The organism is Shimia sp. FJ5, from assembly GCF_032918335.1.
Lineage (GTDB): Bacteria > Pseudomonadota > Alphaproteobacteria > Rhodobacterales > Rhodobacteraceae > Shimia > Shimia aestuarii_A.
Genome location: NZ_JAWJUV010000002.1, coordinates 170,501 through 226,913 on the forward strand (window position 1 = coordinate 170,501; position 56,413 = coordinate 226,913).

Annotated in this window: 54 protein-coding genes (2 of these 54 cut by a window edge); 22 read left to right on the forward strand and 32 right to left on the reverse strand. The window is 58.4% G+C overall.

All coding sequences use genetic code 11. The features are described from left to right. Positions 1–170, forward strand: the 3' portion of a protein-coding gene (locus R1W01_RS07380; protein WP_243613468.1) for an SCP2 sterol-binding domain-containing protein. Its footprint begins 112 nt before the window's first position; the window shows 170 of its 282 coding nt (coding positions 113–282); its start codon lies off the left edge, out of view; it ends in the stop codon at positions 168–170. A 16-nt stretch (positions 171–186) separates the two neighbouring features. Here the strand turns inward: R1W01_RS07380 and R1W01_RS07385 are convergent, their stop codons facing one another. Further along, the gene (locus R1W01_RS07385; protein WP_297754776.1) at positions 187–900 is read right to left on the reverse strand and encodes an HAD family hydrolase; all 714 of its coding nucleotides are present in this window, start codon (positions 898–900) and stop codon (positions 187–189) included. Positions 901–959: 59 nt separating this feature from the next. Then, a complete protein-coding gene (locus tag R1W01_RS07390) occupies positions 960–1,874 on the reverse strand; it encodes a D-amino acid aminotransferase (RefSeq protein ID WP_297754773.1) in 915 nt (304 codons plus the stop codon). A gap of 149 nt (positions 1,875–2,023) precedes the next feature. On the opposite strand from R1W01_RS07390, the gene msrA reads away from it, so the two are divergent. Next, entirely contained in the window at positions 2,024–2,683 is a 660-nt protein-coding gene (gene msrA / locus R1W01_RS07395; protein ID WP_297754771.1) for a peptide-methionine (S)-S-oxide reductase MsrA, read from the forward strand. A 63-nt stretch (positions 2,684–2,746) separates the two neighbouring features. Here msrA and R1W01_RS07400 read toward each other — a convergent pair whose 3' ends face one another. Next, positions 2,747–5,002, reverse strand: a complete 2,256-nt coding sequence (locus R1W01_RS07400; RefSeq protein WP_243613464.1) for an NADP-dependent malic enzyme — start codon at positions 5,000–5,002, stop codon at positions 2,747–2,749. Positions 5,003–5,177: 175 nt separating this feature from the next. On the opposite strand from R1W01_RS07400, the gene mutS reads away from it, so the two are divergent. Continuing rightward, on the forward strand, positions 5,178–7,793 hold the full coding sequence (mutS, locus tag R1W01_RS07405; RefSeq protein WP_297755177.1) for a DNA mismatch repair protein MutS: 2,616 nt from the start codon (positions 5,178–5,180) through the stop codon (positions 7,791–7,793). On the opposite strand, the gene R1W01_RS07410 is transcribed toward mutS, so the two are convergent. Genes R1W01_RS07410 through hrcA form a run of 3 tightly spaced genes read right to left on the reverse strand, consistent with a single transcriptional unit; the run spans position 7,794 to position 10,519 of the window. Then, entirely contained in the window at positions 7,794–8,843 is a 1,050-nt protein-coding gene (locus R1W01_RS07410) for a TPM domain-containing protein (protein ID WP_297754767.1), read from the reverse strand. A 40-nt stretch (positions 8,844–8,883) separates the two neighbouring features. Next, on the reverse strand, positions 8,884–9,444 hold the full coding sequence (locus R1W01_RS07415; RefSeq protein WP_297754764.1) for a nucleotide exchange factor GrpE: 561 nt from the start codon (positions 9,442–9,444) through the stop codon (positions 8,884–8,886). A 10-nt stretch (positions 9,445–9,454) separates the two neighbouring features. Beyond that, positions 9,455–10,519: a heat-inducible transcriptional repressor HrcA gene (gene hrcA, locus R1W01_RS07420; protein WP_243613461.1), complete on the reverse strand. Its 1,065-nt coding sequence runs from the start codon at positions 10,517–10,519 to the stop codon at positions 9,455–9,457. A gap of 114 nt (positions 10,520–10,633) precedes the next feature. Here hrcA and rph point away from each other — a divergent pair, with 114 nt between their 5' ends. From rph to R1W01_RS07440, 4 genes are read left to right on the forward strand one after another with little or no spacing between them, the layout of a single operon-like run. Beyond that, entirely contained in the window at positions 10,634–11,347 is a 714-nt protein-coding gene (gene rph / locus R1W01_RS07425; RefSeq protein ID WP_243613460.1) for a ribonuclease PH, read from the forward strand. After that, entirely contained in the window at positions 11,344–11,955 is a 612-nt protein-coding gene (gene rdgB / locus R1W01_RS07430; protein ID WP_297754759.1) for an RdgB/HAM1 family non-canonical purine NTP pyrophosphatase, read from the forward strand. Before rph ends, rdgB begins: the two co-directional genes overlap by 4 nt. After that, positions 11,918–13,105, forward strand: coding sequence for a radical SAM family heme chaperone HemW (gene hemW / locus R1W01_RS07435; protein ID WP_411028158.1), 1,188 nt, complete (start codon positions 11,918–11,920; stop codon positions 13,103–13,105). The genes rdgB and hemW overlap by 38 nt, the downstream gene beginning before the upstream one ends. A gap of 3 nt (positions 13,106–13,108) precedes the next feature. After that, positions 13,109–13,462: a YbaN family protein gene (locus tag R1W01_RS07440; RefSeq protein WP_243613457.1), complete on the forward strand. Its 354-nt coding sequence runs from the start codon at positions 13,109–13,111 to the stop codon at positions 13,460–13,462. Here the strand turns inward: R1W01_RS07440 and R1W01_RS07445 are convergent. From R1W01_RS07445 to rho, 6 genes are read right to left on the reverse strand one after another with little or no spacing between them, the layout of a single operon-like run. After that, complete coding sequence (locus R1W01_RS07445; protein ID WP_297754753.1) at positions 13,452–14,348, reverse strand: ParB/RepB/Spo0J family partition protein; 897 nt, start codon at positions 14,346–14,348, stop codon at positions 13,452–13,454. The genes R1W01_RS07440 and R1W01_RS07445 overlap by 11 nt on opposite strands. A gap of 24 nt (positions 14,349–14,372) precedes the next feature. Further along, the gene (locus R1W01_RS07450) at positions 14,373–15,182 is read right to left on the reverse strand and encodes a ParA family protein (RefSeq protein WP_243613455.1); all 810 of its coding nucleotides are present in this window, start codon (positions 15,180–15,182) and stop codon (positions 14,373–14,375) included. Continuing rightward, positions 15,175–15,801, reverse strand: a complete 627-nt coding sequence (gene rsmG / locus R1W01_RS07455) for a 16S rRNA (guanine(527)-N(7))-methyltransferase RsmG (RefSeq protein ID WP_411028151.1) — start codon at positions 15,799–15,801, stop codon at positions 15,175–15,177. Before rsmG ends, R1W01_RS07450 begins: the two co-directional genes overlap by 8 nt. Then, a complete protein-coding gene (mnmG, locus tag R1W01_RS07460; RefSeq protein ID WP_297754746.1) occupies positions 15,798–17,669 on the reverse strand; it encodes a tRNA uridine-5-carboxymethylaminomethyl(34) synthesis enzyme MnmG in 1,872 nt (623 codons plus the stop codon). The genes rsmG and mnmG overlap by 4 nt, the downstream gene beginning before the upstream one ends. Positions 17,670–17,672: 3 nt before the next feature. Next, a complete protein-coding gene (gene mnmE, locus R1W01_RS07465; RefSeq protein ID WP_297754744.1) occupies positions 17,673–18,971 on the reverse strand; it encodes a tRNA uridine-5-carboxymethylaminomethyl(34) synthesis GTPase MnmE in 1,299 nt (432 codons plus the stop codon). 9 nt (positions 18,972–18,980) lie between these two features. Then, the gene (rho, locus tag R1W01_RS07470) at positions 18,981–20,255 is read right to left on the reverse strand and encodes a transcription termination factor Rho (protein ID WP_243613451.1); all 1,275 of its coding nucleotides are present in this window, start codon (positions 20,253–20,255) and stop codon (positions 18,981–18,983) included. A gap of 543 nt (positions 20,256–20,798) precedes the next feature. On the opposite strand from rho, the gene R1W01_RS07475 reads away from it, so the two are divergent. Genes R1W01_RS07475 through dnaQ form a run of 4 tightly spaced genes read left to right on the forward strand, consistent with a single transcriptional unit; the run spans position 20,799 to position 23,545 of the window. Then, positions 20,799–21,398, forward strand: coding sequence for a Maf family protein (locus R1W01_RS07475; protein WP_297754740.1), 600 nt, complete (start codon positions 20,799–20,801; stop codon positions 21,396–21,398). After that, the gene (locus tag R1W01_RS07480) at positions 21,395–22,225 is read left to right on the forward strand and encodes a shikimate dehydrogenase (protein ID WP_297754737.1); all 831 of its coding nucleotides are present in this window, start codon (positions 21,395–21,397) and stop codon (positions 22,223–22,225) included. The genes R1W01_RS07475 and R1W01_RS07480 overlap by 4 nt, the downstream gene beginning before the upstream one ends. Then, positions 22,222–22,815 carry a dephospho-CoA kinase gene (coaE, locus tag R1W01_RS07485; RefSeq protein WP_297754734.1) on the forward strand — a complete coding sequence of 198 codons (594 nt, stop codon included), beginning with the start codon at positions 22,222–22,224 and terminating at the stop codon, positions 22,813–22,815. Before R1W01_RS07480 ends, coaE begins: the two co-directional genes overlap by 4 nt. Continuing rightward, positions 22,808–23,545 carry a DNA polymerase III subunit epsilon gene (dnaQ, locus tag R1W01_RS07490; RefSeq protein ID WP_243613447.1) on the forward strand — a complete coding sequence of 246 codons (738 nt, stop codon included), beginning with the start codon at positions 22,808–22,810 and terminating at the stop codon, positions 23,543–23,545. Before coaE ends, dnaQ begins: the two co-directional genes overlap by 8 nt. A gap of 31 nt (positions 23,546–23,576) precedes the next feature. Here the strand turns inward: dnaQ and secB are convergent, their stop codons facing one another. Together secB and R1W01_RS07500 are read right to left on the reverse strand one after the other, a co-directional pair. After that, positions 23,577–24,068 carry a protein-export chaperone SecB gene (gene secB, locus R1W01_RS07495; RefSeq protein WP_243613446.1) on the reverse strand — a complete coding sequence of 164 codons (492 nt, stop codon included), beginning with the start codon at positions 24,066–24,068 and terminating at the stop codon, positions 23,577–23,579. Positions 24,069–24,126: 58 nt separating this feature from the next. Next, the gene (locus tag R1W01_RS07500) at positions 24,127–24,612 is read right to left on the reverse strand and encodes an FxsA family protein (protein WP_297754731.1); all 486 of its coding nucleotides are present in this window, start codon (positions 24,610–24,612) and stop codon (positions 24,127–24,129) included. A 103-nt stretch (positions 24,613–24,715) separates the two neighbouring features. Here R1W01_RS07500 and R1W01_RS07505 point away from each other — a divergent pair, with 103 nt between their 5' ends. Genes R1W01_RS07505 through R1W01_RS07515 form a run of 3 tightly spaced genes read left to right on the forward strand, consistent with a single transcriptional unit; the run spans position 24,716 to position 26,981 of the window. Beyond that, positions 24,716–25,372, forward strand: a complete 657-nt coding sequence (locus R1W01_RS07505; RefSeq protein ID WP_297754728.1) for a Tim44/TimA family putative adaptor protein — start codon at positions 24,716–24,718, stop codon at positions 25,370–25,372. 38 nt (positions 25,373–25,410) lie between these two features. Beyond that, entirely contained in the window at positions 25,411–26,406 is a 996-nt protein-coding gene (locus R1W01_RS07510; protein WP_317275180.1) for a murein transglycosylase A, read from the forward strand. Beyond that, positions 26,403–26,981: a Smr/MutS family protein gene (locus R1W01_RS07515; RefSeq protein ID WP_243613442.1), complete on the forward strand. Its 579-nt coding sequence runs from the start codon at positions 26,403–26,405 to the stop codon at positions 26,979–26,981. The genes R1W01_RS07510 and R1W01_RS07515 overlap by 4 nt, the downstream gene beginning before the upstream one ends. A 13-nt stretch (positions 26,982–26,994) precedes the next feature. On the opposite strand, the gene hslU is transcribed toward R1W01_RS07515, so the two are convergent. From hslU to regB, 10 genes are all read right to left on the reverse strand, one after another. Next, positions 26,995–28,305 (reverse strand): ATP-dependent protease ATPase subunit HslU, encoded by a 1,311-nt coding sequence (hslU, locus tag R1W01_RS07520; RefSeq protein WP_243613441.1) that lies wholly within the window; start codon positions 28,303–28,305, stop codon positions 26,995–26,997. Further along, complete coding sequence (gene hslV, locus R1W01_RS07525) at positions 28,302–28,859, reverse strand: ATP-dependent protease subunit HslV (RefSeq protein WP_243613440.1); 558 nt, start codon at positions 28,857–28,859, stop codon at positions 28,302–28,304. The genes hslU and hslV overlap by 4 nt, the downstream gene beginning before the upstream one ends. 121 nt (positions 28,860–28,980) lie before the next feature. Next, on the reverse strand, positions 28,981–29,301 hold the full coding sequence (gene trxA / locus R1W01_RS07530) for a thioredoxin (protein ID WP_243613439.1): 321 nt from the start codon (positions 29,299–29,301) through the stop codon (positions 28,981–28,983). 37 nt (positions 29,302–29,338) lie between these two features. Beyond that, positions 29,339–32,734 (reverse strand): double-strand break repair helicase AddA, encoded by a 3,396-nt coding sequence (gene addA, locus R1W01_RS07535; RefSeq protein WP_297754716.1) that lies wholly within the window; start codon positions 32,732–32,734, stop codon positions 29,339–29,341. Beyond that, the gene (addB, locus tag R1W01_RS07540; protein ID WP_297754713.1) at positions 32,734–35,688 is read right to left on the reverse strand and encodes a double-strand break repair protein AddB; all 2,955 of its coding nucleotides are present in this window, start codon (positions 35,686–35,688) and stop codon (positions 32,734–32,736) included. Before addB ends, addA begins: the two co-directional genes overlap by 1 nt. Next, positions 35,681–36,373, reverse strand: a complete 693-nt coding sequence (locus tag R1W01_RS07545; protein WP_297754711.1) for a nucleotidyltransferase family protein — start codon at positions 36,371–36,373, stop codon at positions 35,681–35,683. Before R1W01_RS07545 ends, addB begins: the two co-directional genes overlap by 8 nt. Beyond that, the gene (locus tag R1W01_RS07550; RefSeq protein WP_297754708.1) at positions 36,349–37,368 is read right to left on the reverse strand and encodes an aminoglycoside phosphotransferase family protein; all 1,020 of its coding nucleotides are present in this window, start codon (positions 37,366–37,368) and stop codon (positions 36,349–36,351) included. The genes R1W01_RS07545 and R1W01_RS07550 overlap by 25 nt, the downstream gene beginning before the upstream one ends. Then, on the reverse strand, positions 37,361–37,837 hold the full coding sequence (gene tsaE / locus R1W01_RS07555; protein ID WP_243613434.1) for a tRNA (adenosine(37)-N6)-threonylcarbamoyltransferase complex ATPase subunit type 1 TsaE: 477 nt from the start codon (positions 37,835–37,837) through the stop codon (positions 37,361–37,363). Before tsaE ends, R1W01_RS07550 begins: the two co-directional genes overlap by 8 nt. A 9-nt stretch (positions 37,838–37,846) precedes the next feature. Further along, positions 37,847–39,400 carry a PAS-domain containing protein gene (locus R1W01_RS07560; protein ID WP_297754705.1) on the reverse strand — a complete coding sequence of 518 codons (1,554 nt, stop codon included), beginning with the start codon at positions 39,398–39,400 and terminating at the stop codon, positions 37,847–37,849. Positions 39,401–39,466: 66 nt separating this feature from the next. Next, a complete protein-coding gene (regB, locus tag R1W01_RS07565) occupies positions 39,467–40,864 on the reverse strand; it encodes a sensor histidine kinase RegB (protein WP_243613432.1) in 1,398 nt (465 codons plus the stop codon). A gap of 80 nt (positions 40,865–40,944) precedes the next feature. Here regB and R1W01_RS07570 point away from each other — a divergent pair, with 80 nt between their 5' ends. Both R1W01_RS07570 and R1W01_RS07575 read left to right on the forward strand, forming a co-directional pair. Then, a complete protein-coding gene (locus tag R1W01_RS07570) occupies positions 40,945–41,568 on the forward strand; it encodes an SCO family protein (RefSeq protein ID WP_243613431.1) in 624 nt (207 codons plus the stop codon). Positions 41,569–41,641: 73 nt separating this feature from the next. Further along, positions 41,642–42,196 (forward strand): ActR/PrrA/RegA family redox response regulator transcription factor, encoded by a 555-nt coding sequence (locus R1W01_RS07575; RefSeq protein WP_243613430.1) that lies wholly within the window; start codon positions 41,642–41,644, stop codon positions 42,194–42,196. A gap of 115 nt (positions 42,197–42,311) precedes the next feature. Here R1W01_RS07575 and R1W01_RS07580 read toward each other — a convergent pair whose 3' ends face one another. From R1W01_RS07580 to R1W01_RS07595, 4 genes are all read right to left on the reverse strand, one after another. Further along, entirely contained in the window at positions 42,312–42,812 is a 501-nt protein-coding gene (locus tag R1W01_RS07580; RefSeq protein WP_243613429.1) for a GNAT family N-acetyltransferase, read from the reverse strand. A gap of 9 nt (positions 42,813–42,821) precedes the next feature. Then, entirely contained in the window at positions 42,822–43,406 is a 585-nt protein-coding gene (locus R1W01_RS07585; RefSeq protein WP_243613428.1) for an HD domain-containing protein, read from the reverse strand. Beyond that, entirely contained in the window at positions 43,403–44,362 is a 960-nt protein-coding gene (locus R1W01_RS07590) for a glycosyltransferase family 8 protein (RefSeq protein WP_297754697.1), read from the reverse strand. Before R1W01_RS07590 ends, R1W01_RS07585 begins: the two co-directional genes overlap by 4 nt. Before the next feature lie 68 nt (positions 44,363–44,430). After that, positions 44,431–45,384, reverse strand: coding sequence for a glycosyltransferase family 8 protein (locus tag R1W01_RS07595; RefSeq protein WP_297754695.1), 954 nt, complete (start codon positions 45,382–45,384; stop codon positions 44,431–44,433). A gap of 168 nt (positions 45,385–45,552) precedes the next feature. Here R1W01_RS07595 and ahcY point away from each other — a divergent pair, with 168 nt between their 5' ends. From ahcY to R1W01_RS07610, 3 genes are all read left to right on the forward strand, one after another. Next, positions 45,553–46,947 (forward strand): adenosylhomocysteinase, encoded by a 1,395-nt coding sequence (ahcY, locus tag R1W01_RS07600; protein ID WP_297754693.1) that lies wholly within the window; start codon positions 45,553–45,555, stop codon positions 46,945–46,947. Positions 46,948–47,328: 381 nt separating this feature from the next. After that, a complete protein-coding gene (locus tag R1W01_RS07605; RefSeq protein ID WP_297754691.1) occupies positions 47,329–49,335 on the forward strand; it encodes a TonB-dependent receptor domain-containing protein in 2,007 nt (668 codons plus the stop codon). Positions 49,336–49,576: 241 nt separating this feature from the next. Further along, positions 49,577–49,918, forward strand: coding sequence for a DUF2853 family protein (locus tag R1W01_RS07610; protein ID WP_243613423.1), 342 nt, complete (start codon positions 49,577–49,579; stop codon positions 49,916–49,918). Positions 49,919–50,151: 233 nt separating this feature from the next. Here R1W01_RS07610 and R1W01_RS07615 read toward each other — a convergent pair whose 3' ends face one another. From R1W01_RS07615 to tsaD, 4 genes are read right to left on the reverse strand one after another with little or no spacing between them, the layout of a single operon-like run. Further along, the gene (locus R1W01_RS07615) at positions 50,152–50,565 is read right to left on the reverse strand and encodes an EVE domain-containing protein (protein WP_297754686.1); all 414 of its coding nucleotides are present in this window, start codon (positions 50,563–50,565) and stop codon (positions 50,152–50,154) included. Further along, positions 50,565–50,834 carry a YciI family protein gene (locus R1W01_RS07620; RefSeq protein ID WP_297754684.1) on the reverse strand — a complete coding sequence of 90 codons (270 nt, stop codon included), beginning with the start codon at positions 50,832–50,834 and terminating at the stop codon, positions 50,565–50,567. The genes R1W01_RS07615 and R1W01_RS07620 overlap by 1 nt, the downstream gene beginning before the upstream one ends. Continuing rightward, a complete protein-coding gene (locus tag R1W01_RS07625; protein ID WP_297754682.1) occupies positions 50,831–51,796 on the reverse strand; it encodes an NAD(P)H-dependent glycerol-3-phosphate dehydrogenase in 966 nt (321 codons plus the stop codon). Before R1W01_RS07625 ends, R1W01_RS07620 begins: the two co-directional genes overlap by 4 nt. Continuing rightward, positions 51,793–52,896: a tRNA (adenosine(37)-N6)-threonylcarbamoyltransferase complex transferase subunit TsaD gene (tsaD, locus tag R1W01_RS07630; protein ID WP_297754678.1), complete on the reverse strand. Its 1,104-nt coding sequence runs from the start codon at positions 52,894–52,896 to the stop codon at positions 51,793–51,795. The genes R1W01_RS07625 and tsaD overlap by 4 nt, the downstream gene beginning before the upstream one ends. Positions 52,897–52,954: 58 nt before the next feature. On the opposite strand from tsaD, the gene R1W01_RS07635 reads away from it, so the two are divergent. The 3 genes in view from R1W01_RS07635 to R1W01_RS07645 are tightly spaced (at most 51 nt apart) and all read left to right on the forward strand, a layout consistent with a single transcriptional unit that may run on beyond the window. Next, positions 52,955–53,692, forward strand: a complete 738-nt coding sequence (locus tag R1W01_RS07635) for a uroporphyrinogen-III synthase (RefSeq protein WP_297754675.1) — start codon at positions 52,955–52,957, stop codon at positions 53,690–53,692. A gap of 51 nt (positions 53,693–53,743) precedes the next feature. Further along, positions 53,744–54,955, forward strand: coding sequence for a hypothetical protein (locus R1W01_RS07640; RefSeq protein WP_297754672.1), 1,212 nt, complete (start codon positions 53,744–53,746; stop codon positions 54,953–54,955). 14 nt (positions 54,956–54,969) lie between these two features. Then, positions 54,970–56,413 carry the 5' portion of a heme biosynthesis protein HemY gene (locus R1W01_RS07645; protein WP_297754669.1) on the forward strand. It continues 92 nt past the right edge of the window, so only the first 1,444 of its 1,536 coding nucleotides appear in the window; its start codon is at positions 54,970–54,972; the stop codon falls past the right edge of the window.

Genomic DNA, 56,413 nt, shown 5'->3' on the forward strand with positions numbered 1-56,413 from the left:
CCGCAGGACTTGAGGATCAAGAGACGGATTGCACGATCCGTATTTCCGAGGACAACCTCGTGAAACTCCTAACCGGAAAGCTCAACCCGATGACGGGCGTCATGATGGGCAAGCTCAAGGTTTCGGGCGATATGGGCGTCGCGATGAAGCTTGGTCAACTCTTGAAATAGTCGCTTTTTCAGACACTTAGAGCTTTACGGCTTTTAGCTTTTCGTAATACGGCATCGCCTCAGCGAGAACATCTTGCAGCGCATCCGGCACCTCGGGGAGAGGGCCTTCGGCGTCGGCGAAGCCGGTTGAGTTCCAGACGGCGGCATACCAGTGCGAGGCCCAGACACCATCATCCTTGTGGCCGCCAGACGGCCAATTTAGCATGGCGGAATCAAAGCCTAAGCCTATGGAATCACATAGATTTTTTAGCATACCGCGAGGGTTCTCGCGGATGTCGTGGCTATCGATGACGACAGGCTTTCCGCCCCATGCAAGCGCTTCATCATAGAGCTCGGCCTGCTGGCGGAAGCCGATATCGTCTAGCACCGGGTTCTCACGTTTGGCGGCATAGCTTGCGATGACGCGGGCGGGATGGCGGATCAGGAAGACATTGACGCAGTCCTTGATCCAATCGCGGGCAACGCCCGGGATCATATGCTGCGCCATATGCTTTTGATAGAAAACGCTTTTTCCATCCGGCATCGGACCAACCAAAGATCGGATTACGGCGCCGGGGTCTTGTGATTGCGAGGCCATAATCTCGTCGCGCATGGGATGCTCGAGGCCGGTCATGGCAAGGTAGGCAGCGTAGAACGGCTCGTCCACGACGGCGCAATCGGGGCGGTTTCCGAAGGCATACATCATCGCCGTCGAGAGGTTTCGCGGCCCGGACCACATGGCAATTCTCATCAAAAGACCCCTGTCTGTATCGCGTCGGTATTACGTCGGTATTGCGTCCGTGCAGATCTTCAGGCCCGCGCGGCGCTATCTTCAACCAGAGCCTTATAAAGGGCGCGGATACGTTCGGTCATTGGGCCCATTTCACCAGAGCCGATCGGGCGACCGTCGATCTCGCTCACGGGAGTCTGGGCGCCGAACGTCCCTGTCAGGAATGCCTCGTCTGCGCCATAGGTATCGACGAGAGAGTAGTTCCTCTCGAACACCGGGATACCGTCGGCACGGCACACGTCGATGACTTTCTGCCGAGTGATACCGTTCATGCAGTAGTCGCCGGTTGAGGTCCAAACCTCGCCTTTGCGGACGATGAAGAAATTGCAGGCATTGGTCGTGTTCACGAAACCATTCACATCGAGCATCAGCCCCTCATCCGCTCCAGCCTTTTCGGCGGCGATGCACGCTAGGATACAGTTCAGCTTGGAATGCGAATTCAGCTTAGGATCCTGCGTCATGGGTAGGCCACGGATATGCGGCACAGTCGCGAGACGGATCGGTCGCGGGATCGAGGGGCGCGAATGTTCCATGATGATGGTCACGGTCGGCCCCTTTTGAGAGAGGCCGGGGTGTTGGAACGGCCGGGATTTGACGCCGCGCGTCACCATGAGCCGCGCATGGGCATCAGTCGTCATGTCATTCGCGACGCGCGTCTCCTCGAGGGCCTGCACCATGCTGGCGGGCGTCATGCCAATGTCGAGGTCAATTGCTTTGGCCGCTTCAAAGAGGCGATCCATATGCTCGTCAAGAAAGGCCCAATGTCCATCATAGAGGCGCAGCCCCTCCCAAACGCCATCGCCAAGCATGAAGCCTGAGTCATAGACGCTCACCACAGCTTCGGCCTTGGGAACAATCCGACCGTTGAGGAAGATCAAGATCTCTTCGTTGCGGGCGTCTTCTTCGGCCTGATGGGTTGTGACGTGATCGGACATGCGCGCTCCTCTTTTGGCGGAACGCTAGTGGCGGGGGCAGAGCATGCCAAGCAGTAAATTGTCCTCACCAAGGCGTGACATTCTCTTACAGGGGATTGTTCAGACTCGGCCTTCGGATCAGGGTCTTCTTAACGTAGGAGACCAGACTCATGCACCGTTTGAGCAAACCACAACCTTTTTTCCTTGCCGCTCTCATCTTGATCGGCCTCTTGGCCCATGGCACCCGCGCAAAAGCTGCGACCGAAACGCTTACGGTCGCGGGCGGATGCTTCTGGTGCGTAGAGAGCGATTTCGAATCCGTGAAGGGCGTGCGCGAAGCTGTGTCCGGCTATACCGGTGGCAAGACGAAGAACCCGACATACAAAGAGGTGTCGCGTGGCGGTTCTGGCCACTATGAGGCTGTGCGCATCACGTTTGACAACGCGGTCGTGACTCGGGATCAGCTTCTGAACCTGTTCTTCCGGTCGGTTGATCCGACCGATGCAGGCGGACAGTTCTGTGACCGCGGTGAGAGCTATCGCACGGCTGTTTTCGTCTCTAACACTGCGCAAAAGGCGGCTGCAGAGAAGGCGAAGTCCGATGCTGCGGCTGAACTTGGTCGCAAGATCGTCACCCCGATCCTCGGGAAATCTCCCTTTTACAAGGCCGAGGACTATCACCAGGACTACTACAAGGGGACCAAGCTTGTCCTGACGCGATTTGGCCCGAAGAAGCAGTCGGAGGCCTATAAGCGGTATCGCAAGGCATGCGGGAGAGACGCGCGGGTTGAGCAGCTCTGGGGGAGTGACGCGCCCTTTATCGGGCACTGATCCAATGAAAAGCGGGCCGGCCAATATGGCGCGGCCCGTTTCTATTTCGCAACCTCGAACGGATCAGCCGACCTTGCAGGCCGCGAGGATCGCCATATTGAGGATGTCGTTCGCGGTCGAGCCGGTCGAGCAGATCTGAATCGGTTTATCGACACCCGAAAGGATCGGACCGATCACCGTCGCGCCTGCCATTTCCTGCATCAGCTTGGTCGAGATCGACGCGGAATGGCGCGCGGGCACGACGAGGATATTGGCAGGACCGGTCAGGCGCTGGAACGGGTAGTTCTCTTGCGCCTTCTTGTTGAGGGCCACATCGACGGTCATCTCGCCTTCGTATTCGAAATCAACGCCGCGTTGATCGAGGACGCGAGGCGCAATGTGCATTTTCTCGGCGCGTTCCGACACCGGATAGCCAAAGGTCGAGAAGCTCACGAAAGCGACGCGCGGCTCGAGGCCCATGTGACGTGCCACACCTGCAGCGCGTTCGGCGATGTTGGCGAGATCGTTCTCGTCCGGCCATTCGTGCACAAGCGTATCCGAGACAAGCACGATACGGCCATTGTGCAAAAGCGCCGTCACACCCACCGCGCCATGCGCAGCGTCGGCGTCAAAGACGTGATTGACCAGATCGAGCACATGAGCGGATTTCCGGGTTGCACCCGTGACAAGGCCATCGCCGTGACCGTGCTGAAGCATCAGCGAGGCAAAGACATGTCGGTCACGCGCGGCCATCTTGAACACATCGTGGCGATCAAAGCCTTTGCGTTGCAGGCGGTTGTAAAGGAAGTCCGTGTAGGTCTCGAGGTGGCGGGTGTTCTTGGCGTTGACGACCTCGATCTCGCGCACCGCATCGCCGAGACCGGCGGCTTCGAGCTTGATCTTCACGTCATCTTCGCGGCCCACGACGAGCGCTTTGCCAAGGCCCGAGCGTTGATAGGTCACGGCGGCGCGCAGAACCCGGGGGTCGTCACCTTCGGCAAAAATCATGCGGGCTTGGGCGTTGCGCGCGCGCGCGTTGAGGCCGCGCAGGATCGACGCGGTTGGATCCATGCGGGATTTGAGGCTTTCCTCGTATCCGTCCATGTCGATGATTGGACGACGCGCCACACCTGTTTCCATGCCCGCCTTGGCGACAGCTGGCGGAATACGGTGAATGAGGCGCGGGTCGAACGGTGTCGGGATAATGTAGTCGCGACCGAAGGAAAGCTTGCGGCCATAGGCCATCGCGACCTCATCCGGGACATCTTCGCGGGCCAGTTCGGCAAGCGCCTCGGCACAGGCAATTTTCATATCGTCATTGATCGCGCGGGCATGAATGTCGAGCGCGCCGCGGAAGAGATAGGGGAAACCAAGGACGTTGTTGACCTGGTTCGGGTAGTCCGAACGGCCCGTTGCGACGATCGCGTCGGCGCGCACGGCATGGGCCTCTTCGGGGGTGATCTCTGGATCGGGGTTGGCCATCGCAAAAATGACCGGATCATCCGCCATCGCGGCGATCATCTCGGAGGTCACGGCGCCTTTGACGGAAACGCCGAGGAATACGTCTGCACCTGCCATCGCCTCTTCAAGGGTGCGCAGGTCCGTCTTGATCGCGTGGGCGGATTTCCATTGGTTCATGCCCTCGGTGCGACCTTGGTAGATCACGCCCTTGGTATCGCAGACAATGCAGTTGTCGTGCTTGGCGCCCATCGATTTGAGCAATTCGATACAAGCGATCCCGGCAGCCCCTGCCCCGTTGAGGACAATCTTGCAGTCTTCGATCTTCTTACCCGAAATATGCAGCGCGTTGAGTAGGCCCGCGGCACAGATCACAGCGGTGCCGTGCTGGTCGTCATGGAAGACCGGGATGTCCATCTCTTCCTTGAGGCGCTGCTCGATGATGAAACACTCGGGCGCCTTGATGTCTTCGAGGTTGATGCCGCCAAAGGTCGGCCCCATGAGTTTCACTGCCTGACAGAAGGCGTCCGGGTCTTCGGTATCAAGTTCGATATCAATCGAGTTCACGTCGGCGAAACGCTTGAAGAGAACGGCCTTGCCTTCCATCACAGGCTTGGAGCCGAGCGCGCCGAGGTTGCCAAGACCAAGGACAGCCGTCCCGTTCGAGATCACGGCGACGAGGTTGCCCTTGTTGGTATAGTCATAGGCGGTCGAGGGATCTTCGGCGATGGCTTCGCACGGCACAGCAACACCCGGCGAATAGGCAAGCGAGAGATCCCGCTGGGTCGTCATCGGCACGGAGGCCTTGATCTCGAACTTGCCTGGCGTCGGCTCCAGATGGAATGCGAGCGCCTCTTCGTTGGTGATCTTGGTTTTTGCCATTTTTTGCCGTCCTTCGATACCGTTTGCGCCTCTTACCGCAAGGGCGTGTGGGCCTCAACTGTCTTGGCATCTGCGTGACACTTTCGCCTTTCGTCCGGCGCGTCGGGTTTGTTATGAAAAACAGACCACAGGGGGAATTTCAGACGTGAACGCAGCGAAGCCAGCCGTCACGCCGATGATGGCGCAGTATCTCGAGATCAAGGCAGAGTATCCGGACGCGCTCTTGTTCTATCGCATGGGCGATTTCTATGAGATGTTCTTTGACGATGCCGTCGCCGCGGCGGAGGCGCTTGATATTGCCCTGACCAAACGGGGCAAGCATGACGGGGCCGATATCCCGATGTGCGGCGTTCCGGTGCATGCCGCCGAGGGCTATTTCCTGACCCTGATCCGCAAAGGATTCCGTGTCGCGGTCTGCGAGCAAATGGAAAGCCCCGCCGAGGCCAAAAAGCGCGGGTATAAGGCGGTTGTGAAGCGCGAGGTTGTGCGGCTTGTCACGCCGGGGACGCTTACCGAAGATTCCCTTCTCGATGCGCGGCGCCATAACTTTCTTGCCGCCTATGCTGTTGTCCGAGACGCGGCCGCACTTGCCTGGGCAGATATTTCCACCGGCGCGCTTCACGTGATGCCGGTTTCGCCTCTGCGCCTTGGTCCGGAACTCGCCCGCCTTGCGCCGTCTGAACTCCTCATTGCGGAGGGAACAGAGACGGATTTAGGTGAAACAGTCTCTGATCTTGGGATTCCGCTCACACCGCTTTCGCGCGGGTCGTTTGACTCGACAGAAGCCGGAAAGCGCGTCGCGGGACTATTTAAATCGGCCTCTCTCGACGCGTTCGGGTCGTTCAGCCGGCCAGAAACCGGGGCCCTTGGTGCGATTGTCGACTACCTCGACATGACGCAGAAGGGAAAGCTCCCACTCTTGCAGCCACCCCAGCGCGAAGCGACGAAGGGCGTGATGCTCATCGATGCGGCGACGCGGCGGAATCTCGAGCTCACCCATGCGCTTTCAGGGGGGCGTGCCGGTTCGCTTCTTGCCACGATTGACCGGACGGTGACCGCTGGGGGCGCGCGGCTTCTGGAACAGCGTGTCTCGAGCCCATCTCAGAAAATCGATATCGTGCGGCAGCGGCTCGACTCGATCGATCACATGGTTGAAGATCGTGCGCTTGCCAAGGATTTGCGTGAAGCACTGCGCAAAGTGCCCGATCTTGATCGCGCTCTATCGCGTCTTTCTCTTGATCGCGGGGGGCCGCGTGATCTTGCAGCGATCCGAAATGGGCTTGAGCAGGCCGAAGCGCTTCATCGACGGCTTGAGGATATGGCGCTTCCGGATGCTCTTACCGCGGCGGTGCGCGCCTTGAGCGGACATGAAGCCCTTCTCGATCTGCTCGATCAGGCGCTCATCGCAGAACCGCCCCTTCTTGCGCGGGATGGCGGATTTATCGCGCCGGGCTATGATGGCGAACTTGATGAAAGCCGAGAGCTTCGTGACGAAGGGCGCGGCGTCATCGCGGGGATGCAAGCGCAGTATAGTGAGGAGACGGGGATTTCTTCGCTCAAGATCAAGCATAACAACGTGCTTGGCTATTTCATCGAGACCACTGCGACGCATGCCAAGAAGATGTTGTCCGAACCCTACTCCGAGACTTTTATCCATCGCCAGACCACGGCAAACCAGGTGCGCTTTACCACCGTCGCTCTCTCGGAAATGGAGACGAAGATCCTCAACGCTGGGAACCGGGCACTTGAGATCGAAAAGCGTCTCTATAACAGCTTAAAAGACTCTATTCTTGCGTCGTCTGCTGCGATCTCTGCGGCCTCGAAAGCGCTTGCGGAGATCGATCTTGCCACGTCCCTTGCGGGTCTGGCGGTCGAGGAAGGCTGGTGTCGGCCGGATGTCGATGAAAGCCGGGATTTCCATATCGAGGGCGGCCGTCATCCGGTTGTTGAAGCGGCGCTTCGTCAACAGGACGGGGCGCCATTTGTCGCCAACGATTGTAATCTTTCCGGCGGCGATGAGGGGCGTATCTGGCTTCTGACCGGTCCAAACATGGCCGGTAAATCGACCTTCCTTCGACAGAACGCTCTGATTGCCCTTCTTGCACAGATGGGGAGCTTCGTACCTGCAACCAAGGCGAAGATCGGGATTGTTTCACAACTCTTCAGCCGGGTTGGAGCGTCGGATGACCTTGCGCGCGGACGGTCGACTTTCATGGTCGAGATGGTCGAAACGGCGGCGATCCTAAATCAAGCGGATAATCGGGCGCTTGTTATCCTTGACGAGATCGGTCGCGGTACGGCGACCTATGATGGTTTGTCGATCGCTTGGGCGACGCTTGAGCATTTGCATGACGTGAACACGTCGCGCGCCCTGTTTGCCACGCACTATCACGAGATGACCGCGCTTTCGGAAAAGCTCGACGGGGTCGAGAACGCGACGGTGACCGTTCGGGAATGGGATGGCGAGGTCATTTTCCTTCACGAAGTGAAGAAAGGTGCGGCGGATCGGTCCTATGGTGTGCAGGTCGCTCAGCTTGCCGGTCTTCCGCCCGTGGTCGTTGAAAGGGCGCGCGTTGTTCTGGAGGCCCTGGAAAAGGGCGAGCGGGAGGGATCTGGGCAGAAGGCGCTTATTGATGATCTTCCTCTTTTTGCGAACACCCCGGCGCCCGCCCCGGCAGCGGCGAAAGGGCCTTCGGAGGTTGAAGAAATGCTCGACGGGATCCACCCGGATGATCTTTCGCCGCGTGAAGCGCTTCAGCTCTTGTATGATCTCAAGGCGAAGCGGGTCTAGTTACCAGCTCCCGCTCGCGCCGCCGCCGCTTGAGGAGCCGCCGCCGAACGAAGAGGAAGAGGAGGAGGATTCCGTGACGCGCGGGATGGTGCGTTCTTCGGAATATTCATGGCCACAGTGGAGGCAGTGATAGTCGATCCGCTTGAGCCCCTCCGAGGACTTCGTTGCGCTTCGGATCACGGTTGTGTCGCCTTCAACGGTGCGGAAACTACAGCTTGGGCAGGCGCCATAGGACGAGAACCACGCGCGATAGGCCTCGATCTTGATGTGATCGCAGGTCGGACACTTCCAAACATCGTAGTCCACGCTCTTGAGGGTTTCCTCCATGATCTGCCCCGGCACAAGCCGCGCATCATCGGCATCCTCGTCAAGCCGGACCATCTTTTTGCCGTCGCGCAGGCAATACCGCGGTTTGTTGCGTTTCCAGCGGAAATAGAGACGCACTGGGACCAGAAGAAACGGCGCGAGAATGGCGTAGATCCAGTTGCCGATCCAATCCAAAAACCGTTGAAAAGCGCTGAAGGCGCGCTCTGCCCGGGAGGCATCATATTCCCCCGGCCAGTACCCCGTCAGATCGTGGATCACCGAGTCCACGCCAACCGAAATGCCCTCGGCGTAGTTGTCCTCTCTGAAATACGGAAGAATGTCACCCTCGATGATTTCCTTCATCGCGAGGTTCTTGTTCATTCCATAGCCCGCACCAACCTCGATCCGCATGTGGCGGTCGTTGCGGGCGATGAGCATCATCACGCCATCGTTGCGGTCCGCGTTCCCGACACCCCAGTCATTGAAGAGCCCGGTTGCGAAAGGTTCGATGGGGCCATCGTGGCCATAGTCTCGCATGGAGCGGATCGTGATGACCGTGAATTCGATGTCGCGTTTGTCCCGCAATTCCTTCAGGCGGGAGCGGATATCAGACTCGATCTCATCAGGAAGAAGATTGGCGAAATCGTTGACGTAGATTTCGCGATAGTCGGGGTAGTTGACCTGCGCCCCGACCGATGTGGCAGAGAACAGGAGGCAAGACAGTAAGATCTGAAGAAGACGCAAAGAGAAAGACCCCCGAACGATACGGGGGTCTTTTATCAGATTAGCCGGGGTTTGACGACACGCCAACCTGGGCCGGCCGCAAGAGCCGATCATGAAGCATGAAGCCCTCGGCAGAAACCTGAATGATTTCGCCAGCAACCGTGCCGGGCAGCGGGGCTTCGAACATGGCTTCATGCACTTGCGGATCGAATTTGTCGCCGACTTGCGGGGAAACGACTTCGATCCCGTGTTTCTTGAACACGTTGAGCAGCTCTCGCATCGTCAGTTCGATGCCCTCAATCAGCGCGGCAGACGCTTCTTTCTGTTCATCGGTGATCGTCTCGAGCGCGCGCTTCATGTTGTCATAGACCGGGAGCATGTCGCGGGCGAGCTTGGAGCCGCCATATTGCTCGGCATCGCGGCGCGCCTTGTCGCCACGCTTGCGCGCGTTTTCTGCATCGGCCAGCGCCCGCATGAACTTGTCTTTGTAGTCGTCGCGCTCGGCCCGAAGTTCGTCCAGTTCGACCGCTTCGTTCTCAAGCTCATCAAGGCTCTGAGACATTTCTTCTGCCTCCGCCTGTTCGATGTCGTCCAGGAAATTATCGTCTTTCGGCTCTGCCATTGTTCTACCTCTAACCCCGGTCGGAGATCAGCTTGCCGACCAGTTGTGCCGTGTAATCCACAATCGGAACGATGCGCCCATAGTTGAGGCGTTTGGGTCCGATGACCCCGACCGCACCGACAATCTTTCGATCCGCGTTCATATATGGAGAGACCACCAAAGAGGAACCCGAAAGTGAAAAAAGTTTGTTCTCGGAGCCAATAAAAATGCGCACACCGTCGCCTTCTTCGGCGAGTTCGAGGAATTCGGCGATATCGCGCTTGCGCTCAAGATCATCAAAGAGGGTTCTGATGCGCTCGAGGTCGGCTTCTTCGGCCTCTCCGCCTAGCAAATTCGCCCGGCCACGCACGATCAGGCGCTCTTGTGTTTCGCCATCATTCGCCCACAGCGCAATACCATTCTCAACAAGGTCGGCAGCGAGGGAATCGATTTCCTGACGGCGGGCCTCGATTTCTTTGCGGATCACTGTGCGTAGGTCAGAAAGGGTTCGGCCCTCCATCACCGCGTTGAGAAAGTTCGCTGCTTCGCGCATTGAGCTTGGTGTTTGACCCGGCGGCGGTGTGAACAAGCGGTTTTCGACATGGCCATCTGCAAACACAAGCACGACAAGTGCACGATCTGCGGCGAGATTCACGAACTCGATATGCTTAATCGGTGCCTCGTGCTTTGGTGCGAGGACAAGAGACGCGCCATGTGTCACGCCGGACAGCGCCGAGCCGATCCGGTCAAGCATGCCCCCGACATCCGAAGAATTGCTTCCGAGAGTCGCATCGATCTTCTGTCGGTCGCTCACGTCGAGATCGGACACCTCGAGAAGGCCATCCACGAACATGCGCAGACCTGCCTGTGTCGGGATTCTCCCGGCGCTCACGTGAGGGCTGTCGAGAAGACCAAGATACTCGAGATCCTGCATCACATTGCGGATCGTCGCGGCAGAAACCTTTTCGGACATGGCGCGCGTCAGGGTGCGCGATCCCACGGGATCGCCGGTATCGAGGTAGCCTTCGACCACCCGACGAAATACTTCACGGGACCGGTCATTTAGCTCTTCGAGGAGGCGGGCGCTATCACTCATGTTTCTTTCCTGTCTTCCTTGTCATTAAAGTGCGCCACGCTCAAAGGTCAATCGGGGTTGCGCTTATGGCGGAGGGGCCTGTATCCCGTGGCCAAGCAACAAAGGATTTTCACGATGCGCCCTTCTGGAAGACAACTGAATGAAATGCGTCCGATCTCGATCGAGACCGGGGTGACGAAACATGCGGAGGGTTCCTGCCTCATCAAGGCCGGGGATACGCATGTGCTCTGCACCGCGACGATCGAAGATCGCGTGCCTCCGTTTATCAAAGGCTCTGGTCTCGGCTGGGTCACTGCGGAATACGGGATGCTGCCGCGCTCGACCTCGAGCCGGATGCGGCGCGAGGCAACCGCCGGCAAACAAGGCGGGCGAACCGTCGAGATTCAGCGCCTGATTGGACGAAGCCTGCGCGCCGGGGTCGACCGGGTTGCCCTTGGTGAACGTCAGATCACTGTGGACTGTGACGTGATTCAAGCCGATGGCGGGACGCGTTGCGCCTCGATCACGGGCGGTTGGGTTGCGTTGCGCCTTGCGGTCAACAAGCTGATGAAGGCTGGCGATGTGATCTCTGATCCGCTGGTTGAGCCGGTCGCGGCGGTGTCCTGCGGGATCTACGCGGGTCAGCCGGTGCTTGACCTCGACTACCCGGAGGACTCCGAGGCAGGTGTTGACGGAAACTTCATCATGCTCGCCAATAAGCAACTTATCGAGGTGCAGATGAGCGCTGAGGGGGCGACCTACTCCCGTGCACAGATGAATGAACTTCTCGATCTTGCCGAGAAGGGCGTTGATGAGCTTGTCGCGGCGCAAATGGCAGCTGTGAAATGACCCGGAAGTTCGACGGCAACCGCCTTCTGGTGGCGACACATAACAAAGGCAAGCTTGAGGAGGTCGCGCATCTTCTTAAGCCCTTTGGTGTGTCGGTCGTCGGCGCGGGTGAGATGAACCTACCGGAACCTGCAGAAACCGAGGACACATTCGTCGGCAACGCCCGGATCAAGGCCCATGCAGCGGCGAAGGCGACCGGGCTCCCTGCCCTTTCCGACGATAGCGGGTTGACGATTGATGGTCTCGACGGCGCGCCGGGCGTTTACACGGCCGATTGGGCCGAAACTGGCAATGGCCGGGATTTCGCGATGGCGATGACGCGGGCGCATGATGAGCTTGTCGCGTGCGGCGCGGCGAAGCCCTGGACGGCGCAGTTTCGCTGCACTCTCGTTCTTGCGTGGCCGGATGGGCATGACGAGGTATTCGAGGGCGTCGTGCCGGGCGCAATTACCTGGCCAATGCGGGGCAAAGATGGCTTTGGCTATGATCCGATCTTTGTTCCTGAAGGCCACGACGTGACCTTTGCCGAAATGGATCGCTGGGAAAAGAACAAGATGAGCCACCGCGGTGATGCGGTCGCCAAGTTCGTTGCGGGCTGTTTTGGCTGAGGATTGGCGAAATGGAGGCTTTGGCCTCTACATCCATTGGCCGTTCTGTCAGGCCAAGTGCCCCTATTGCGATTTCAATAGCCATGTGTCGCAGAAAATAGACCAAAAGCGCTGGCTTAGAGCCTATTTGTCTGAATTGGACCGGGTTGCAGAGCAGACCCAAGGCCGGGTTCTACAAACCGTTTTTTTCGGTGGTGGCACGCCGAGCCTTATGGATCCCGAAACGGTCGCCGCAATCCTAGAGCGCGTGCGGCGCCTCTGGCCGGCCGCAAATGATCTTGAAACCACGCTCGAAGCCAATCCCGGCTCTGTTGAAGCCGGTCGGTTCCGCGCCTATCGCGATGGGGGCGTCAATCGGATCTCAATGGGGATTCAGGCGCTCAATGATCGTGATTTGAAGCGGCTAGGACGAATTCATACGGTCGATGAGGCGAAGGCAGCGTTTGAAATCGCCCGAAACACGTATGAAAGGGTCAGTTTCGATCTGATTTATGCCCGACAGGAGCAAACGCTGGACGAGTGGACCGCAGAATTGCGCGAGGCGCTTTCTATGGCGATTGATCACCTGTCCCTCTACCAACTCACGGTCGAACAAGGCACCGCGTTTGGCGATCGCTACAATCGCGGAAAGCTGCGAGGATTGCCCGAAGAAGACCTTGCAGCGGATATGTACGAGATGACGCAAGAGATCTGTGCAGACTACGGCTTTGATGCCTATGAAGTGTCGAATTTCGCAAGAACAGGGTCTGAATCTCGGCATAACCAGATCTACTGGCGCTATGGAGATTATGCGGGTATTGGTCCCGGCGCCCACGCGCGGCTTACACTCGATGGTCAGAAATATGCGATCGAAACCTGGAAAATGCCGGGGAAATGGCTTGAGGCTGCGGAGGCTGGGAATGGCGAGTCTCTGAGCGAGGCAATTGATCGCAGCGGCCAAGCTACGGAATTTCTGTTGATGGGCTTGCGCTTGTCAGAAGGCATTGATCTCCTACGTTATGAGGAACTTGCCGGCGAGCCGCTTGCTACCGGGAAACTTGATGCAATGCGTGAGCTTGGTATGATTGTTGTTGAAAATCAAAGACTTAAAGCAACACCTCAAGGCAGACTCGTGCTCGATTCTGTTCTGACCGAGCTTTTGGGCGGGTAGAGTATGCGCTTTCTCTGGGCCGCCCTTGGAATACTCTGCCTTCTGCTCGGCCTTGTTGGGGTTGTTCTCCCGCTGTTGCCAACAGTGCCTTTCTTGCTCCTCGCAGCATTTCTTTTCGCGAGGTCGTCAGAAAGGCTCCACAACTGGCTTCTATCGCACCCAAAGCTCGGGCCGCCCATCGAAGACTGGCAATCACGCGGCGCGATCAATCCCTCCGCGAAGCGGCTCGCAACTGTCTCTATTGTGGCTGTATTTGCGCTATCGCTGGCGCTTGGGCTACGGCCATTGATCCTTGGGATTCAAGCCGTGACCCTAAGTTGTGTGCTTATCTTTATCTGGACTCGACCTAGCTGGTAGCGCTTAGGATGCGGCAGAGCTCATCAAGCTCGTCAAGCGAGGCGTAGTTGATCGAAATCTTGCCAGTCTCGCCACCTGCCTTGTGGTCGATTTGAACTTTCATCCCAAGATTCGCGGAAAGATCGCCCTCCAACGCAACGGTATCAGCGTCTTTCTGCGCTTTCGGCGCAGGAGCTTTGGCCGGCTTGTTCTTTTGCTCGCCCGAAGACTTTGCAAGCGCTTCGGTCTGGCGCACTGAAAGACCGCCTTTGACGACCTTTCGTGCCAGCGCGGAGGGGTCTTCCGAGGTGATCAGGGCGCGCGCATGCCCCGCGCTTAGGTCGCCATCTTTCAGCATCTTTTGCACATCATCGGGAAGTTGCAGCAAACGCATCAAGTTCGCGATATGGCTTCGGCTCTTGCCGAGTGCCTCGGAGAGCTTTTCCTGGGTATGACCGAAACGGTCCATGAGCGCGCGATAGCCTGCTGCCTCTTCGACCGGGTTCAGATCGGCGCGCTGAATATTCTCGATGATCGCGATCTCAAGAACTTCGGTATCATCATAGTCGCGGACAACCACCGGAAGTTCATGTAGCTTGGCCATCTGGGACGCACGCCACCGACGTTCGCCCGCAACGATTTCGTAGTCTCCAGAGGCCAGTTCGCGCACGATCAACGGCTGAATTACGCCTTTTTCCTTGATCGAAGACGCGAGTTCTTCGAGTTGAGACTGGGTGAAATCGCGGCGCGGCTGATCTGGGTTCGGCTTGATTTTCTCAATTGGCACCGTCATGTCGGCGCGGCGGACCTCGCCAGACTGCACTTTGGCCTGATCTTCGTTCACATCTGCCATAAGCGCGGAAAGGCCGCGCCCCAAACCCCGGTTCTTGCCTTTTTTCTCAGCCATACTCGCCCCTTCGTCGTGCTGCGTTTACGCAGCGACTTTTAGATGTTTTGCCAATATCTCGCGCGCGAGGGCGCGATACGCCTCTGCCCCCTTGGAAATTGGATCATAATCCAAGACCGGTTGTGCAAAGGACGGCGCTTCGGACACGCGCACGTTGCGCGGGATCTTCGTTTCGAGGACCAATTCGCCGAGGTTGTCGCGGGCGTCCTGCTCAACCTGCTGTGAAAGGTTGTTGCGCGCATCATACATCGTTAGCACAACGCCCTCGATCCGCAGGCCCGGATTGGCCGATTGGCGTACCTCTCGCACGGTCAGCATCAGTTGCGACAGACCTTCGAGCGCAAAGAATTCACTTTGAAGCGGGATCAAAACCGAATTCGACGCAATCATCGCGTTGACCGTCAAAAGGTTTAGCGACGGCGGGCAATCAATCAAGATATAGTCCCAGCCAAAGGCATCCATCGCGGGCTGGCGCAAGGCGTCGTGAAGAAGGAAGCTCCGCTTCTCGTTCGCGATCAGCTCGATATCCGCCGAGCTCAGGTCCACGGTCGCGGGAATGATGGACATACCTTCGGTTTCGGTCTTCTGGATCACCTCATCAAGGGCGACATCATCCAGAAGGAGCTCATAGGTTGTCAGATCACGATCACTTGGGTCTATGCCAAGGCCAGTCGAGGCGTTGCCCTGCGGATCGAGGTCTACGATCAGAACACGGCACCCTTCCGCAGCAAGCGCGGCGCCTAGGTTGATCGTGGTCGTGGTCTTGCCAACTCCGCCCTTCTGGTTTGCAATCGCTATGATTTTTGGGCCTTTGGGCCGTGTGGGATCAGGCACGCCGAATATCTCCAAGCTTTAAAATAACAGCTTCTGGTTCGGATATACTTGTAATCACCTCGTGGGTGAAAGACCACGATTCCTCGGCCTGCCGCAGTTCTTTTTGCCAGGTGACGCCTTTGGGAAACAGGGCGGTGCCATCTGATTGCAGGTGCCGCTCAGCAAATTCGCAAAGTTGAGAAAGATCCGCCAACGCACGGGCAGACAAGATATCTGCCTTCTGGCGATCGGCCTGTTCGATTCGCTTGGTCAAAACGGTCGCCGAGACGCCTGTCTCGCGCAATACTGTGCGTAGGAAGGCGCATTTTCTCTGGTCGCTCTCGATCAACGTCGTCTTCTGGGCCGGATCTTTTTCCGCCGCGAGAATAGCGACAACGAGACCCGGGAAGCCACCGCCGCTGCCAATATCAACCCAATGATCGACGGGATGCAGAACGAGATCGAAGATCTGCGCGGAGTCTAGGATGTGACGATCCCACAGTGTTTCCAGCGTCGATCTGGAGACGAGATTGATCTTAGGGTTCCATTTCTGAAGAAGATCAGCGAGCAGGCGCAGGCGATCCGATGTTTCACGTGAAACATCGAGCGACTCCAGAACGCTATCTTCCCCAGAAATCACGCGATTTTGCCCTTCTTGGCCTGACGAATCTTCGCAAGGATGAGAGTCAGGGCGGCTGGCGTCATACCATCAACGCGTCCCGCCTGACCAAGATTTGCGGGGCGCGTGCGGCCAAGTTTGGCTTTGAGTTCGTTCGAAAGCCCTTCGACGGACTGGAAATCAAAATCTGCGGGTATTGCCTGACCTTCATCGCGCCGCATCGCTTCGACATCGCGTTTCTGTCGTTCTATGTAATTCGCATAGAGCGCGTCGCGTTCAAGTTGCTCGCGCGCTTCGTGGTCAATTGCCTCGAATCTCGGATCTAGCGCCACGACGTCGTCGAAACCGACTTCAGGAAATGCCAAGACCTGAAACGCTGTACGGCGGTTGCCATCTTGATTGACCGCGATACCCGCTGCGTTGATTTCCTTTGGGGTATAGCCCTGCTCTTCGAGAAGTTCGCGGCCAGCGGTCAGGCGGTCGAGCTTGTCAGAGAAGACGCGCGTGCGGTCTTCCCCCACGAGACCAAGGTCAATACCGATCGGCGTCAGGCGCTGGTCTGCGTTGTCGGCCCGCAAGGACAGGCGGAACTCGGCTCGGGATGTGAACATGCGATAGGGCTCGGTCACGCCGCGGGTGATTAGGTCATCAACCATGACGCCGATATAGCTCTCAGCGCGGCTGAAGGTGCGAGGCTCGCGATCAAGCGCGGTCAGAGCGGCATTCAGACCAGCGACGAGGCCTTGCGCAGCGGCCTCCTCGTAGCCCGTTGTGCCGTTGATTTGGCCGGCAAGGTAGAGGCCAGGGACGGACTTAAGCGCAAGCGTGGCGTCGAGCGCGCGGGGATCGACGTAGTCATACTCGATCGCATAGCCTGGCTGAAGGATTTCGCAGTCCTCAAGGCCATAGATCGAATGCACGTAAGCTTCCTGAACGTCCTGCGGCAACGAGGTCGAAATGCCGTTAGGATAGACGGTGCTGTCATCAAGCCCCTCTGGCTCAAGGAAGACTTGATGAGAGGACTTGTCGGCGAAGCGTACAATCTTGTCCTCGATCGAGGGGCAGTAACGCGGACCCACCCCCTCGATATGACCGCCATACATCGCAGAGCGTTCGAGGTTTTCCCGGATGATTTCGTGGGTGCGCTCATTCGTGTGGGTGATCCCACAAGAGACCTGCCGCGCAAAGGGAGCGCGGTTCAGGAAGGAGAACATCACCGGATGATCGTCGCCAGGCTGGGCATCAAGGAGATCCCATTTGATTGTCTTACCGTTCAGGCGCGGCGGCGTGCCCGTCTTGAGGCGCCCGAGTGGGAGCGCAAAGCTATCAATCCGCTCGGCAAGTCGAACGGATGGGGCATCACCCATACGACCACCGGGACGCGAGACATCACCAATATGGATCACCCCGCGTAGGAATGTACCCGTTGTCAGAACAACAGAAGACGCGCGGACCTCGGATCCATCCCCGAGAACCACGCCACGCACGGCCTCTCCGTCCATCAAAAAATCCGCGGCTTCGCCCTCAATCACTGTCAGGTTCGGGGTATTTAGCACCTCCGCCAGCATCGTTTCGCGATAGATCTTGCGGTCTGCCTGCGCGCGGGGGCCTTGGACAGCGGGGCCCTTGCGGCGATTGAGAAGACGGAATTGAATGCCTGCCCGATCTGCGACGCGTCCCATCAATCCATCAAGGGCATCAACCTCCCTCACGAGATGCCCTTTGCCAAGACCTCCGATTGCGGGGTTACAGGACATCACTCCAATCCCAGAGGTCTTAAGGGTCACCAGAGCGGTCTTCGCGCCGACACGCGCCGCTGCATGTGCGGCGTCTGCACCGGCGTGTCCGCCGCCAACAACGATGACGTCAAAATGTTTCACGTGAAACACTCCTTACTTTCCGATGCAGAAACTCGAGAAGATCTCATCCAGCAGGTTCTCGACATCTACGCGACCCACAATCGAATCCAAAGCCCGAATCGCACTTCGCAGTTCTTCTGCCGCGATCTCGTAGTGGTCTGCCCCAAGCGCGAGCACAGCCTTGGCGGCAGCAAGGCTCTCGCTTGCGCGGCGCATGGCAATCCGGTGTCGTTCGCGCGTGGCAATCCCAGAGCGCGCGGCGCGCTCAGACAGGACCGATGTAATATCAGAAACGAGATCGGAAACCCCCTGCCCTGTGAGGCCAGAGATTCCGTCCTTCTGATCCGCAAACCTGTCTACCTTCGCACGCCGCACGAGATCTCCGGGACGGGGTTCAAAATCGGGCGTGTCCTCGCCCTCAATAAGGAAGACACAAAGGTCAGACGCAAGCGCTCTCTGCTTGGCGCGCTCAATCCCGATCCCTTCAACATGGTCCTCGGTCTCGCGAATACCTGCAGTATCGAGCAATGTCACGGGAAGACCATTGAGTTCCATCCGAACTTCGATGACATCCCGTGTTGTGCCTGCATATTCAGAGGTAATCGCAGCCTCACGACCAGCCAAGGTATTGAGAAGAGTAGATTTTCCAACATTTGGAGCGCCAACAATGGCTACCTCGAAGCCCGTTCTAATCCGTTCTGCCGTATCCACGCCGATGATCTCGGTGGCGAGGTCCTGGCTTACGGTATCAAGGAGCGAAGAGACCTCGGGTGTGACATCAACGGGCACATCTTCATCCGCAAAATCAATCGTTGCCTCAATCAATGCAGCGGCACGGATCAGGTTCTGTCTCCATCTCTCGGCGAGCGACCCAAGATCTCCTGAGAGCACGCGCAGCGCCTGGCGCCTCTGTGCCTCGGTTTCGGCTTCGATCAAATCGGCAAGCCCCTCGACCTGAGCAAGGTCAAGACAACCGTTCTCGAGGGCACGACGCGTGAACTCGCCGGGCTCCGCAAGACGTAGGTCTTCGATATCCGAAAGCTCTCGCAGCACGGCGTTTACCACGGCGACGGAACCGTGCAGATGCAGCTCGATCACCTCTTCGCCTGTAAAGCTATTCTTTTCGGGGAAATAGAGAACCAGCGCCTGATCGAGGCGATGCCCGGCCTTATCGCGCAAGATGCGCAGCGAAGCCATCCGAGGTTTCGGCAGCTCGCCAAAAAGCACAGCTCCTGCACTAGCCGCGGCGGAACCGGATATCCGAATGACAGCGACCCCCGCTTTACCGGGGGCCGTTGCAAGAGCAAAGATTGTATCAGCCACATGGGCCATGACAGTCTCTTAGGTGTTCATCGAGTCAAAGAACTCGGAGTTGGTCTTGGTCTGCTTGAGCTTGGAAATCAGGAACTCAATCGCATCCGTGGTGCCCATCGGGTTGAGGATACGACGCAGGACGAAGGTCTTGGCGAGATCGGTCTTGTCGACAAGTAGGTCTTCTTTACGCGTACCGGACTTGAGAATGTCGATGGCCGGGAAGACGCGCTTGTCTGCGATCTTACGATCAAGGACGATCTCCGAGTTACCGGTGCCTTTGAATTCTTCGAAAATGACCTCGTCCATTCGAGAGCCGGTGTCGATGAGGGCCGTCGCGATGATCGTCAGCGATCCACCCTCCTCGATGTTTCGCGCAGCACCAAAGAAACGCTTGGGACGTTGCAGGGCGTTGGCGTCGACACCACCGGTCAGAACTTTCCCAGAGGACGGGATCACCGTGTTGAAAGCGCGGCCCAGGCGCGTGATCGAGTCGAGCAAAATCACGACGTCGCGCTTGTGTTCAACAAGGCGCTTAGCCTTCTCGATCACCATCTCGGACACGGCCACGTGGCGCGTTGCGGGTTCATCGAAGGTCGAGGAAATGACTTCGCCCTTCACCGAGCGCTGCATATCTGTCACCTCTTCCGGGCGTTCGTCGATCAGGAGAACGATGAGATAACATTCCGGGTGGTTCGCTTCGATGGAGTGAGCGATGTTCTGAAGCAGAACGGTTTTACCCGTCCGCGGAGGCGCCACGATCAGGGAACGTTGACCTTTACCAATCGGCGACACGAGGTCGATGATCCGGGCGGAACGGTCTTTCTTGGTCGGGTCTTCTTCGATCTCCATCTTAAGGCGCTCATCGGGGTAGAGCGGCGTCAGGTTATCGAAGGCGATCTTGTGGTTCGCTTTCTCAGGCGCTTCGAAATTGATCTGTGTGACGTTCATGAGCGCGAAATAGCGTTCATTGTCTTCCGGCGCCTTGATGACGCCATCGACGGTATCACCGGTACGCAGCGAGAACTTCTTGATCATCTCCGGGCTGACATAAATGTCGTCAGGACCGGGAAGGTAGTTGGCCTCAGGAGCACGCAAGAAGCCAAAGCCATCCTGGAGCACCTCGAGCACGCCTTCGCCGGAGATCTCCCACCCTTCATCCGCGCGTTCGCGGAGGATCTGGAACATCATTTCGCCTTTGCGCATCGTCGAAGCATTCTCGATTTCGAGTTCTTCGGCCATCGCCAACAGGTCTTTCGGGCTCTTTGCCTTCAGATCGGCAAGCGCAAGTTTTTCGATAGTCATGGAAATATCCTAAGCGCAGCCAAGAGTGGCTACGTGATTCATATGGAACTTGGAGGACACGTGATCCGGACGGATCAGTTGGAGAGCTTTTAGTCGGTCTTAGCCAGGGAGTCAATTTGAAGCGAAACACATGAAACCGTCAGAGCGAGACTTGTTCTTTGGTCTTCTTAATAAAAAGAAAAAGAAAGAAAGGATGATGATTATGTTGGGAGGCTGATTTCTTGGGATTACTTGCTTATGCACAGATTTCCCAACCTTGGGATAGAATGGAACGGCGCCAGATAAAATGGGGACACTACTAAGAAAAATAAATAAATTTCAAAGGGTTAAAAGGAATCTCAGGTCAGCAGATTTGTGGATAACCATGGGGAGCAACGTGGCATAGTTCCGGCCATCAACAGGTTAGAGTTTTCCCCATCCACCGGGGACAGATCGCAGGGAAACTTCGTGAAACCACCCGGGTTCTCCCGAACTTGCAAAACCACCTGATTTTTCCGAGAAGTAGTTCAATCGTTTCACACACCTCCTCCACAGGTTTTCCACATGCCCCAAGACATCATTCTCGCCAGCGGTTCGGAAATCCGGGCGCAGCTATTGCGGAATGCAGGTGTAACATATCGAATCGAGACCGCCCGCGTTGACGAAGAGATGTTGCGCCGCAGTCTTGAAATGGAGGGGGCAACGCCACGCGATATCGCAGATGGCCTCGCCGAAGCGAAGGCGATGAAAGTTGCTGGGAAACACCATGAGAGCCTCGTGATTGGTTGTGACCAGGTACTCGATTTCGAGGGAAAGGTATTTTCAAAGCCGGAAACACCTGAAGACGCCAAGACGCAGCTACGCGCGTTGCGCAACAATCGGCATACGCTCTTATCCGCGGTGGTCCTTTATCATGAGGGACGCCCCGTCTGGCGGCATGTCGGCACGGTGCGTCTTTTGATGCGGGATTTCTCGGATCAGTATCTCGAGGATTATGTCGAGAGAAACTGGGAAAGCATCCGTTGGTCCGTCGGAGCCTATAAGCTTGAGGAAGAAGGCGTGCGTCTCTTCTCGCGGGTTGATGGCGACTACTTCAACGTACTTGGCTTGCCGCTTGTCGAGTTGCTCAACTATCTCATGGTCCGAGGAGACCTTATGTCATGACAGCGCAATCCATACCTCTCGCGGCGGTGATCGGACATCCGATCGCTCATTCGAAATCCCCTCGCCTGCACGGCTATTGGCTCCGGAAATATGGGATTGAGGGGCATTATCTACCAATGGATGTCGCGCCGGATGATCTTGGGGCGGTGATTGATGCATTGCCGAAGATGGGGTTTGTGGGGGCGAACGTCACCATCCCGCATAAAGAGGCTATCATGTCGCTTGTCGATGAGCTTAGCGAGGGAGCGAAAGCGATTGGCGCCGTCAACACACTTGTTTTCAAGGATGGAAAAGTCCTTGGGGACAATACAGATGGCTATGGTTTTATTGAGAACCTGCGGCAGGGCGCACCGGAGTGGCAGGCAGAAGCCGGGCCGGCGATGGTTCTTGGCGCTGGAGGAGCTGCGCGGGCGATCGTCTATTCGCTCTTGCGGGCTGGGGTGCCGGAAATCCTGCTCACGAACCGCACGAAAGAGCGCGCCGACGTGCTGCGCGCTGATTTTGGTGACCGGATCAGGGTCGTGGATTGGGAAACGGCAGAGGGCGCATTGGCCGAAGCCGCAACACTTGTGAATACAACGTCCCTTGGGATGCTTGGTAAGGCGCCCCTTGAGGTTTCCCTCGCGGCGCTGGCGTCGACGGCGACCGTGACGGATATCGTCTACACCCCGCTCGAGACCGATCTATTGCGCAACGCGAAAGAGAAGGGATGTCCTACAGTCGATGGGCTAGGCATGTTGCTTCATCAAGCAGTGCCGGGGTTCGAGGCGTGGTTTGGCACGCGACCGGAGGTTGATGCTGGCCTGCGCAAAGAGGTGCTCGCATGACGTTTCGTCTCGGCCTTACCGGATCTATTGGCATGGGGAAGTCCACTACGGCAAAGCTATTCGCCGAGGCAGGTTGTGCGGTATGGGATGCGGACGCGGCGGTGCATCGGATGTATGCCAAGGGCGGCGCGGCCGTAGACCCGCTTGCCGAGGCGTTGCCGGGCGCGATTGAGAATGGCGAGGTGTCTCGCGAGAGGCTTAAAGAAATGATCGGTCACGATCCGAGCGTTCTCGGTACGCTTGAGAAGGTCGTTCATCCGCTCGTCGGTGAGGATCGTGCACGGTTTGTCGAGATCGCGAAGGCGGATATTGTTGTGTTCGATATCCCTCTCTTGTTTGAAACCGGCGGAAACAAGGGCATGGACGCAGTTGTTTGTGTTTCCGTCCCTGCAGATGTTCAACAAGAGCGCGTCTTGGCGCGGGGCACGATGACGCTCGAACAGTTTGAGCAAATTCGAGCAAAACAGATGCCGAACGCCGAGAAATGCGCGCTATCGGATTTCGTTGTCGTGACGGATACGCTTGAACATGCGCGCGAACAGGTGAACGATATCGTAACGACGATCAGGAAAGGCTTATCCGATGCGTGAAATCGTTCTCGATACGGAGACCACTGGGCTCAATCCTGACACCGGAGACCGAATTGTCGAGATCGGGGGCGTTGAGCTTTTCAACCATATGCCGACCGGCAATACCTATCATCAATATATCAACCCCGAGCGCTCGATGCCGATGGAAGCGTTCGAAGTGCATGGGATTGGCCCGGATCTCCTCGAACCGCCGCAAGAGCCAGCGCCCGGCGCTGTGATCTTGCGCGACAAGCCTGTTTTCCAAGAGGTCGGTCAAGCGTTTCTCGACTTCGTGGGCGATGCGAAGCTTGTGATTCATAACGCGTCTTTCGACATGAAGTTTCTTAATGCCGAACTGCGCTGGATGGGTCTTCCGCAGCTACCTTGGGAACAGGCTGTGGACACACTGGCCATTGCGCGCAAGAAATTTCCGGGGTCGCCCGCGTCTCTTGATGCTTTGTGTCGACGGTTCGGGATCAACAATGACAACCGGACGCTTCACGGCGCGCTTCTCGACTCCGAGATCCTCGCGGATGTGTATCTTGAGCTGATCGGGGGGCGGCAGCCGGATTTCGGGCTTGCGACGCAAACGCGATCCAAGGCTGGTGCACAAAGCGAAGAGCAATCGAATTGGCGACCATCGCCGCGGCCTTCTCCCCTGCCCTCGCGTCTGACCGAAGAAGAAAGAAAGGCCCACGAGGCGTTCGTTGCGAAACTCGGCGACGACAGCCTGTGGGCCAAACTTTCGTAACGCCCCCGCCAGAACGGGAGCATCTATTCAATCAGTTCTGCGGCTGGGCGCCGGTTTCGGCCTGACGGCGCGCGATCTCATTGCGGTAAAGCTGCATGAAATCGATATTGTCGAGGTTCAGCGGCGGGAAACCGCCGTCGCGCGTCACGTCGGAAACGATGCGACGGATGAACGGGAAGAGGAGACGCGGGCACTCGATCAGGAGGAACGGGTGCATCTGGTCGTCCGGAACGCCCTCGATGTGGAACACGCCGGCATAGTCGAGTTCGAGAAGGAACATCTCTTCGCCAGTCGTCTTGTTCTTGGACGTGATGTTGAGCTTGGTCACGACCTCGTACTGATGTTCAACATCGCGCTTCTGAGCGTCGAGATTGACCTGCACCTGCACGTCAGGCTGAGCTTCGCCGGACGCACGTTTCTGCGCGAGAATGTTCTCAAAGGAAAGGTCACGGATGAATTGTGCGAGCACGTTCATGCGAACTTGGGGGGCGGCCTGAGCTGCGCCATTGCCGTTTTCCGACATGTGGGTCTCCTGGAATACAAAATCTTCGAAAACGCTTTATCAGGAAGGCCCGGAGGCCTCAATGCTTAGTCCAGCCAGAGGGCCGGTGGGTTGGTCGTTTCTCGGGGTCAACCTCGACAAATTCGCCATCAATGACATCTTCGGGGCCTGAACGGTGAGGTTCGGCCCGATGCGTGGACCCCATCGAGAAGCTTCGCACTTGAACGCGCCCCCTGAGAAAACGAAAAACGGCTTCTCGCACTGGCGGGACGAGAAGGGCAAAACCGACAGCGTCGGTAAAGAAGCCCGGAGTCAGAAGAAGTGCGCCCGAGAAGAGGATCATCGCGCCATGCGCGAGGGGTTCGGTCGGGTCGTTGAGTTCGGAGAAAGATCGCTGCAGATTTCCGAGGGCAATCCGCCCCTGGTTCCTGACAAGGTAGGTGCCGAGTATGGCCGTCAGAACCACGATAAGCAAAGTCGGAGCAAGACCAAGAGCGCCACCCACTTGAATGAACAAGGCGATTTCGATCAGGGGAACACCGACAAAGGCCAGAAACAGCCACATTTTTTCTATCTCCTGTATAGTATTGGGCGCAGTGGACTTGACCCGGCCCGTGACTTACATAAGTGCGGTAGAAGCCCGTTTCCATGCCCGATATGAGGTTCCAATGAATACGCCCATCCTTCAGCTTCTGGTGCTGGCCGGCATCGCAGTGTTCCTAATCCTTCGCCTCAAGAGCGTGTTGGGAACGCGAGATGGCTATGAGCCTCCGCGTCAGGTGCCGGGTTCGTCGGCGAAGCAGGAACGCGAGTTCGAGGTGATCGAAGGCGGGCCGGATCCTGATATTACCGATCACGTCGCAGAAGACAGCGATGCCGCCAAAGCCTTGATCGCAATGAAAAGTGCGGAACCGTCCTTTGCGGTTGGCGAGTTCCTTCAGGGTGCGCGCGGCGCTTATGAGATGATCCTTATGGGATTTGAGAAAGGCGACCTTGCATCGATCAAACCGTTCCTGTCGGAAGACGTCTACGACGCTTTTGCGCAAGTCGTGGAACAACGCGAAACGCAGGGACTGACCGTCGAGAGCGAATTCGTCGGCGTGCGCGAAATGTCGCTGCATGATGCAAAGTTCGACGAAGTGAGCCGCGAGGGTGAGGTCAGCGTGCGGTTTGTTGGTGAACTTACCCACGTGGTGCGCGATCGGGCGGGCGATATCGTTGAGGGCGATGAACGCCAGGTCAAGCGGCAGAAGGACATCTGGACCTTCGCGCGGGCCATGGGGTCGGACGATCCCAACTGGCAGCTTGTCGCCACGGGCGAATGACCCGGTGGTTTCGGGCGGTCCTTTCGGCTGGCCTCTTGATGGCCGGTTCTGAGGTGATGTCCGAGACCACGATTTCGGTTCTTGAGTTCGAAGACCTTGCCGGATGGTCTGAAGATGACCATGCCGAGGCGCTCGCCACTTTTCGCAACACTTGTGGCATATTGGATGCGCCGGATTGGCGCGCGATCTGCCGCGCTGCAGAAGAGTTCCCAGATCCGAAGAAATTCTTCGAGTTGCTGTTTCGCCCGGTCCTGATCGAAGACGGGGCGGCGGCGCTTTTCACGGGGTACTTCGAGCCGGAGCTTGATGGCTCCCTGACTCCAACTGACCGTTATCGTTATCCTGTGTATCGGACACCGCCAGAAGTCAGGCAGCGTGATACCTGGTTAAGCCGCCGGGCGATCGAAACGTCGGGCGCGCTCGAGGGTCGGAGCCTTGAGATTGCTTGGGTTGATGATCCCGTAGAGCTCTTCTTCTTGCAGATTCAAGGTTCTGGGCGGATTCACCTGCCAGACGGGGGATACATCCGGGTTGGTTATGGGGGGTCTAACGGGCACCCTTATCGCTCGATCGGTGTCGAGCTCGTGCGGAGGGGCATCTACACTGCGCATCAGGTAAGCGCACAGGTCATCAAGAACTGGGTGCGCCGCAATCCGCTCGAGGGTGAGGAGCTGTTGCGACATAATGATTCATACGTCTTTTTTCGAGAAGTCACCAAGGTGCCTGCTGATCAAGGTCCGATTGGTGCGATGAACCGGTCGGTGACGGCGATGCGGACAATCGCCGTCGATCCGAAATTTACGCCATTGGGCGCGCCGGTCTGGATCGAGAAAAGGGGCAAGACCCCGATGAAACGCCTCATGGTGGCGCAGGACACGGGGTCGGCGATCAAAGGCGCGCAGCGCGCCGATATTTTCTTTGGCACTGGGGATAAGGCGGGGCGCGCGGCTGGCCACCTCAAGGATGACGGACGCATGATCGTTCTTCTACCAATCCAACGGGCCTATGCCATGCTGCCAGAGGCAGTGCTTTGAGTCGTCGTCGCCTGACCCCGGAAGAGATCGAGCTTTGGCGCAAGGTGACGGATTCTGCGCATCGCATGCACCCGGAGCGACCCCGACATGAAGCCCCCATGCCCAAGCCGAAACCCACCAAAACCGTGAAACAGAGGCTGACACAGTCTTTTGAGGTTGGGTCAAAGGCACGCACGGCGCATCCGGGGCATGACCTTATGCCCGCGTTGCCCGAGCGTATGGCGAAACAGCCGGTTCACATGGACAAGAAAGCTTTTACTCGACTAAAGCGCGGAAAAATGTTGCCAGAGGCAAAGATCGACCTTCATGGCATGACCCAGGATCAGGCGCATCCGGCGTTGATTGGGTTCATCCTGCGTGCACACGGGAGCGGGAAGCGACTTGTTCTTGTGGTGACAGGCAAGGGGAAGACGCGGCCGGATGATGGGCCAATTCCGGTCCGGCGCGGTATCCTCAAACACAATGTGCCGCAATGGCTCTCGATGCCGCCGGTTGCACCGCTCGTGCTACAGGTTGCCGAAGCCCATATCAGCCACGGCGGGAGCGGTGCCTATTATGTCTATCTTCGCCGATAGAGCGGCGTGAGGATCAGAGAACGTAGCGGCTGACGTCGGTCGACTTGGTCAGTTCACCAAGGTTCTTATCGACAAAGGCGTTGTCGACGACGATCTCTTCGCCTGAACGGTCAGGCGCGGAAAAGCTCAGCTCCTCGAAGACGCGCTCCATCACGGTGTAAAGGCGGCGCGCTCCGATATTCTCGACGCTTTTGTTCACATCTGCCGCGATCTTGGCGAGTGCGGCGATGCCTTCGTCGGTGAAACGCACGGTGACTTCCTCGGTGCCCATGAGGGCAGTGTATTGCCGGGTCAGCGCGTTGTCGGTTTCTGTCAGGATGCGCACGAAGTCATCTTCGGTCAGGGCACGAAGCTCAACGCGGATCGGTAAACGACCCTGAAGCTCGGGCAAGAGATCCGAGGGCTTGGCGATGTGGAATGCACCTGATGCGATGAACAGGATATGGTCGGTTTTGACAGGCCCGTGTTTCGTGCTCACGGTGGTGCCTTCGATCAGGGGCAGAAGATCGCGCTGCACACCTTCACGGGAAACATCGCCGCCGCGCGCTTCGGCGCGGGCACAGACCTTGTCGATCTCATCGAGGAATACGATGCCGTTCTGCTCTACCGCTTCGAGCGCGGCTTTGGTTACAGTTTCATCGTCTAGAAGCTTGTCTGCTTCCTCGGAAATCAGGATCTCATAGCTCTCGGCGACCGTCATCTTGCGGCGCACTGTGCGACCACCAAGGGCTTTGCCGAAAATATCGCCAAGGTTCATCATGCCCATCTGGCTACCGGGCTGGCCGGGGATATCGAACATGCCGCCCATGGGGTTCGAGTTGTCCGAAACGTCGAGTTCGATCACCGTGTCGTCAAGTTCACCAGCCTTGAGTTTCTTACGGAACATGTCGCGGGTGGACTCGCGGGCATCCGTTCCTGCGATCGCTTCGATCACACGTTCTTCTGCGGCATTGTGGGCGTTGGCTTTCACCTCGTCGCGCATATGGTCGCGGGTCATGGCGATGGCGCTATCGACGAGATCGCGGATGATTTGTTCCACGTCACGACCGACATAACCGACTTCTGTGAACTTGGTGGCCTCAACCTTGATGAAAGGCGCCTTGGCGAGCTTGGCGAGGCGGCGGCTGATCTCGGTCTTGCCGACACCGGTCGGACCGATCATCAGGATGTTCTTTGGGTAGACTTCTTCACGAAGATCATCCGAGAGCTGCTTGCGGCGCCAGCGGTTGCGCAAGGCGACAGCAACAGCGCGCTTTGCGTCTTTCTGGCCGATGATGAAGCGGTCGAGTTCAGAAACGATTTCGCGCGGGGTCAGGTCAGTCATTTGGAGATCTTCTCGACAGTGAGTTTTCCGTTGGTGTAGACGCAGATGTCTGCGGCGATGGCCATCGCGGTGCGCGCAACGTCTTCGGCGGATTTATCGCTATCCATCATCGCGCGGGCAGCGGCGAGCGCGTAGTTCCCGCCCGAACCAATCGCGGTCACGTCATGTTCCGGCTCGAGAACGTCCCCTGCTCCGGTGATGACAAAGATGTCCGCACCATCAGAGACGATGAGCATTGCTTCGAGCTTTTGAAGGTACTTATCAGTGCGCCAATCCTTGGCGAGCTCGACCGATGCGCGGGCGAGCTGTCCAGGACTGGCCTCGAGCTTCGTCTCAAGTCGTTCGAGAAGCGTAAAGGCATCCGCGGTTGATCCGGCAAATCCGGCTACGACATCGTGGCCCCCGGGAGATAGGCGGCGAACCTTCCTCGCCGTGCCTTTGATGACGGTTTGGCCAAGAGAGACCTGACCGTCGCCGGCGATGACAACTTCGCCGTCTTTTTTCACGCCGATGATCGTCGTTCCGTGCCATCCGGGAAAGGACTCGTTGGACATGACGTACTCCTCTTGTTGACGTTCTATATGTGCGGTGAAGAAGAAAGGCACAAGGCCGGGTGGCGGCTGATATGAAAAGGGCGCCCCGTTTGGGACGCCCTGTTCGGAAAATCAGAGGCGATCAGATCGACTCTTCGATCCAGCCCTGAAGCGCGGCCTTAGGGGCAGCGCCGGCGCGGTTCGAAACGACCTTGCCGTCCTTGAAGATGAAGAGCGCAGGGATGCCGCGCACGCCCATCGAGGCGGCCGAGTTCGGGTTCGAGTCCACGTCGACCTTGGCAATTTTCACCTTGCCATCGAGTTCATCGGACAGTTCCTCAAGAACCGGACCGATCATTTTGCACGGACCGCACCATTCGGCCCAGAAATCGACGACGACGGGAACGTCGGAATTGACGACTTCGGCTTCAAAGGTGGCATCGGTGACAGCAACGGTTGCCATTGGGTTTCTCCTGAATGAGCGAAAACGTTCGCCGAACCTAGGTAGCCTCCTGCCGGTCGTCAAGATATCCGCCGTCCAAGAGCGCATTTGTCACAAGATCGTGCGGGAGAGGCATAAGGATTGAGGACCGGGTCCAGAGAATTGCGGTCTCGATCCTGTGCTTTGGATAGATCTGAGCGAGGGCTTGCGCATAGGCACCCATCTGACGGAGGAGGCCAAGCGGGGTTTGTTCCGGGGTTTCAGGGGTGATTGCGTTGGTCTTGAAATCCACGGCGAGTACTCGGTCATCGCCAATAACGAGCCGGTCGATCACTCCATGAAGGCGTGCCGCACCAAGATCGGCCGTCACTGGCACCTCGGCAAGCGTTTCTGCAGCGAAGAGTTCCGCAAAACTCGGATGGATCAGGATGCTTTGGGCTTCGTTCAAAAGATCGGCTGTTTCCGCAGGAGACGGAGAGATTTCACCGCTAGAAAGGATCGTCGGCGCAACCTCTGCCCAATCCTCTCTGGCATATGTCGGCAGGTGTTCGAGAAGAAGATGAATGCGACTTCCGCGTTGCATTGCGGCGTCTTCATCAAGACCAGCCTCGCCTGGCAAGGCTTTGGCGCCGCCAAGCTCAGAAGGAGAGAGCGTTTTCTTTGTATCGACAACCAAAGGCGCAGGCGTTTGAAAATAGGCCGGCAACTGGAGGCGCGTTCTGTTCGGTGCTTCCTCGGGCACAATACTCGGTCCACTCCAGTCGCCGTGCGTATAGCGAAGACCCTGCCCGACCGGGAAATCGAACGGCTCTGCCCCCGCGGAGGTTAGGCCAGCCTTCACGATATCGTACCAAGCGCGCCCGTCTTTCCCGAGTTCACCAGCCGCCGCAACGATGAGCCACTTCTCTGCACGCGTCATCGCGACGTATAGCAGGCGCAGACGTTCTTCGAGTTCTGCTCCTTTCGCGCGATCCCTTTCTCCTGTGAGGGCTTCGGGCATAAGCTCTTTGCGAGGCACCCAAAAAACCTCGCCGTCCAAGTCAATCAAGGGCGCGGCATTGCGCGGGTTGCGTTGTGCAGTGTCGGGGAGGATCACGATGGGTGCTTCGAGACCTTTTGAGCCATGAACCGTCATGACACGAATACGGTTCCCGGCACTGTCCATCTGTCGCTTGATCTCGAGATCGTCCGTTTCCATCCAGACAAGGAAGCCCGTTAGGCTTGGAACCGCGCTTCGCTCGTAGGCAAGCGCTTGGCTTAGTAGGGCGTTGATTCCGTCCTCTGCTTCTGCACCGAGCCGAGCGAGGAGTTTGCGGCGTCCATCATGGCGGGTAAGGATGCGCTCGATAAGATCATAGGGGCGCAGAAAATCTGCGTTCTCCATGAGATCCCAGATGACGGCCATCGTATCCGGAAAGTCTTTCTCACGGTCACGAAGCGCGCGCCAGAGATGTGTGCTCGTGCGACGATGAGCGAGATCGAAAAGCGCCTGTTCGCTCCAGCCGAAAAGGGGGGAGCGGAGGACCGTCGCCAGAGAGAGATTGTCCTCTGGCGTGTCGAGAAAGCGTAGCAAGGCAGCGAGATCTTTCACCGCGAGCTCTCCTCCGACACGCAGGCGGTCTGCCCCAGCGATCGGCAGGTCGCGAGCCTTACAGGCGCGGATGATTTCATGAAACAACGTGCTACGGCGCTGGACCAGGACCAGGATGTCTCCGGGTTGAACGGGAGTTTGGGAGTAAAGGCCGTTCTCGTCGGGTTTTCCGGTCGGAATAGTCTCTTTCTCTGAGATCATCCGTGCGATCTGATCCGCGATGCGGTTGGCGAGGATTACGTCGTGATGGGTCTCCCCGATGCGGTCAACTGGCTGATACCACGCGTCCTTCTCGGCGCTGACAGATTTGTCGATCACGGGCCATAGATCAACACGCCCCGGAAGATCGCCATGAAAGGCCTTGTGCTCAGTATCCTGCGGAAAGCCGTTGTTGTGAAACGGTTTAAAAGTCGTATCTACAAGGCGAAGCACGGCTTGGGAGGATCGGAAAGAGTATTCGAGTCCGAGAGACTTCAGTGATTTCCCTGTCGGCTTGAGGCGTTCGGCGAATTCTTCGCGCATTCGGTCGAACTCAGCCGGATCTGCGCCTTGAAAGCTGTAGATCGATTGCTTCTTGTCGCCGACGACGAAAATCGTGCGCTCAACCTCGCTGCGGGCGCCTGATCCGCTGGTGAATTCCTGCGCCAGCCGCTCGATGACCTGCCATTGGACTGGGCTCGTGTCCTGGGCTTCGTCGACAAGGATATGGTCGATCCCGCCATCAAGACGATAGAGTACCCATTCAGCGACGGCCTTGTCTTCGAGAAGGTCTCGGGTGCGCAGAATAAGGTCGTCGAAATCGAGCCAGCCGCGTAGTTGCTTCTGTCGTTCGTAAAGCTCAACAAAACGACAGGCGAAGGCAGAGAGTGCTGCGGCACGTTCGGCGGCAAGGACGGCGATTCTTTTTTGCCGGTTGTCCTCGACGCGGAGCATAAGTGGATTGAGTTGGTTGATGAGTTCTGGGTGGGCATCCCGAACAGGCTTGGTCGGAACCGCATCTATCTTTGCTGTAAACGGTGACTTCGCGCTGTCGCCAGTCAGGAAAAAGCGCTCAAGCGTTGGTAGTGCGGAAGCATCAAGGGAAGTGAGTGAAGACAGAGCGTCAGCGAGCCTGTTGTCTGTGATCTTGCTGGCCCTCAAGATTGGCACAAGCGCCTCAAAAAGTGCCGCCTCGCCACCAAGGAAAACCCGTCCGCCGATCGCGTCGAGCGTTAGATCGCGATCATGGCCGAGGCCCTCGAGAAAGTCGGACGCAGGTTTGGGCGTCGAGAAGGACTGCCGGCGGCCGGTAATGTCGCGTGTTAGATCGCCAAGATCCTCACCTGTGAAATGACGCGAGAGGGTTGCCAGAAGCGACGCATCCGCCCCCTGCGCCATTGTCTCGACGATATCCTCGCGAAGAAGATCGGCGGCGCGTTCTTCCATTTCCTTGAACAGCGGAGATACACCCGCCTCAAGCGGGAAGCGTCGCAGGATTGAAGAACAGAAGGAGTGAATCGTTTGGATCTTGAGGCCGCCGGGTGTTTCGATTGCGCGAGCGAACAAGGTTCGCGCACTGCGAAGAGCGGTATCGTCCAAGGGGCCCGGCACGCCAAGTTCGGCTAATTCTTTGCTCAGAGTTTCCTTGTCGCGCATCGCCCAAGCGCCCAAGCGCTGAAATAGGCGGTTCTGCATCTCGCTCGCTGCGGCCTTGGTATAGGTGAGGCAGAGGATATGTTGAGGCAGGACCCCGTTGAGCAGAAGACGCGCCACCCGATCCGTGAGCACCCGCGTCTTTCCAGAGCCTGCGTTGGCCGAAAGCCAAGTAGACTCGGAGGGATGGGCGGCTTGGACTTGGCGTTCAGTCGCTTCGTTGCGCTTCATCAGCTCATGTCCTCTGGTTCCGGTGCGTCCGTCGCATCCCACTCTCCGAATCGCGCCAACTGATCGTAGCGTCCGACATCCTTCTCGGATTGGAACGCCCGTCGCGAGGTAAAGCCGGTGTCACGATCCGCATAATGCGCCATAAGGGCGATGAACTCTTCCCAGACCTGTGCTGCAGGGGTCTTTTCGAGAGGCGCGGCCTCATCCTTTGGATCGTTAGAAAGACCGATATAGATGGCTTCGGCGACTTCAGCAGGATCAATGTCGCGAAAGCCGCCCCGCTCGGCCATCGCCGCTTCGAGCAAGAGCTGTTTGTCGAAATATTCTTGTTCTTTTGCGCTTGGCGGTTTGCCAGACTTGTAGTCGTAGATCACAAGACGACCATCCTTGATCCGGTCGATCCTATCGGCTTTCCCGACAAGCCGCATGGGGGGTATCGGTATCTCGACCGACGCCTCACGTTCATATGCAATCGGTTTGCCTTTGGTGCGGCGGGTCTTCTCGCCTTCGATAACGTGATCCGCTACCCGCTCAAGGCGTGCCCGATAGAGGGTTCTCGCTGTGGCCCAAGGCACATCTCGGGAGAGAACATCTTCCGTGACAGACATGAGATGCGCGCGGTTGAGTTTAGTGGGGTCTTGCGTCGCATCGCGCACGAAGGTTTCGAGGATATCGTGGATCGCAATCCCGCGCAGGATTGCGTCCGGCGTCTTCATGAGGCTGTCGAGCGGCTTTAATCGCAAGACGTGCTTGGCATAGATCGCGTAAGGGTCTCGAATGAGGGTCTTGATTTCGGTAACCGAAAGGCTCTTTGGGCGCGCGGCGGAAGGGGGGCGCGGTGAGGGGCGTTTCTCGGCATCGATTGGGTCAACATGTTCAAGCTCTGCGAGATATGAGAGCCACCGTTCGCCCCTCTCTCGCATCTTTTTGAGCGCCGCCGGACCACCCTGTTTTGGCAACCCCTCGAGCAGGTTGGTCAAACGATTGATCCAACGTGACGGCACGGTTTCTGCTTCATCAGAGCGGATCGAGCGGGTGAGCCAGACTTCGGGTGCTGCGATTGCCTGTTCGAAGTCATGCGCGGAAAGTCCGATCTTGCGCTCTGGCAGGAGCAGGCCAGCGTCGTGGCGCATTTTGCGATTTAACCAAGGATCCGGCGTGAGCGCTTCGGGCCAGCTTCCTTCGTTGAGGCCTCCAAGGATCACGAGCTCCGCGCCTTGCACGCGCGCCTCGAGCGTTCCCCATATCAGGATCTTGGGGTGCGGGGCGTCGCGGTCTCGAACCTCGCCGCGCGATAGAACCGCACCGAACAGGTCGTCATAGTCCGACGCAGTGATCGGCCCAGCGAATTTTGCGTTTTCCCGCAGATCGGCAACGATCTCTGCGGCCTTTCGCCCGGCGGCTTTCTCCCAAAGCGCGCCGCATCCGTGTTCCGTCGGACCCTGCGCAAGCGCCTCGGACACGGTAATATGGCGTTCAAGCCGATCTGAAAACGCTTGCTCTCCGGAGTCTTCAAGATGAACGAGGTGCGATAGAAGCCACTCCAGCCAATCGCGGTCTTCTTGGTCCCGGCCTTCGCCCCAGGCGCGAAGGGTCTCGGAATCGGGGTAAGCAACTCCCTTGCGCCGAACCCAAAGCTCGAGCGCACGCGTGCGAAGGAGGTGATCATTGCGGCTTTGGCTGCTGTTACAGAGCGGATGCTTAAGCAGAGTGAGAAGCGCTTCAGAAGTCAGTTTCTGGCGGAATAGAGCCGATACGTGACGCAAGAACCGCCCCGGAGGGCTAAGCTGTAGCGGTGTCCCTGCACTATCGTCGGGTAGAATTCCCCAACGGTCGAGCGCGGCAGTGACTTGTCTGGTCAAAGCGCGATCTGGCGAAATCAGGGCGGCAGTTCTGCCCTCTTCCGCTGCTTGTCGTAATCCCAGCGCGATGGCCATGGCTTCTTCACGCACCGAAGGGGCCTCAAGAAGGGTCATCTGAGCGGTTGCCTTATCGACCGGTCCGAGCTTGGGCCCCTCGCTAAGCCATTGATCCGTTACCGGAGCGGGACGCAGCGCGAGCGAAACAAGCCGGTTTCGATCCTTGCAAGGCGGCGCGATGTCGAGCCATGGACGCACATCACCCGGAGCGATCTCGAGCATGTGCATCAGTCGTCGGAAGCGAAACTGCGGGTGGTCTTCTCCGCTCAGCGCGTCACCATCACCCGTCATTGCACCGCCGAGAACGTCCCAAACAGTGTCCGGCATCTCATCGTCGAAACCGGGAAGGACGATTGCGCCCCTTGGGAGTTTTGCGATCGCCTGCATTAGGAGCATCGTTGTACCTCGAGACCCGGTGGAGCCTGCGAGGATGATGGGGTGATCAGGGGGCTCAGTTTGCCAGCGCTCTGCCAAACGCTCGATGACAAGCCTTTGCCGCGCTTCGGAATCGGGCATATCGTCGACCGTTTCGAGGAAACGACGTGCGATCCCGAAGAAAGCCAAAGACCGTTCCCAGTGTCCGGATTGATCAGAGATGTCGAGGGCTTCGATATCATCTGCCGTGACCCCTTCGCCGTTCATCTCGCTCATCAGTGTTGCAAGACTGTCTGCAAGATCAAAAAGCGAGGCGCGCGCGGCGAGATCCGGTTGCGTTTCGAGAAGCTGTGCGATCAGGCGCACAAGCTCAAATCGCCGACGCAAAGGAGAGACCGCAGCGGGTATATCGGATGCGAATGCCGCGCCACCAAAGTCAGAAAGAAGCCGAATACGGGGGAGAAGACCTGCTGGTCCCTTGTCGAAAACGTCGCGCACCCTTCGCTGCATGCGCGCGCTGTTCACGACAAGCTCGACTCGCGCGAGTGCCTCAGGCGGGTCATTTGCAAATCGCTCTCGTAGGCCATCAACGAGGGCTTTCGGGAAGTCCGCGCCGGGCGGTATGGCAAAGACATTCGGTCTGTCGCTGGCCTCAAGCATCGGGGTTCTCCAATAGGGTCTCGGCAAGCTCGACCCCTTCGGGCGAACCGACGTCACACCACCTTCCGGGATAGCTTAGACCGAACAGGCGGTCCTCTTCGAGCATTTGGCTCCACACTAGATTTAGCGAGAATGCGGGTTCTACGACGCTTTCGAGGCGATCTGTCTTGATGATCTGTATCCCGCCATAGACGTCTCCTGCGCCGCGCCGCAGTCTTCCCTCTGGATCAAGTACGAAATCGCCCGTCCCGGAATGGCCCCGCGTATTCTCAAGCGGCACACAGAGCAAAAGCGCGTCCATTCTATCCGGGCTCCATGCTTGCCGCAGGTACGAGAAGGGGTTCGGCCCTTGCCAGATCGCATCAGTATTGGCGGTGAAGAGGGGGTGTCGCCCGAGAAGGGGCAGAGCGTTCTTAAGCCCTCCCCCGGTTTCAAGAATGTCCGGCGTCTCAAGGATCGTCTCGACGCCTTGCTTGTGGAGGTAAGCCTCGAGCTGTGTTGGCTTGTAGTGCAGGTTTGCAACGATCTTGCGGGGCGATATCGCTTTGGCAAGGGACAGGGTATGTTCGATCAATGGAACGCCCGCCACTTTGACAAGGGGCTTCGGCTGGTCCTTGGTTAGGTGGCGCATGCGCGTGCCGAAGCCGGCCGCAAAGAGCATTACAGAGTCGGGAAGGTGCCGCATTTGTCCTTGAGCGTTTGAAGGTTGGGTTTGGTTGGTACTGGCAGAGAGTCCAGAACGAGATTTCGAACAGGCGCGAGCGCCGGATGTGCGAGATCGCGGAGCAGGTAGCCCCAGACCCTCGGGATGAAATCAACGTAGTGAGGTTTGCCGAAATGCATGGACAAGCGGGCGAAGACACCAATGATCCTCAGGTTTCTTTGAACCCCAAGAGCGTGATAGGCGGCGCGAAAGGCATCGTCGGGTTGGCGCGAAACAGAAATGTACCGATCAAGCATTTCTTGCTCGAGCGCTGGGGAAACATCTCGGCGCGCGTCTTGCAGGAGTGACACGAGATCATAGGCGCGATGGCCTTTCATGGCGTCCTGAAAGTCCAGAAGACCGACCCGTTGAACACCGTCCCGCTCTGGTAGCCAAAGAAGGTTCTCTGCATGGTAGTCACGTTGAATAAGAACTTCCGCCCCTGAGGCGTGTGTCTCAAGGAGCGGGCGGAATGCGGCTTCAAACTTGAGGGCCGCTTCCTCAAATGGCCGGTCGTGACCACGTAGATACCAACGATAGGAAAGCGCGGCCATCTCCGTCATGACAGCGGGCGAATAGGCCGCGAGATCTGTCCGTATTGGATGGGCGTGAAGCGACAAGAGCACGTCCGTTGCGCTCTCATAGAGTAGAGTCTCCAATTCTGGTGCCCGCTTTACCACACGAGCGAAGAGGTCATCACCAAGATCTTCCAGCAGAAGAAATCCGTTCTCTCTATCTTGGAAAAGGACCTGAGGCGCCGAAAGGCCAGCGTCTCGGAGTTCCTGCGCAATCGCTACGAAAGGGCGGATATCTTCGCCGCTCTCTGGCGGAGCATCCATAAGAACAGCCGTCTTGTGATCGTGCACCAAACGCAGATACCGCCTGTTGGAGGCGTCTCCGGCGAGCGGCGCACGCTCCGCATCCGACCAAGGGGTGGCGTTCAGAAATTTGTCTAGCAAACTGGCGCGATCAGTCATGTATTGCTTCCTTGATGACGGGTGCCCAGCGCGTATTGCTTGATGAGATCGTGAGCGCTCTCTGGCCCAGATCCGCAGTCATTGAGAATGACAAGGTGAGTGCGGACTCGGGTGCAAGTTCTGCAAGCCGGTCGGGCCATTCGACCAAACAGATTGCATCCTCAAAAGCATCGATCAGTCCCAACTCGATCACTTCGTCCGGGGATGTCAGGCGATAGAGGTCTGCATGCCAAATCTCGCCGAGAAGGCTTTCATAGGTTTGCACCAAGGTGAAAGTCGGGGACGGAATGTCCTCGGGAGTGTCGAGCAGGGATAGGATTAGACTGCGGGCGAAATGGGTCTTACCAGCGCCGATTTCCCCCTCGAGAAGTAGGACATCCCCTTTCTTGACCTGCGCGCTGATCAGCTTTGCCAAAGCGGCGGTCTCTTCTGGAGAGGTCAGGGTGAGGGAGGTTTGGAAGAAGGACATGGCCGCAGATTACACGGCCACCTCTTCCTCGCAAGCCGGATAGGCGGTGGTCGGCGAATAACCTTCGTTCTCGTCATTCGGATGGGTATCAAGAAGATCGGAGAAAACAACAGCCTTGTTGCCGCCATGAAGGTACACCGCACGGATGCACTTTGCCTTGCCACCCTCTGTCCTTACGATCCCAACGAGGTCTGGTCGGGGATTGATATCGTCAAGGTGCAATTCGAGGCGGTCCCAGATATCAGACGGTTCAAAGTGGGCCTTCCATGCCTCGAGTGCATTTGATGTGCTGTAGTCCGAGAGATCTGACTCGACCTCTGATTTCCAGTATCGCCGGTAGGCGCTGTTGCTGAAGGTTGCGGCGCCGACAGGAGAGAACACGACCACCGCTTCATCGAGGGAATCGAGCACGGCCTGTACCAGATCGAGCTGTGACCGGAAGCGGCGTGTAAGAGAGACTTCGGCGCTGATATCTTCGAAGAGAAGCGCAATGGCGCCATCAGGATGAGGCCTTCCATGGATCTTGTAAGTCACTCCGGACGGAAGAGACCATGTTTCGCAATAGCGGTCATCCGAGGCTGCGATGACGAGCTCTGCGATTTGTTGGCGCCATGAGTTGTAGTTCTTCGGCTCCGGGATCATGCGCGTTTCGCGTAGGCGATCAAAGAAGGTCAGGAGGCTGGGTCGCGAGGAAAGAAAATCCGCAGGCAAGTTCGTGAGGTCGATAAGCGCAGGGTTGAAGAGCGTGAGCTGGCGGTTCCGGTCAAATATCGCGAGACCAATCGAGAGCTGTGCGAAGGTTTTTGTCAGGGTCTGGACAAAATTGCGTTGGGCGATCTCGGCATGAACAAGAGCGTTGGCGTCGGTGGCGTAGTGAAGCATCGAGGTGCCGCTTTGGCGTGTGCTGATATCGAACCAAAGCTCGTCTTCGCCTTCTCGGAGGCGAAGCTTGGTGCGCTTAGTCTCGTCGGGGAGAAAGGCATCTTCGAATAGGCGCTGCGTCGCCTCGCCTTCTGGGGCGATATTGCGAGCGAGGGTCATGTAGGCTTCGTTGGCCCAAGTGATCTCACCTGTCTCGGCACTGATCCAGATCGGATAAGGCGCGCGCTGGGCGGTGGTGTCGACAGCGGCATGCTCCTTGGCGATGGAGCGTGGGGAGGTTTCGGTCAGTCGGACGCGGGCGAAATCCTCCCATTGTTCCAAACTTGCGGAGGCGGGATCGTCGGGGTTGGCCGGGGAGAAGATACGTATGTGCCGTCCCTTGTCGCTCCCTTGCGTGGTTGGGAAATCAGGAAAGCGAGGGGCGAGGCAGTTGACGAGTGTTGTCCACGTCTCGGGATCGGTCTCTGTATTCTCAAGGAGGGCGAGGCCGGCGGGATTGGCGTCGATCAGAAAACCGTTGCGGTAGAGAAGCACTGCAGATGGCGGGTCAATATGTGCGGATTTGCCAGCGGGTTTTGAGACAAAGAGCGATATCCGATGGGCGGCCCAGAGACAGGGCAGCGCCAAGGCGACCCCGAGAAGGGACAGGTAGAACGGATCGAGGTTCTGGAAGTTGGACATGCGGGACACTTGGAAATCTGTCCCTCTAGTCTTTCCCCTCTCGGTTAATGGAAGGTTAACGAAGGGTCATGCGTGGAAGTTGGGGTTCTCGCCCAATGCGCCTTGTTGGGGTGATGGCACCGCGGCGATACGCGACCTTGGCCAGGACACCTCGATAATGGCGCCGGTGGGACGCGCGCGACCACTGGAAGACCGTCCCTCCCCTGGCCCATTCGCAAAACTCAACTCGGCACCGCTGCGCTCCAGAAGGGTCTTGGCGATAAACAGACCAAGGCCCATGCCTTCGTAGCCCGGTCGTTGCTTGCGGTCTCGCTCGGAGCGGCGACTGCTCACAAAGGGGTCTCCGATCCGGCCAATCAGATGCGCGGGAAAGCCGCGCCCGTCGTCCATGATACGCAAGGTGATCCGGTCCTCAGTCCACGCGGATTCGACCCAGACGTTCTCATGAGCGAAATCGACGGCATTCTGTATCAGGTTGCGCAGCCCGTGGATGATCTCGGGGCGACGTTCAATATCGGGCGGAAGATCGGTCAAATCCTGTTCGGCAGCGGTCTCGAAATGTACCATTTTTCCGCGATCGAGATGGGGTTCGGCCGCCTCGTCGATGACTGCGGAAAGCGGCGCGGTGTGGATGTGTAGATCGTCCTTTCCGGCGCGCCCCATGGAGTGCAAGATCTCACGGCATCGATTGGCCTGATCTCGGATCAAAGCGGCGTCTTCGGCAAGATCAGGACGGTCGGACAGCTCATCCAACAGTTCGGCGCTTGCGAGCTTGATCGTTGCAAGCGGCGTTCCAAGCTCGTGCGCGGCAGCGGCGACGACCCCCCCAAGATCCGTGAGCTTCTGTTCCCGCGCGAGTGCCATTTGCGTTGCGGCCAAAGCTTCGGACATAGACGCCATTTCGGAAACCACACGACGGGAATAGAGCGACGAGAACAAGACAGAAATCACGATGGCAGCCCAGATACCAAACAGGAACAGCTCTGGCATCGCGAGCACGAGCCCGCTCTCGGTGCGTAGCGGCACATGCAGCGGTAGCAGCAAGGTCACAACGGCGATCGCAATTGATGCCATGATGACCGTAGATCGGATCGACAAGACAGATGCGGAAATCGTCACAGGGCCGAGAACAAGGATCGAGAACGGATTGTTCAGGCCACCAGTTAGCGACAGCAGCAAACAGAGTTGCAGCAAGTCGAAAAGGATCATCGACAGGTTTTCGCGCTCCGAAAGAAGCTTGTTCTCAGGAAAGACGAACATGGCGATGAGGTTGACGACGACGGACGCACCAACGACGAGAAAACACAAACCGTATTCAAGGCTCAGCGAGAAAAGCAGGTGCGCGGCAATCAGTGTCGCGACCTGTCCGGCGACAGCGATCCAACGCACCATGATGATTGTACGGAGCCGAATCCAATTTCCACGGCTTTCCTCGGAAATCAGGTTTGCGGAAAAATCGGTCATTTGCGCGCCTTTGTCACTTGCCGTTTGCCGTGCAATTGTTAGGTGTCGTGCGTCCACCAATCAACCAAGGATAAAGCACCATGTCGCGCAGTATCTCTATTGTGGCTCTCGTTCTGGTTATCGGGGCGCTTGGTGCGTCTTGGTACGTGACACGCACCCCCGAAAGCGACGACCAGTTTGCGCAATGTCGTATGGGTGCGGTTGCCGGTGGAAGCTCAGTCATTGGTGGGCCGTTCGAGCTTGTGTCTGAGACGGGCGAGACGGTAACCGACAAGGACGTGATCACCGAGCCGTCCCTACTCTACTTCGGGTATACGTTCTGCCCGGATGTCTGTCCGCTTGATACGGCGCGTAACGCGGAGGCGATCACGCTTCTCGAAGAGCGTGGCCAGATGGTTCAGCCGGTCTTTATCTCGGTCGACTCTGATCGCGATACGCCGGAAACCATGGCGGAGTTCACCGACATCATGCATCCCCGCATGCTTGGTCTGACGGGGTCGGCGGAGCAAGTCAAAGCCGCGAGCCAGGCCTACCGGACCTACTACAAGAAGCAAGATGATGGTGATCCGGAGTACTTCCTGATCGACCACTCGACCTTCTCCTATCTGGTCCTGCCTGAGCATGGGTTTGTCGAGTATTTCAAGCGCGACCTGACGCCGGAGCAGATGGCGGACAGGATTGGGTGTTTCATTTCAAAGATGTAGTGATGCCGCATCGTTTGACCCACCGCGTCTCGCAAGCTAATACTTGGGAAATTCGTTGGGAGAACAAGAACGAATGGCGGGAGACAACATGAAAGAACTCGGTTCGGACAAGTCGCTTCTTCTGGTCGACGACGACGAACCGTTTCTGCGTCGGCTTGCTAAGGCTATGGAAAAGCGTGGTTTCGAGGTCGAGACTGCGGGGTCCGTGGCGGCGGGTAAGGCGATTGCAACGGCGCGTCCACCTGCTTATGCGGTTGTCGATCTGCGGCTTGAAGATGGCAACGGGCTCGACGTGGTCGAGGTGTTGCGAGAGAAGCGCGAGGACTGTCGCGTTGTTGTTCTGACGGGCTATGGCGCGATCGCGACGGCGGTTGCGGCGGTCAAGATCGGAGCCACGGATTATCTCTCTAAGCCCGCGGATGCGCAGGATATTATGAACGCGTTGCTGAGCTCCGAGGATGAGCTTCCTCCCCCGCCGGAGAACCCGATGAGCGCGGACCGCGTGCGTTGGGAACATATCCAGCGGGTGTATGAGCTATGTGACCGGAATGTCTCGGAAACGGCGCGGCGGCTCAACATGCATCGTCGGACATTGCAGCGTATTCTCGCCAAGCGCTCGCCGCGGTAATTTCCATGGCTTAGAGCCTAAAACCAACGTCGGTATTACGTCGGTATTGCATATGTATCGCGTCTGTGGGCGGTCTTGGCGTTGTGGATTCACGAGGCTTTCGAAAACCTTACCGTTAGTCCTTTAGATCGAACCGCTTGAGGCATTTGTCGACGGTGGACCCATCCGCCAGCGCAATCCCCTCGAGCCGCCGGTAATCGCGAAATCCCCGGCTTTGGTAGTAGGTCAGCCCGCCCGTATTGTCGGCGCGGATGTTGGCGTTGATCCAGTCATAACCAAGATCGAGCGCGGCCTGTTTCGTGGCTTCGAACAGGCGAGAGCCGATGCCGAGCCCGGTTTGGCCGACCCGCACGAAGGTTGCGATGTCACAGGCATCGGGTGGCAGATCAGGATAAGGCCCGATCCATTGGAACCCGAGGCAGGTGCCAGATTCATCCTCGGCCAGATGCCAAGCACCACGATCACCATGTCCGGCCATCTTCTCGGCGAGATAGGTGCCGGTGACGGGGTCGGTCAGCGCGGTGGTGCCCCCTTGCGCGATGATTTCATTCAGAAGCTCTGCCATGAGGCGGGCATCGGAAGTGCTTGCGCGGCGAATATGGATCGTCTTGGACATGATCAGAACCTATATTTCTGCCAGCAGAGCGCTATGACGTTCAGTGAAGCAACGCCGAACCTCGACCGGCGGGCGCAGGCGGATGGAGAGGCCCTTGGTCAGCTTGTGATCGAGCTTGCCGAAGATCTTGTTGGCTTCTGCGACGGTGAAGCCGGCGATCTCGGTCGCCTCTAGCCAAGCGCTCAGAGTGTCGGCCTTCTTGATCTGGCGTTTTATCTGAACCGGAGTCGTCGCGGGCAGGCCAAAGCGGATATGGATCGCCGCAGCAAGCCGTTTGTCGAGTTCGTTGTAGCCCGGGCCAACAGCGGCCTTCACCGGAGAGATCATATCACCGATCACGTATTCCGGCGCATCATGCAAGAGCGCGGCCAGGCGCCATTTGGCTGGGGCGGCGGGGTTCATCCGCGTGAAGATCTCTTCGACAAGCAGCGAATGCTCGGCCACGGAATAGGCGAAGTCACCATGGGTTTGGCCGTTCCATCGGGCCACAAAGGCAAGCCCGTGGGCGATGTCCTCAATCTCGATATCAACCGGAGTCGGGTCAAGCAGGTCGAGCCTTCGGCCCGAGAGCATACGTTGCCATGCGCGGCTCATGTAAACACCTCAAAATCGTCTCTAAACCGGCCAGAAAGAGGCCTAAGCTGCCGTGTCAGGCGCAGATCGTCATAGCGCATTTTCAGCGCGATACGCGCCTTGCCAAGGCGGGAATGCGACGGCACTTCTGGTTGTGGCCTGTCTGGGAAGTGAGCGGCCATGAAATCGGCATAGCCTTTGACGATCTCGCTTGGATAGTGCAGCTGATTGCCGTTCGTATTGTAGGGCTTGTAGGGGCCGACATAGTGAATGATGCGCGGCGCCGCCTCTGCGGTAAAGCGATGATACCAGAGCGCGCCTTGCCAATTCCAATGCGGGTGAAGCTCGGCCCATTCATGGCGCAGAGTCAAGTTCACCAGCGATTGATCGTGGTGAATGAAGGGCGCCATTGTCTCGTTTGTGCGCAAGAGGCGTGCGAGAAGGCCACGGCGATTGAACGCTTCGGTGTCGATCAGCATCACGCCGCCGTTCATGTAGGCCCCGCGACCAAGATCGCGTGATTTGAATTCGTGGATGGATCGGTCGATCTCCGTCCATTGCTGTTTGTCACGCACGCCGCCGATTGCATGCGGTCCAAGGTCAAGCAGATCGAAGTCCGAGAGGCTGGGATCGACGATATCTGTGTCGGTATCGACATAGAGGATGCGCTCATAGGTGTCGGCAAAGGCTTTGGGGAGCCAGAGGCGGAGAAAGGCGGTGATCGGGAGATGCCTTTCGCGCACGCCTGCGGCCTTCAGATGGTCGGTATAGTCCAGATGAACGGGTTTGATCCCGAGATCGAGAAAATACCGCGGCAAAGCGATCGGGCTCAGGCTACAGACGAGGATATCAAACCGGCGGTCGGGATTGAGCAGAGCAGCCCGTGACGCGCTAAAGAGCGCGCTTGGCAACGCGTTGTCATCTGCGCAGTAGATGAGGGCATTCTGATGCTCTGGGTCAACGTGCGCAGGTTTCATGTTGGGCCTTCCGGATTTGCCCGCAATGGGTATCGCAGGGTCGCCGCTGTCGCAACGGTGTTCATGCCTCAGAGGCGGGTCTCAAAGGCATCGGTATGGCGCTTCATCAGTTTGCGGAAGTGACGATATGCGAGGGCGCTATCGACGAGCCCCTTGATTTGAGCGGGGATCGACGGACGTAGCCCGCCGTAGTGATTGGTCTCAAATCGGTGAATGCTGTCTTCGAGGGAGAGGAAGGTGGCGTATTCCTCGACAATGGGACCGGAGAAATTTGTTGGGCGTCGAGCCGCGTCCCATGGTTTCGGGGCACCTCCGAAATGGTGCAGGAGGGGATCTGCGCGCTCTGTCAGTCCGGGAAAACGGCTTGTCCATTGCCAGTTCCAACGCGGCGAGAGTTCTGCCCAGTGTCCCTTGGTCGCGAGGTTGATGAGCGATTGGTCATGGTGTTGAAGCTTGGCCCCTGCCCTATGGATTTCCAGCATCTGACCAAGAAGATTACGCGCATTGTAGCCTTCGACATCGAACAGACAGACCCCCGCGTTGAGATAGCGTCGGACGTTCATCCCCTGCGCCGCGAAGTCGAGAATGGGGCGGTTCGGGTTCTCCCACTGCATCTTGTCGAGTGCGGCGGCGAGCACATGCGGGCCAAGATCCACTTCGAAGAGGTGAGACAGGTCTGGGGATACGAGATAGGTATCGGCGTCGAGGTAGAGGAGGCGGTCATAGCGCAGCCTCAGCGCGTCCGGGAGCCAAAGGCGCAGATAGGTGATCAGCGGTAGCCAGATCTGTGGCAGGTTCTCGGCGCTGATCTTGTCATGCAGGTCAAAAACCACGTTGCGGATACCCAGGGCAGATAGGTGCGCAGGAATGGCGAGCGGCTCAAAACTACAGATCAGGATGTCGAAATCGCGCGGCTTTGCGACGGTGGCGACTTTCCACGCAGAGAATAGAGCAATCGCGCGTTCACGCTCGTCTACGGTATAGACGAGAGCCTTGCGCATGGTCGAAGACGGATTGTCCACGGGGATCTCCGGTCTTTTTCCAGGCAAGTATGTCCTGTGGGGGGCGTATGTGACAATCCCTGAGGGTGGTTTGCCTTTCATCCCCGTGTCGCGCGGGCCCGCCATTGTCCAAGGGGCGGGTCGGTGCTATCTGGTGCGCAAAGCTATGGATCAAAGGAGCTGGGCGCGATGGCGACCGATTATATTGTCAAGGATATCAACCTCGCGGAATTTGGCCGCAAGGAGCTTGATATCGCGGAAACGGAAATGCCGGGCCTGATGGCGCTGCGCGAGGAATACGGCGACGAGAAGCCGCTTAAAGGCGCGCGCATTGCCGGATCGCTTCATATGACCATCCAGACTGCGGTTCTCATCGAGACGCTGGTCGCGCTTGGCGCGGATGTGCGCTGGGCGTCGTGCAACATCTTCTCGACCCAAGACCACGCGGCAGCAGCGATTGCTGCGGGCGGCACCCCGGTCTTTGCGGTGAAGGGCGAGACGCTTGAGGAGTATTGGGACTACGCGGACAAGATCTTCATGTTTGAAGAAGGCGGCGCGAACATGATCCTCGACGATGGCGGCGATGCGACGCTCTATATCCTGATGGGTGCGCGCGTTGAAGAAGGCGAGACCGACCTCATCGAGAACCCGCAGTCGGAAGAAGAGGTCGCCCTTTTCGCACAGATCAAAAAGCGCATGGCAGAAACCCCCGGTTGGTTTGTCAAGCAGCGTCATATGATCAAAGGTGTGACCGAGGAAACTACGACTGGTGTGCATCGTCTCTATCAGATGATGGAAAAAGGCCACCTGCCCTTCCCCGCGATCAACGTGAACGACAGTGTCACCAAGTCGAAGTTCGACAACAAGTACGGCTGTAAAGAGAGCCTCGTCGACGGCATCCGCCGCGCGACCGATACCATGATGGCTGGTAAGGTCGCCGTGGTGTGTGGTTATGGCGACGTGGGCAAGGGTTCGGCGGCGTCTCTTCGTGGTGCAGGCGCACGTGTGAAAGTGACCGAGATTGACCCGATTTGCGCGCTTCAGGCGGCGATGGATGGTTTCGAGGTTGTCACGCTTGAGGAAGCTGTTCCGACCGCGGACATCTTCATCACCACCACCGGCAACAAGGACATCATCCGCATCGAGCATATGCGCGAGATGAAGGATATGGCGATTGTCGGCAACATCGGCCATTTCGATAACGAGATTCAGGTCGCGAGCCTCAAGAACCACAAATGGACGAACATCAAGGATCAGGTGGACATGATCGAGATGCCTTCGGGCGCGCGGATCATCCTTCTTTCGGAGGGTCGCCTTCTCAACCTTGGCAACGCGACGGGGCACCCGTCCTTCGTCATGTCGGCTTCGTTCACCAACCAGGTTCTGGCGCAGATCGAGCTCTGGCTGCGTGGCGAGAACTACGAGAACGAGGTCTACATCCTGCCGAAGCATCTCGACGAGAAAGTCGCGCGTCTGCACCTTGAGCGGATCGGTGTGAAGCTTTCGCAACTGAGCCAGGAGCAGGCGGATTATATTGGCGTGTCGCCGGAAGGCCCCTTCAAGCCGGAGCACTATCGCTACTAAGCGCCTCGACAGATCAAGATGTGCCATCCGCTTGCTTGAGCGGGTGGCATTTTTTGTTTGTACCGACGTCAGAAAGCCGCATCAGAGAAAAGGTGCGGTTTCTTATGACATTTAGAACACAGATACCCTGTTTCGCTTTTGGGCCTCCCCCGCTGCGTTGACAGGGTGCCAGTCCTTGGTAAGAGAAGCGCATCAGCCAGATCTCAGGCCTTTCCCGCGTGCAGCGCCGGAAACCCCAAGACTCCAGCAATCCACATATCGAAGACCTCTCAGGTTCAATGCCCCCTCGTTCGAAGGGATTGCAACGCATTTCCCAGGCCCGGTCTCCTGCTGTCTTTTGCGCGATTATTTGTGCGGGCAGCACGTCAAAAGGGGAATGAAATGACGTTTAAGAACAGGTTGGGCAGCACGACTGCCATTGCTCTGGGTCTGGCCGTGCTTGGCCATGCGGTGCACGCAGAAGAGCCGACAATCCTTCTTGATGCTGTGATTATCGGCTATGAGGAAGACGGCACACCGATCACCGCCGGAAGCAACACCACCGGTCTTGATGCAGAAGACCTTACCGCGCAGGGCGGCACGATCGCGATCGATGATATCCTGCGCACCCAGACCTCGGTTTTCACCCAGCATGACCCGGCCAACCCCGGCGTCGCAGTGAACATCCGCGGGTTCGAAGGCTCCGGCCGGGTATCGACCATGGTCGACGGGGTGCCACAGAACTTCCGCTACACCGGGCACGCGGCGCAAGGGTTGACCTATGTCGATGAGAACCTCCTAGCGGGGATCGATATCACGCGTGGCGCGACGACAACGAAGGGCGGCGGCGGCATCGCCGGATCGGTCAACTTCCGCACGATCTCGGCGCGGGATGTTGTCGATGGTGAAGGTTTCGGCGGCCTGCTGCGGTTTAGCTATGGCAACAACCAGAATAGCAAGTCTTCGATGATTGCGACGGCCTATGCCGATGATACGGCCGAGGCGCTTGTCGCGTTTAGCCGTCATGACGCGGATAACTTTGAAGATGGCAGCGGCGCCACCCGCAACTTTACCTACAAGGACAACTGGTCCGGCCTGATCAAGCTTGGCTACAATCTCGACGATCGTCAGAAGATCAGCTTTTCGGCGATGCAGTACAACGCCGATTTTGCCGCAAACAGCTATGAGCAAGACCTAACCAGCAGCACGTTTACCTTTGGGTACGGCTTTAATGCCGGTGACGGTCTGATCAATCTCGATGTGAACCTGTTCCTCGCCGATATCGAGACTGAATACCTGCGATATGTCGGCACATCGCCTTTCGGTGGCGGCTCGGTCGGGCGGATCATGCAGACCCGCACGACAGGGTTTAACGCGACCAACATCTCCGAGTTTGCGCCCGGTGCCTGGGATGTTGTGAGCATCAATGGTGTTGAATACTCCCGTGACAAGCTTGCGGGTTCGAACTCAGGTGTGAACCCGGCCAATGGCGATGCGCGCCGTGCCGCGATCTTTACCGAGAATATCTTTACCCGAGCCGCATGGGAGATCACCGCCGGCTTGCGCTATGATTCCTATTCGCTTGAAGGGTCAACCACGAGCGGTACGCTTGATACCAGCCATGGCTCGCTCAATCCCAAACTCACCGTGGCCTACTGGGCGACAGATTGGTTCCAGCCTTACGCGACCATCTCGCGCGCCTCGCGGTCTCCAACGCTTCAGGAAACCATGCTTGGCGGCACGCATCCGGGCGGTGGCACCGGCGGCATGGTCGGAAACCCGGAGCTTCGCCCCGAGATTTCGACGGGCTTTGAGCTTGGCTTCAACATCGAGCGGAGCGGCCTTTTGCAGGAGGGCGACCGCCTTTCCGGGCGCGTGAACTACTATCGCATGAATGTCGAAGACTACGTGATTGCGACGCCGGGCTTCACCAACGCTTGGGGCGCAACCGGCTATGCATTTACAAACGTTCCCGGCACGACACAGACCAGCGGCGTCGAGGTTCAGCTTGATTACGAAGCAGAGCTTTATGACCTTGGGCTTTCGTTCACCAAGAACGATAGCAAGCTGCCCGCGCAGTTGGCCGGTCTCGGCACTGGGCAGTATCTCCCCGACAGCACGTGGAGCCTGCGTGCGGCGCGTCACTTCCTCGATGATACGCTGACCGTTGGCGGCCAATACAACTATACGTCGGGTGGTCTTTATACGGCGCCTTACTCCGGGGTCGCGACGCAGCGCGATGCGAGCTACAGCCTTGTCGATATCTTCGCGAGCTACAAAGTGAACGAGAGCTTCACGGTGCACGCAAAGGTCTCGAACCTGTTCGACAAGACCTATGTGCCGTGGCTTGGCGATGACCAAACCGGCCCCGGCCGCAGCATCTATATCGGCGGCGAAGCGCGCTTCTGATCGACGCCGTAGCCCCGGCGACTTGGTTGTGGGCAAGAGGTTTGAACGGGCGGGCCGGGGAATTCCCGGCCCGTTTGCATTTCGGTGGGCGGCGATCTCAAGCCCCTCGAGATGGCGGAATACGGGGAAAAGACCCCGGCCATTTCCCTTGTGTGGTGAGACAGAACGTTTAACGTTGATGCCAAGCCGTGCTGGCTTTGCTACGATTTCGTGGGACTTTCCGACAAAAGGAGAATTGAAGATGGGTAAACGCGACGACTTGATTGAGAAATACGCGGATGATCTGCGCAACAAATGCGGGATGCAGCCAGACATGGATCTGTTGACGAAAGTGACCATTGGCTGTGGTCCGGCGATCTACAACGATGACGCCTCGACCGTTGCGGCGACGCAAGAGAGCGAGCTTGAGACCGTCAAAGACAACTACCTTGTCAAGAAGCTCGGTCTGTCGGATGGGCCGGAGCTCATGGATGCGATCAACAAGGTGCTCGATACCTATGGCCGCTCTGAGCGCAACAAGTACCGCGCCGTGGTCTATTACATGCTCTGCAAGCATTTCGGTAAGGAAGCCATTTACGGCTAAGTCCTCCCGAACGGTTTTCCGGAACGCCTGCTTTTGGTTAAGCGGGCGTTTCTTTTTTGCGTGGGTTTCTAAAGACTTCGGATTTGGCGAAATGCGCCAGATTGGGTAATGTCAGGAAGAAGGCTAGGACGGCCGGAACCAATATACGGATCACGTGTGGTGAGTAGGGAGCACGTGGGGTAACGGAGGTTCTGGCCGGGGGTAAACGGGCAGAGCCTCCGTTTGTATTTTCCTCAGAGGCCGCCCATCTCGCAGATGATCGCCCATTCCTCGTCGCGCACTGGCTGTACCGAGAGGCGCGAGTTCTTCACCAACACCATTTCGGCAAGGCGCGGATCGGACTTGATCATGTCGAGTGTGACAGGCGCGGGGACGCTTTCAACGGCCTTGATATCGACGCATTCCCAGCGGGGATCATCGGTTGTGGAATCCGGATGGACCTCGGCGATGACCTCAACGATGCCGACGACGGATTTCTCCTTGAGCGAGTGATAGAAGAAGCCGCGATCGCCGATCTTCATCTCGCGCATGAAATTGCGGGCCTGATAGTTGCGCACGCCATCCCATTCCTCGCCCGTGTCCCCCTTGGCAAGCTGATCCTGCCAGCCCCAGGTGTTTGGTTCGGATTTGAAGAGCCAATATGCCATCAGCCCAGAACCTTGTTCCATGGCTTGAGTTCGACCGAGGCAAAGAGATCGGCCTTCTTGTAGGGGTCGTTGGCGGCCCAGTCCTGTGCCTCTTCGAGCGTCATGTTCAGGATCACGAGAGAGCCGCACATCTCGCCGTTCTCGTCCAGAAACGGACCGGCCATCTCCACGGCGTCGGTTGCTTTGAGATAGGCGACATGGGCGTCGCGGTTGGCCTTGCGAATGTCGAGTGCGCCGGGTTTGTCTTTGGCGATGAGGGCGATTTTCATGCGTGTTCCTCTTTTGGGGGGCGGGAAAGCAGGTGTTCCATGGCCTGCTGAATCTCAAGGGAGCCGTCGAGAAGCGCAGTCACGGCGGCAGTAATCGGCATGTCGATGCCAAGCGCGTTGGCGCGGTCAAGCACGGCGCGGGCAGTTGTGGCGCCCTCAACCGTTATTGACGGATCAAAGGGCTCACCGCGTCCAAGGGACAGACCGAAGCGGTAATTTCGCGACAGATCGGAGGTGCAGGTCAGGGCGAGATCGCCAAACCCAGAAAGCCCGGCGAGCGTCTCGGGGCGCGCACCAAGGGCACCGGCCATGCGCTTCATCTCGGCATAGCCGCGGGTCATGAGTGCGGCGCGGGCGCTTTCGCCCAGTTCCGCGCCGATGGTCGCCCCGCAGGCGATCGCGATGACGTTCTTCAAAGCTCCGCCAAGCTCGGCCCCGATGGTGTCGGTGGTGCGATAAATACGCAAGTTGGGCGTTGTTAGAGCCTGTTGCAGGGTTTTCCCAACGGCTGCGTCCTCGACGGCGAGTGTCAGGGCGGTGGGCAGACCTCGGGCGATATCGGCAGCAAAACTCGGTCCGGTGAGGATCGCGGCGGTCGCCTTGGGGGCGCAGGCCTCGATGACGGCGACAGGGCCAAGCTGTGTTGATAGCTCGACGCCTTTGCAGCAGGCGACGAGCGTGTGCCCATCCAAAAGCGGATGCGTCAGAAGCAGGTTGCGCAGGCGTTGCATCGGAACTGCGAGGAGCATCGTTCCGGCGGTGGCTTGGGTGATATCCGAGGTAACAGTGATGGCGTCCGGCAGGGTCAGGCCCGGAAGGCGACGCGCGTTTTCACGGTTTTCCTGCATGTCGCGGGCGTGATCGGGATCGCGGGACCAGAGCATGACCGGAATGCCCGTCCGGGCGAGCGAAATCGCCAGTGCGGTCCCGAAGGCTCCTGCGCCGATGACGCTTATGCTCATGCCTTGGCCCCTTTCTTGCCCGATCCGAGAAGCGCGGGCGCGGTTTGGTCGAGCGGCCAGCGCGGGCGGGCCGCCAATGTCATGTCATCTTTGGCGCCTTTGGCAAAGCGTTCAAGCCCCGCGTAAGCGATCATCGCGGCGTTATCGGTGCAAAGGGCAAGCGGAGGGGCGGTGAACGTCACGCCGCGTTCACCGCAATCAGTCTCTAACCTTGCCCGAATGGCGGTATTTGCGGCGACGCCACCAGCCACCGCGAGGAGCGGTTCGGTTGGTATCTCGGTCAGATAGATATCGAGCGCACGGCGGGTCTTCTCGGACAGGACATCGACGACGGCGGCCTGAAAACCGGCACAGAGGTCGGCGCGGTCTTGTTCCGTGAGGCCGCCCTTTTCGGCGACGAGCGCATCGCGGGCGCGTAGGAGGGCCGTCTTGAGGCCGGAGAAAGACATGTCACATCCGGGCCGATCAAGAAGCGGGCGCGGGAAGCGAAAGCGCTTGGCGTCGCCTTTTGCGGCCTCGGACTGAACCGAGGGGCCACCGGGCTGTGGAAGACCAAGGAGGCGGGCGGTCTTGTCAAAGGCTTCGCCGGGGGCGTCATCAATCGTTCCGCCAAGACGCGAGAAATCTTCGGGGCCGCGCGCGATCAAGAATTGGCAATGTCCGCCAGAGACCAGCAGCATCAGGTAGGGAAAGGCGACCTGATCGGTCAGTCGCGGCGTGAGCGCATGGCCCGCGAGGTGATTGACGCCGATGAGCGGGATGCCAAGGCCTGCGGAAAGCCCCTTGGCGACCATGACGCCCGAAAGGACGCCTCCGATGAGGCCCGGCCCGGCTGTCACGGCAACCGCATCAAGGTCGGCCAGTGTCAGGTTCGCCGTGGTGAGCGCCTCTTCTACGCACAAGTCAAGCTTTTCGGCATGGGCGCGGGCCGCGATCTCGGGGACGACACCGCCAAAAGCCGCGTGGAGATCGGTTTGACCTTTCACGATGGAGGCAAGAATCTCGGGGGCCGCGCCTGGTGTGGCGCGCAGGATCGCGGCGGCCGTGTCGTCACAGCTGCTTTCGAGGCCTAGAAGGATCGTTTCGGTGTTCTCGTTCATGTTCAATGCCGTTGCGCGCCCTTGCACTGGCAGGTAACACCGAAAGGAGCCCTGAACAATGCTGGCCATACTGATGCGTGATGCCCAAGTTCCGATCCTTCTAACACGTCCGCAAGACGCGTCAGAGCGGTTTGAGGCGCGTCTTCGGGCCGAGGGGATCACTGCGCCAGTGGTGTTTTCACCGGTCTTGCGGATCGAACCCAGTGTGGTTTCGCTTCCTGCGCGGATGGCGGGGGCGATCTTTACATCGAAAAACGGAGTCGCCTCTGTCGAGGGGCGCGGCCTTCCGGCGTGGTGCGTCGGAGAGGCGACAGCCGCAGCGGCCAATGCCAAAGGGTGGCAGGCGCGCGCCGCGGGGGGCGATGCGGAGTCGCTCTTGCGGCGGATTCTGGCCGATGCGCCTCGTGGGCCGCTTGTTCATTTCCGTGGGGCGCACGCGCGCGGGGATGTGGCGGCGCGGCTTCAGGAAGCCGGGATTGAGACCATGGATATGGTCGTTTATCGGCAGGAGGCAGAGCCGTTGAACGCCGAGGCAAAAGAGCTATTGGGGCGGGAAAAGCCCCTTATACTTCCCCTTTTTTCACCGCGCAGCGCGGCGCAGGTTGCGAAAGCGGGGCCGTTTCATGCACCGCTTTTTATTGTCGCGATGAGCGAGGCGGTGGCAGAGGAGGCGCGCTCCCTCTCGCCAAGGCGCATGATCGTGACCCCCGAGCCGCATGCTGATTTCATGGTCGCGGGGATAAAACAGTTTGCAGATGCAGCGTGCCGCATTGAGACTGATGGGGACAGTGCCTAGACTTGAGTGAGGCGCGACACAGCGAAACCGGATTCGAAAGGGTTAGATCGGGTGGCCAAGTCAGACAAGACCGACACATCGCAAGAGACCGAACACGACGAAGACGCCGTGAAGACTGAGGAAGTCGAGAACGAGGTCACGGAGGCCGAGATCGTTGAAGAGACGGAGGCAACCGATGAAGAGGCCCCGCTTCTAATCGAAGAGCCGCAGGCGGAAGATGAGGCATCTGGCGAGGAAGAGTCTACCGAAGAGGCGGCACCAGAAGAGACCCCCGCCGAAGAACAGCCGCAACCAGCAGACGCTAAGCGTGGTGGTTTTGTTCCCACGGTGATTGGTGGTGTCGTGGCGGCCGGGATCGGATTTGGCGCGGCAACCTACATGCAATCGCAGGGGCTTTTGCTTGGGGCCGATGAAGACGCGCTTGCCGCAATCGATGCACGGATCGCGGCACAACAAGAAGAAATCGACGGGCTGCGCGCAGGGCAAGGCGATATCGCTGCAAATGCGGAAAGTGCGGTTGCCGCGAGCACAGATGCCAAAGCCCTTGAAGCGCGGATTGATGGGCTTTCAGAGCGGGTCGAGTCGGTGGCGCAACACGTTATCACGCTTGGTGCGCGACTGACCGAAGCGGAGAAACGCCCGATGAGCGACGGCCTTTCGGCCTCGGCCATCGAAGCCTATGAGCGCGAGGTTGAAGAGCTTCGGGCGCAGGTCGCGGCGCAGCTCGAAGAGGCGGAAACGCTCAAGGCCAATAGCGAACAGACAGCGCGTAGCACGCTTGTTCAGGCGGCGCTGACGCGCGTGATGGCGGCGCTCGACTCGGGGGCGTCTTATGAGGCGGCGCTTATCGATCTCGCCAATGCGAGCGGCGAAAGCGTTCCGGCGGCCCTTGCAGATCCGGCGGCGGATGGGGTTCCGACCTTGCCCGCCCTGATCGACGCCTTCCCGGATGCCGCGCGGGCCGCGCTGGCAGAGGCGCGCAAAGACCAAAGCGCGGAAGACACCGGGAGCCGTATTGGAGCATTCCTCAAGGCGCAGCTTGGTGCACGGTCGGTGACCCCAAAAGAAGGGGATGACCCGGACGCGATCCTGTCGCGCGCGGAGGCCGCCCTCAAGGGCGGGAAAATCGATGAAGCTCTGGCCGAGATCGACGCCCTTCCGCAAGAAAGCAAGGCTCAGATGGCGTCCTGGCGTGAGTCTGCAGAGATACGCGCCGCCGCACTGGCCGCCGCAGAAGCCCTTGCCCAGGGCCTGACCGATTAATCAAAGGACATTTCATGCTCTGGTCGCTTGTTAAAATCCTTCTTTTCGTAGCCGCTATTGCCGGCCTGACCTATGGCGCTGGCTGGCTCATGGAGAGCGATGGCGGTGTGATGATCACCGTCGCCGGGGTGGAATACACGCTCGGGCCGCTTCAAGCGGTGATCGCGCTCGTCGCTCTTGTGGTGCTGTGCTGGCTTCTGTTCAAGCTCATGTCGTTTCTTGTTGCGGTGCTGAAGTTCCTGAATGGCGATGAAACGGCGATCAGCCGATATTTCGACCGCAACCGCGAGAAGAAGGGGTATCAGGCGCTGGCCGATGGTCTTTTGGCGCTTGCTTCTGGCGAGGGCGCGACGGCGATCGACAAGGCGCGCAAGGCAGAGCGCTATCTTGGCAAACCCGAGCTGACCAACCTTCTGACGGCGCAGGCGGCAGAGATGTCGGGCGACCGCAAGAAGGCGACCGAGGTCTACAAGAAGCTGCTTGCCGATGACTCGACCCGCTTTGTCGGGGTGCGCGGGTTGATGAAACAGACCCTTTCCGAGGGCAAGACGGACGCGGCGCTCAAGCTTGCCAAGACGGCCTTTGCGCTCAAGCCGAGACACGAGGAGACGCAGGATACGCTATTGCGGTTGCAGGCGGATACTGGCGATTGGGCCGGGGCGCGTGCAACGCTTGGCGCGAAATTGCGTCATGGCAGCCTGCCACGCGATGTGCACAAACGCCGCGATGCGGTCCTGGCGCTTTCGGAGGCCAAGGACATCCTTGATGAAGATGCGTCGGTTGAAGCGCGCGAGAAGGCGATTGAGGCGAACAAACTTTCGCCCGACCTCATCCCCGCAGCGGTGATGGCGGCACGCAGCTATATCAGCCAAGGCAAGGCGCGCAATGCCTCGCGTCTATTGCAGAAAACATGGCAGGCCCAACCGCATCCCGATCTTGCTGCGGCCTATGCAGAGATCGCGCCGGACGAAGACCCGGCGGCGCGGATCAAACGGTTCAAGACACTCATCAAGGGCAATAAGGACCATGCCGAGAGCCAGATGCTCATGGCAGAACTCAACATTGCGGCAGAGGATTTCCCGGAGGCGCGCCGTGCGCTGGGCGATCTTTATGAAACAGACCCGACAACCCGGTCGTTGACCATCATGGCGGCGATCGAGCGGGGCGAAGGCGCGAAGGATGCGGTTGTCAAAGGTTGGCTTGCGCGGGCCCTGACTGCACCGCGCGGTCCGCAATGGGTCTGTGACAAGTGCCACCATATCCACGCGGATTGGGCGCCGGTTTGTGAGAACTGCAAGGCGTTCGACACGCTTGCATGGACGGCGCCGCCAGAATCGGAGGTTCGGAGCGCGACCGGGGTCGAGATGTTGCCGCTTATCGTTGGCGCGCTTGAGGATCAAAGCGACGATGACCTCGAGGATGAGGACGCCCCGATAGAGGCGGAGATCGTGGACGAGG

Bases quoted from the DNA above. Each gene is read 5' to 3' on its own strand.
- R1W01_RS07385 (WP_297754776.1), bottom strand. From the start codon at position 900: ATGAGAATTGCCATGTGGTCCGGGCCGCGAAACCTCTCGACGGCGATG.
- R1W01_RS07390 (WP_297754773.1), bottom strand. From the start codon at position 1,874: ATGTCCGATCACGTCACAACCCATCAGGCCGAAGAAGACGCCCGCAAC.
- msrA (WP_297754771.1), top strand. From the start codon at position 2,024: ATGCACCGTTTGAGCAAACCACAACCTTTTTTCCTTGCCGCTCTCATC.
- R1W01_RS07400 (WP_243613464.1), bottom strand. From the start codon at position 5,002: ATGGCAAAAACCAAGATCACCAACGAAGAGGCGCTCGCATTCCATCTG.
- mutS (WP_297755177.1), top strand. From the start codon at position 5,178: ATGATGGCGCAGTATCTCGAGATCAAGGCAGAGTATCCGGACGCGCTC.
- R1W01_RS07415 (WP_297754764.1), bottom strand. From the start codon at position 9,444: ATGGCAGAGCCGAAAGACGATAATTTCCTGGACGACATCGAACAGGCG.
- hrcA (WP_243613461.1), bottom strand. From the start codon at position 10,519: ATGAGTGATAGCGCCCGCCTCCTCGAAGAGCTAAATGACCGGTCCCGT.
- rph (WP_243613460.1), top strand. From the start codon at position 10,634: ATGCGCCCTTCTGGAAGACAACTGAATGAAATGCGTCCGATCTCGATC.
- rdgB (WP_297754759.1), top strand. From the start codon at position 11,344: ATGACCCGGAAGTTCGACGGCAACCGCCTTCTGGTGGCGACACATAAC.
- hemW (WP_411028158.1), top strand. From the start codon at position 11,918: ATGCGGTCGCCAAGTTCGTTGCGGGCTGTTTTGGCTGAGGATTGGCGA.
- R1W01_RS07440 (WP_243613457.1), top strand. From the start codon at position 13,109: ATGCGCTTTCTCTGGGCCGCCCTTGGAATACTCTGCCTTCTGCTCGGC.
- R1W01_RS07445 (WP_297754753.1), bottom strand. From the start codon at position 14,348: ATGGCTGAGAAAAAAGGCAAGAACCGGGGTTTGGGGCGCGGCCTTTCC.
- mnmE (WP_297754744.1), bottom strand. From the start codon at position 18,971: ATGGCCCATGTGGCTGATACAATCTTTGCTCTTGCAACGGCCCCCGGT.
- rho (WP_243613451.1), bottom strand. From the start codon at position 20,255: ATGACTATCGAAAAACTTGCGCTTGCCGATCTGAAGGCAAAGAGCCCG.
- R1W01_RS07475 (WP_297754740.1), top strand. From the start codon at position 20,799: ATGCCCCAAGACATCATTCTCGCCAGCGGTTCGGAAATCCGGGCGCAG.
- R1W01_RS07480 (WP_297754737.1), top strand. From the start codon at position 21,395: ATGACAGCGCAATCCATACCTCTCGCGGCGGTGATCGGACATCCGATC.
- coaE (WP_297754734.1), top strand. From the start codon at position 22,222: ATGACGTTTCGTCTCGGCCTTACCGGATCTATTGGCATGGGGAAGTCC.
- dnaQ (WP_243613447.1), top strand. From the start codon at position 22,808: ATGCGTGAAATCGTTCTCGATACGGAGACCACTGGGCTCAATCCTGAC.
- secB (WP_243613446.1), bottom strand. From the start codon at position 24,068: ATGTCGGAAAACGGCAATGGCGCAGCTCAGGCCGCCCCCCAAGTTCGC.
- R1W01_RS07500 (WP_297754731.1), bottom strand. From the start codon at position 24,612: ATGTGGCTGTTTCTGGCCTTTGTCGGTGTTCCCCTGATCGAAATCGCC.
- R1W01_RS07505 (WP_297754728.1), top strand. From the start codon at position 24,716: ATGAATACGCCCATCCTTCAGCTTCTGGTGCTGGCCGGCATCGCAGTG.
- R1W01_RS07510 (WP_317275180.1), top strand. From the start codon at position 25,411: ATGGCCGGTTCTGAGGTGATGTCCGAGACCACGATTTCGGTTCTTGAG.
- hslU (WP_243613441.1), bottom strand. From the start codon at position 28,305: ATGACTGACCTGACCCCGCGCGAAATCGTTTCTGAACTCGACCGCTTC.
- hslV (WP_243613440.1), bottom strand. From the start codon at position 28,859: ATGTCCAACGAGTCCTTTCCCGGATGGCACGGAACGACGATCATCGGC.
- trxA (WP_243613439.1), bottom strand. From the start codon at position 29,301: ATGGCAACCGTTGCTGTCACCGATGCCACCTTTGAAGCCGAAGTCGTC.
- addA (WP_297754716.1), bottom strand. From the start codon at position 32,734: ATGAAGCGCAACGAAGCGACTGAACGCCAAGTCCAAGCCGCCCATCCC.
- addB (WP_297754713.1), bottom strand. From the start codon at position 35,688: ATGCTTGAGGCCAGCGACAGACCGAATGTCTTTGCCATACCGCCCGGC.
- R1W01_RS07545 (WP_297754711.1), bottom strand. From the start codon at position 36,373: ATGCGGCACCTTCCCGACTCTGTAATGCTCTTTGCGGCCGGCTTCGGC.
- R1W01_RS07550 (WP_297754708.1), bottom strand. From the start codon at position 37,368: ATGACTGATCGCGCCAGTTTGCTAGACAAATTTCTGAACGCCACCCCT.
- tsaE (WP_243613434.1), bottom strand. From the start codon at position 37,837: ATGTCCTTCTTCCAAACCTCCCTCACCCTGACCTCTCCAGAAGAGACC.
- R1W01_RS07560 (WP_297754705.1), bottom strand. From the start codon at position 39,400: ATGTCCAACTTCCAGAACCTCGATCCGTTCTACCTGTCCCTTCTCGGG.
- regB (WP_243613432.1), bottom strand. From the start codon at position 40,864: ATGACCGATTTTTCCGCAAACCTGATTTCCGAGGAAAGCCGTGGAAAT.
- R1W01_RS07570 (WP_243613431.1), top strand. From the start codon at position 40,945: ATGTCGCGCAGTATCTCTATTGTGGCTCTCGTTCTGGTTATCGGGGCG.
- R1W01_RS07575 (WP_243613430.1), top strand. From the start codon at position 41,642: ATGGCGGGAGACAACATGAAAGAACTCGGTTCGGACAAGTCGCTTCTT.
- R1W01_RS07580 (WP_243613429.1), bottom strand. From the start codon at position 42,812: ATGTCCAAGACGATCCATATTCGCCGCGCAAGCACTTCCGATGCCCGC.
- R1W01_RS07585 (WP_243613428.1), bottom strand. From the start codon at position 43,406: ATGAGCCGCGCATGGCAACGTATGCTCTCGGGCCGAAGGCTCGACCTG.
- R1W01_RS07590 (WP_297754697.1), bottom strand. From the start codon at position 44,362: ATGAAACCTGCGCACGTTGACCCAGAGCATCAGAATGCCCTCATCTAC.
- ahcY (WP_297754693.1), top strand. From the start codon at position 45,553: ATGGCGACCGATTATATTGTCAAGGATATCAACCTCGCGGAATTTGGC.
- R1W01_RS07605 (WP_297754691.1), top strand. From the start codon at position 47,329: ATGACGTTTAAGAACAGGTTGGGCAGCACGACTGCCATTGCTCTGGGT.
- R1W01_RS07610 (WP_243613423.1), top strand. From the start codon at position 49,577: ATGGGTAAACGCGACGACTTGATTGAGAAATACGCGGATGATCTGCGC.
- R1W01_RS07615 (WP_297754686.1), bottom strand. From the start codon at position 50,565: ATGGCATATTGGCTCTTCAAATCCGAACCAAACACCTGGGGCTGGCAG.
- R1W01_RS07620 (WP_297754684.1), bottom strand. From the start codon at position 50,834: ATGAAAATCGCCCTCATCGCCAAAGACAAACCCGGCGCACTCGACATT.
- R1W01_RS07625 (WP_297754682.1), bottom strand. From the start codon at position 51,796: ATGAGCATAAGCGTCATCGGCGCAGGAGCCTTCGGGACCGCACTGGCG.
- tsaD (WP_297754678.1), bottom strand. From the start codon at position 52,896: ATGAACGAGAACACCGAAACGATCCTTCTAGGCCTCGAAAGCAGCTGT.
- R1W01_RS07635 (WP_297754675.1), top strand. From the start codon at position 52,955: ATGCTGGCCATACTGATGCGTGATGCCCAAGTTCCGATCCTTCTAACA.